The 46,996-nt window shown below is 73.1% G+C and carries 41 protein-coding genes, 1 tRNA gene and 1 pseudogene; 16 read left to right on the top strand and 27 right to left on the bottom strand.

Going from position 1 to position 46,996, the window contains the following annotated elements:
* Positions 1-240: 240 nt before the first annotated feature.
* On the top strand, positions 241-2,343 hold the full coding sequence (locus tag ACZ6EJ_RS20735) for an ATP-binding protein (RefSeq protein WP_469268980.1): 2,103 nt from the start codon (positions 241-243) through the stop codon (positions 2,341-2,343).
* 25 nt (positions 2,344-2,368) lie between these two features.
* Here ACZ6EJ_RS20735 and ACZ6EJ_RS20740 read toward each other — a convergent pair whose 3' ends face one another.
* From ACZ6EJ_RS20740 to hemA, 11 genes are all read right to left on the bottom strand, one after another.
* Positions 2,369-2,560, bottom strand: coding sequence for a hypothetical protein (locus ACZ6EJ_RS20740; RefSeq protein WP_469268981.1), 192 nt, complete (start codon positions 2,558-2,560; stop codon positions 2,369-2,371).
* Between the two features lie 99 nt (positions 2,561-2,659).
* Positions 2,660-3,301, bottom strand: coding sequence for a hypothetical protein (locus ACZ6EJ_RS20745; RefSeq protein ID WP_469268983.1), 642 nt, complete (start codon positions 3,299-3,301; stop codon positions 2,660-2,662).
* The gene (locus ACZ6EJ_RS20750) at positions 3,298-4,560 is read right to left on the bottom strand and encodes a M20 metallopeptidase family protein (RefSeq protein WP_469268984.1); all 1,263 of its coding nucleotides are present in this window, start codon (positions 4,558-4,560) and stop codon (positions 3,298-3,300) included. The genes ACZ6EJ_RS20745 and ACZ6EJ_RS20750 overlap by 4 nt, the downstream gene beginning before the upstream one ends.
* The gene (locus ACZ6EJ_RS20755; protein ID WP_469268985.1) at positions 4,557-5,831 is read right to left on the bottom strand and encodes an aminotransferase-like domain-containing protein; all 1,275 of its coding nucleotides are present in this window, start codon (positions 5,829-5,831) and stop codon (positions 4,557-4,559) included. Before ACZ6EJ_RS20755 ends, ACZ6EJ_RS20750 begins: the two co-directional genes overlap by 4 nt.
* 48 nt (positions 5,832-5,879) lie before the next feature.
* A complete protein-coding gene (locus ACZ6EJ_RS20760) occupies positions 5,880-7,139 on the bottom strand; it encodes an MFS transporter (RefSeq protein ID WP_469268987.1) in 1,260 nt (419 codons plus the stop codon).
* The gene (locus ACZ6EJ_RS20765; protein WP_469268989.1) at positions 7,136-8,134 is read right to left on the bottom strand and encodes an NADP-dependent oxidoreductase; all 999 of its coding nucleotides are present in this window, start codon (positions 8,132-8,134) and stop codon (positions 7,136-7,138) included. The genes ACZ6EJ_RS20760 and ACZ6EJ_RS20765 overlap by 4 nt, the downstream gene beginning before the upstream one ends.
* Before the next feature lie 95 nt (positions 8,135-8,229).
* Positions 8,230-10,152: a phenylacetate--CoA ligase family protein gene (locus ACZ6EJ_RS20770; protein ID WP_469268991.1), complete on the bottom strand. Its 1,923-nt coding sequence runs from the start codon at positions 10,150-10,152 to the stop codon at positions 8,230-8,232.
* On the bottom strand, positions 10,149-11,357 hold the full coding sequence (locus tag ACZ6EJ_RS20775; RefSeq protein WP_469268993.1) for an ATP-grasp domain-containing protein: 1,209 nt from the start codon (positions 11,355-11,357) through the stop codon (positions 10,149-10,151). Before ACZ6EJ_RS20775 ends, ACZ6EJ_RS20770 begins: the two co-directional genes overlap by 4 nt.
* The gene (locus tag ACZ6EJ_RS20780) at positions 11,354-12,313 is read right to left on the bottom strand and encodes a 3-oxoacyl-ACP synthase III family protein (RefSeq protein ID WP_469268995.1); all 960 of its coding nucleotides are present in this window, start codon (positions 12,311-12,313) and stop codon (positions 11,354-11,356) included. The genes ACZ6EJ_RS20775 and ACZ6EJ_RS20780 overlap by 4 nt, the downstream gene beginning before the upstream one ends.
* On the bottom strand, positions 12,301-13,179 hold the full coding sequence (locus ACZ6EJ_RS20785; protein WP_469268996.1) for a TauD/TfdA dioxygenase family protein: 879 nt from the start codon (positions 13,177-13,179) through the stop codon (positions 12,301-12,303). The genes ACZ6EJ_RS20780 and ACZ6EJ_RS20785 overlap by 13 nt, the downstream gene beginning before the upstream one ends.
* 37 nt (positions 13,180-13,216) lie before the next feature.
* Positions 13,217-14,434 carry a 5-aminolevulinate synthase gene (hemA, locus tag ACZ6EJ_RS20790; RefSeq protein WP_469269040.1) on the bottom strand — a complete coding sequence of 406 codons (1,218 nt, stop codon included), beginning with the start codon at positions 14,432-14,434 and terminating at the stop codon, positions 13,217-13,219.
* A gap of 123 nt (positions 14,435-14,557) precedes the next feature.
* Between hemA and ACZ6EJ_RS20795 the strand changes: the two genes are divergently transcribed.
* The gene (locus ACZ6EJ_RS20795) at positions 14,558-14,710 is read left to right on the top strand and encodes a DUF5719 family protein (protein WP_469269044.1); all 153 of its coding nucleotides are present in this window, start codon (positions 14,558-14,560) and stop codon (positions 14,708-14,710) included.
* A gap of 51 nt (positions 14,711-14,761) precedes the next feature.
* On the opposite strand, the pseudogene ACZ6EJ_RS20800 reads toward ACZ6EJ_RS20795, so the two are convergent.
* Both ACZ6EJ_RS20800 and ACZ6EJ_RS20805 read right to left on the bottom strand, forming a co-directional pair.
* Positions 14,762-14,884: pseudogene (locus tag ACZ6EJ_RS20800) on the bottom strand (S1 RNA-binding domain-containing protein); the annotation flags it as partial.
* Between the two features lie 476 nt (positions 14,885-15,360).
* Positions 15,361-16,197: a S1 RNA-binding domain-containing protein gene (locus tag ACZ6EJ_RS20805; protein WP_383801288.1), complete on the bottom strand. Its 837-nt coding sequence runs from the start codon at positions 16,195-16,197 to the stop codon at positions 15,361-15,363.
* A gap of 32 nt (positions 16,198-16,229) precedes the next feature.
* Between ACZ6EJ_RS20805 and ACZ6EJ_RS20810 the strand changes: the two genes are divergently transcribed.
* The gene (locus tag ACZ6EJ_RS20810; RefSeq protein ID WP_469268997.1) at positions 16,230-16,457 is read left to right on the top strand and encodes a hypothetical protein; all 228 of its coding nucleotides are present in this window, start codon (positions 16,230-16,232) and stop codon (positions 16,455-16,457) included.
* A 234-nt stretch (positions 16,458-16,691) separates the two neighbouring features.
* Here the strand turns inward: ACZ6EJ_RS20810 and ACZ6EJ_RS20815 are convergent.
* The 7 genes from ACZ6EJ_RS20815 to galU form a co-directional block, all read right to left on the bottom strand.
* Positions 16,692-16,765 (bottom strand) — tRNA-Ala (locus ACZ6EJ_RS20815).
* Positions 16,766-16,849: 84 nt separating this feature from the next.
* Positions 16,850-18,085: a hypothetical protein gene (locus tag ACZ6EJ_RS20820; RefSeq protein WP_469268999.1), complete on the bottom strand. Its 1,236-nt coding sequence runs from the start codon at positions 18,083-18,085 to the stop codon at positions 16,850-16,852.
* Positions 18,086-18,241: 156 nt separating this feature from the next.
* Positions 18,242-18,871, bottom strand: coding sequence for a GNAT family N-acetyltransferase (locus ACZ6EJ_RS20825; RefSeq protein ID WP_469269001.1), 630 nt, complete (start codon positions 18,869-18,871; stop codon positions 18,242-18,244).
* Positions 18,872-18,888: 17 nt separating this feature from the next.
* Positions 18,889-19,569: a MogA/MoaB family molybdenum cofactor biosynthesis protein gene (locus ACZ6EJ_RS20830; protein WP_469269003.1), complete on the bottom strand. Its 681-nt coding sequence runs from the start codon at positions 19,567-19,569 to the stop codon at positions 18,889-18,891.
* The gene (gene moaC, locus ACZ6EJ_RS20835) at positions 19,566-20,066 is read right to left on the bottom strand and encodes a cyclic pyranopterin monophosphate synthase MoaC (protein WP_469269005.1); all 501 of its coding nucleotides are present in this window, start codon (positions 20,064-20,066) and stop codon (positions 19,566-19,568) included. The genes ACZ6EJ_RS20830 and moaC overlap by 4 nt, the downstream gene beginning before the upstream one ends.
* A 91-nt stretch (positions 20,067-20,157) precedes the next feature.
* Positions 20,158-21,468 (bottom strand): molybdotransferase-like divisome protein Glp, encoded by a 1,311-nt coding sequence (glp, locus tag ACZ6EJ_RS20840; RefSeq protein WP_469269006.1) that lies wholly within the window; start codon positions 21,466-21,468, stop codon positions 20,158-20,160.
* A gap of 3 nt (positions 21,469-21,471) precedes the next feature.
* Positions 21,472-22,374 (bottom strand): UTP--glucose-1-phosphate uridylyltransferase GalU, encoded by a 903-nt coding sequence (gene galU, locus ACZ6EJ_RS20845; RefSeq protein ID WP_469269008.1) that lies wholly within the window; start codon positions 22,372-22,374, stop codon positions 21,472-21,474.
* 94 nt (positions 22,375-22,468) lie between these two features.
* Between galU and ACZ6EJ_RS20850 the strand changes: the two genes are divergently transcribed.
* The gene (locus ACZ6EJ_RS20850) at positions 22,469-23,074 is read left to right on the top strand and encodes a 5-formyltetrahydrofolate cyclo-ligase (RefSeq protein ID WP_469269010.1); all 606 of its coding nucleotides are present in this window, start codon (positions 22,469-22,471) and stop codon (positions 23,072-23,074) included.
* Positions 23,075-23,101: 27 nt separating this feature from the next.
* Here the strand turns inward: ACZ6EJ_RS20850 and ACZ6EJ_RS20855 are convergent, their stop codons facing one another.
* Positions 23,102-25,846, bottom strand: a complete 2,745-nt coding sequence (locus tag ACZ6EJ_RS20855; protein ID WP_469269011.1) for a penicillin acylase family protein — start codon at positions 25,844-25,846, stop codon at positions 23,102-23,104.
* Positions 25,847-26,123: 277 nt separating this feature from the next.
* On the opposite strand from ACZ6EJ_RS20855, the gene ACZ6EJ_RS20860 reads away from it, so the two are divergent.
* The 7 genes from ACZ6EJ_RS20860 (at position 26,124) to ACZ6EJ_RS20890 (ending at position 33,511) form a co-directional block, all read left to right on the top strand.
* On the top strand, positions 26,124-27,833 hold the full coding sequence (locus tag ACZ6EJ_RS20860; RefSeq protein WP_469269013.1) for a potassium/proton antiporter: 1,710 nt from the start codon (positions 26,124-26,126) through the stop codon (positions 27,831-27,833).
* Between the two features lie 402 nt (positions 27,834-28,235).
* Entirely contained in the window at positions 28,236-29,516 is a 1,281-nt protein-coding gene (locus ACZ6EJ_RS20865; RefSeq protein ID WP_469269015.1) for an MFS transporter, read from the top strand.
* Between the two features lie 66 nt (positions 29,517-29,582).
* Entirely contained in the window at positions 29,583-29,921 is a 339-nt protein-coding gene (locus tag ACZ6EJ_RS20870; RefSeq protein WP_469269017.1) for an FmdB family zinc ribbon protein, read from the top strand.
* Between the two features lie 102 nt (positions 29,922-30,023).
* On the top strand, positions 30,024-30,926 hold the full coding sequence (locus ACZ6EJ_RS20875) for an S-methyl-5'-thioadenosine phosphorylase (protein ID WP_469269019.1): 903 nt from the start codon (positions 30,024-30,026) through the stop codon (positions 30,924-30,926).
* A gap of 686 nt (positions 30,927-31,612) precedes the next feature.
* Complete coding sequence (locus ACZ6EJ_RS20880) at positions 31,613-32,083, top strand: RcpC/CpaB family pilus assembly protein (protein WP_469269042.1); 471 nt, start codon at positions 31,613-31,615, stop codon at positions 32,081-32,083.
* Between the two features lie 217 nt (positions 32,084-32,300).
* Positions 32,301-32,813, top strand: a complete 513-nt coding sequence (locus tag ACZ6EJ_RS20885) for a DUF1203 domain-containing protein (RefSeq protein ID WP_469269020.1) — start codon at positions 32,301-32,303, stop codon at positions 32,811-32,813.
* 146 nt (positions 32,814-32,959) lie between these two features.
* Entirely contained in the window at positions 32,960-33,511 is a 552-nt protein-coding gene (locus tag ACZ6EJ_RS20890; protein ID WP_469269022.1) for a large conductance mechanosensitive channel protein MscL, read from the top strand.
* 5 nt (positions 33,512-33,516) lie between these two features.
* On the opposite strand, the gene ACZ6EJ_RS20895 is transcribed toward ACZ6EJ_RS20890, so the two are convergent.
* Positions 33,517-33,738 (bottom strand): hypothetical protein, encoded by a 222-nt coding sequence (locus ACZ6EJ_RS20895; protein ID WP_469269023.1) that lies wholly within the window; start codon positions 33,736-33,738, stop codon positions 33,517-33,519.
* 556 nt (positions 33,739-34,294) lie between these two features.
* On the opposite strand from ACZ6EJ_RS20895, the gene ACZ6EJ_RS20900 reads away from it, so the two are divergent.
* Entirely contained in the window at positions 34,295-35,041 is a 747-nt protein-coding gene (locus tag ACZ6EJ_RS20900; RefSeq protein ID WP_469269025.1) for a DUF6227 family protein, read from the top strand.
* 357 nt (positions 35,042-35,398) lie between these two features.
* Here ACZ6EJ_RS20900 and ACZ6EJ_RS20905 read toward each other — a convergent pair whose 3' ends face one another.
* Positions 35,399-37,009, bottom strand: coding sequence for an MFS transporter (locus ACZ6EJ_RS20905; protein WP_469269027.1), 1,611 nt, complete (start codon positions 37,007-37,009; stop codon positions 35,399-35,401).
* Between the two features lie 62 nt (positions 37,010-37,071).
* On the opposite strand from ACZ6EJ_RS20905, the gene ACZ6EJ_RS20910 reads away from it, so the two are divergent.
* Entirely contained in the window at positions 37,072-38,130 is a 1,059-nt protein-coding gene (locus ACZ6EJ_RS20910; RefSeq protein ID WP_469269029.1) for a helix-turn-helix transcriptional regulator, read from the top strand.
* A 149-nt stretch (positions 38,131-38,279) separates the two neighbouring features.
* On the opposite strand, the gene ACZ6EJ_RS20915 is transcribed toward ACZ6EJ_RS20910, so the two are convergent.
* A complete protein-coding gene (locus ACZ6EJ_RS20915; protein WP_469269030.1) occupies positions 38,280-39,281 on the bottom strand; it encodes a sigma-70 family RNA polymerase sigma factor in 1,002 nt (333 codons plus the stop codon).
* A gap of 571 nt (positions 39,282-39,852) precedes the next feature.
* Between ACZ6EJ_RS20915 and ACZ6EJ_RS20920 the strand changes: the two genes are divergently transcribed.
* Entirely contained in the window at positions 39,853-40,365 is a 513-nt protein-coding gene (locus tag ACZ6EJ_RS20920; protein WP_469269032.1) for a MarR family winged helix-turn-helix transcriptional regulator, read from the top strand.
* Between the two features lie 34 nt (positions 40,366-40,399).
* Here the strand turns inward: ACZ6EJ_RS20920 and ACZ6EJ_RS20925 are convergent, their stop codons facing one another.
* Both ACZ6EJ_RS20925 and ACZ6EJ_RS20930 read right to left on the bottom strand, forming a co-directional pair.
* Positions 40,400-41,914: an MFS transporter gene (locus ACZ6EJ_RS20925; RefSeq protein ID WP_469269034.1), complete on the bottom strand. Its 1,515-nt coding sequence runs from the start codon at positions 41,912-41,914 to the stop codon at positions 40,400-40,402.
* Positions 41,915-42,101: 187 nt separating this feature from the next.
* The gene (locus ACZ6EJ_RS20930) at positions 42,102-42,761 is read right to left on the bottom strand and encodes a TetR/AcrR family transcriptional regulator (protein ID WP_469269035.1); all 660 of its coding nucleotides are present in this window, start codon (positions 42,759-42,761) and stop codon (positions 42,102-42,104) included.
* Positions 42,762-43,080: 319 nt separating this feature from the next.
* Between ACZ6EJ_RS20930 and ACZ6EJ_RS20935 the strand changes: the two genes are divergently transcribed.
* Complete coding sequence (locus ACZ6EJ_RS20935) at positions 43,081-44,358, top strand: M6 family metalloprotease domain-containing protein (RefSeq protein ID WP_469269037.1); 1,278 nt, start codon at positions 43,081-43,083, stop codon at positions 44,356-44,358.
* Here the strand turns inward: ACZ6EJ_RS20935 and ACZ6EJ_RS20940 are convergent.
* Positions 44,345-45,640: an AMP-binding protein gene (locus tag ACZ6EJ_RS20940; RefSeq protein WP_469269038.1), complete on the bottom strand. Its 1,296-nt coding sequence runs from the start codon at positions 45,638-45,640 to the stop codon at positions 44,345-44,347. The genes ACZ6EJ_RS20935 and ACZ6EJ_RS20940 overlap by 14 nt on opposite strands.
* 418 nt (positions 45,641-46,058) lie before the next feature.
* On the opposite strand from ACZ6EJ_RS20940, the gene ACZ6EJ_RS20945 reads away from it, so the two are divergent.
* Positions 46,059-46,895, top strand: a complete 837-nt coding sequence (locus ACZ6EJ_RS20945; RefSeq protein WP_469269039.1) for an alpha/beta fold hydrolase — start codon at positions 46,059-46,061, stop codon at positions 46,893-46,895.
* Positions 46,896-46,996: the final 101 nt, after the last annotated feature.

The raw sequence follows: 46,996 nt of genomic DNA on the forward strand, positions 1-46,996 counted from the left end.
GTTTGGGTTGGATCCGCACCCCAGCGGCCGGGCCTGAAAGAGCACGCCTGCGGCAACCCCCCTTTTTGTTCCCCCCCCCCCCCCCCCCCCCCGCGGGGGGCGCCCCCCCCCCCCCCCCCGCTCCGGGTCTGCACCCTGCCCCAGGCGCTGTCCGACTTCACCGGCCGCTCCAAGGAGCTGGCCGAGCTGCTGGCCTGCGTCGACGCGGCCGACGCGGCCGACGAGCGGTCCACTCGGGTCGTGGCCGTGGACGGCATGGGCGGTTCGGGGAAGACCTCGCTCGCGGTGTGGGCCGCCCACCATCTCGCCGACAGGTTCCCCGACGGCCAGCTCTACGTGGACCTGCACGGGTTCACTCCGGGGGAGCAGCCCCCGGTGTCGCCCGGCGCGGCCCTCGACCACCTGCTGCGCTCGTTCGGCGTCGGCGACGACCGCATCCCCGGCGACACGGAGGCCAGGGCCAACCTGTGGCGGGCCACCGTCGCCGGGCGCCGGCTGCTGCTGCTCCTGGACAACGCGGCCTACGCCGAGCAGGTGACCCCTGTGCTCGCCGCGTCTCCGGGCTGCCTGGTCCTGATCACGAGCCGGTCCCGGTTGCTGGACCTCGACGGCGTCAGATGGGTGCCCGTCGGGCTCATGACGCCCGGGGACAGCGCCGCCCTGGTCGCGGCGACCCTCGGGGCGGACCGGGTCGAGGCCGAGCCGGAGTCGGCGGCCGAACTGGCCGAGCTCTGCGGGCACCTCCCCCTCGCCCTGCGCATCGCCACCGCCCGGCTGCGCAACCGGTCCTCGTGGACTCTGCGCTACCTCGCCGAACGGCTCCGCGACGAGACCCGCAGACTCGACGAGCTGCGCTCCCCGCAGCGCAGCGTCGCCGCGACCCTGCACCTGTCCTACATGGCGCTGAACGTGCGGCAGCGTGCCGCGTTCCGCACCCTCGGGCTCCACCCGAGCGCCGGCATCGACGTCCACTCGGCGGCCGCCCTGCTCGGCACCGACGTGCAGGACGCCGAGTCGACTCTGGAGATCCTGCTGGACATGCGGCTGGTCCAGCAGCCGGGGTTCGGCATCTACACCCTCCACGACCTGGTGCGCAGCTTCGCCCGGAGCCTGTTCGGCCCCGCGACGGCGGACCACGACACGGCGGCCGTGGAGCGGCTGCTCGGCTACTACCTCACGGCGACGGACGAGGCCTGCCGGATCCTCTTCCCCGGCCGTGAGCAGCGCCGCACCGGCATACCGCCCCATGCGGGAAGCCTGCCCTCCTGGCCGGACGCCGAGGCGGCCCGGTCCTGGTTCGACCGGGAACACGGCGGGCTGCTGGCGGCCGTCTCGCTGGCGGAACGGCACGGTCTGCGCCGCCACACCGTCTGCCTCACCCGCAACCTCAGTTTCCACCTCAACGCGCGCGGACAGTTCGACGACCTGTGGAACGTCGGCCGGACGGCGCTGGCCGCCGTCCGCGGACTGGACGATCCCCCACTGCTCTGCGTCACCCTGTCGAACGTCGGGGTGGCCTGTTGGAAGGTGGGCCGGTTCGAGAGCGGCCTGGAGGCCGCGCAGGAGGCCAGGGAGGTCGCCGTGTCCCTGGGGGACCGGCACATCCAGGCCCACAGCGAATCGATCATCGGCCTCCTCGCCTCGATGCTCGGCCGGTACGAGGAGGCGCTGGCCCTGCTGGGCGAGGCCGTCGCCCGGTCCGCCAAGCTGGGCGCCGGCCGCGCCGAGGCGGAGGGGCTGTCCACGCTGAGCACGCTGTACGAGAAGTGGGGCCGGCACGCCGAGGCCGCCGAGACGGCCCGCCGGTCCGTGGAGATCAGCCGCTCCATCGGCTACCACGGGAACCTGGTCATGTCGCTGACGGACCTGGCCTTCGCCCAGGTGGGGCTCGGGGAGCTGGAGGAGGCCGACGCGAATCTGGCGGAGGCGCGAGGGCTGAGCGAGACGCGGACGGCTCCGGGAGACGTCGGCCTGGTGCTCGCGCTGTCCGCCCGCGTGGCGCACGCACGGGGGAGGAACGTCCAGGCCGAGGGCTTCGCGGTGCGTGCGCTGGAGTTGGCCCGTACCGGGGCGACCCCGGTGCGCCTCACGGAGGTGGAGAACATCGTCGGGCACCTGCGGTCCGCGCTGGGTGCGTACGAGTCGGCCGTGGAGCTGCACCGCCACGCCCACCGGGCCGCCGTGGACATGGGCTTCCGGTCGGAGGAGGCGTCCGCGCTGACCGGTCTCGCACGGGCCCTGGACGCTCTGGGCGACGGGGAGGCCGCGAAGGGGCACCGCGCCGAGGCGGCCCGTCTCTACACGTTCATGGGCGTCCACGGTCCGCGGACCGTCTGCGCCTGAGCCGACAGGCCCGCCGGCCGGCGGCTCAGGGGGTGACGGGCGGCGCGGCGGGACCGGCGTTGGTGGCCAGCACGACCGTGGCGTCCGCGGCGCCGCCCACCGGCGCGGCCTGCCCGGTGACCACCGTGAGCGCCAGTCCGGTCATCATGAGGGCCGCGACGACGCCGGCGACGCCGCGTGCGGTCCGGACCGGGGCGCCGCTCGGGTTCTCGCTCATGTTCCGCTCCTGTGGAGGTCGGTGGGACGTGGTGGGCGGTCCGGGGTCTCCGGCCCGCTCTCGATGGGTCCCAAGGTGCCCGGAGCCGTTCCCGAGGCGTTACCGCATCGTTCCCGCTCCGAGGGAAGCGACCAGGAACGGCGTTCCCGCCATCTCCACCGGGCACGGGCCCGCGGGAGTGAGCGCCACGCTCGTCCGCATCCCTCCCGACTCGTGCCCGATCGAGTCCAGGGCGCTGCGGACCGTCTCCCGCACACCGCCCCGCTCCGCCTCCCCGAACCGCGCGGGGGAGCCCGGCCACTCGATGCCCAGCAGGAGGTGCATCCCTCCGACGGACACCGTGTCGACGTGGCACACCGGCGCGGCGGGGTCGTGGGCCGGAGCGGGGTCCCCGCCGAGGAGTCGGCGCAGTTCGGCCCGGTCCGGCGGCCAGGCTCCCGTCCGCTCCGGCGAGGGGACGAGCTCCCGCAGGACGTCGACGAGGGCGGGTTCGGCGCCGCCGCCGCACAGGACGAAGTCCATGCCGTGGCCGGCGCGGACGTCCGCGGCCAGGTCCCGCAGCGTCCGCGCGGGGTCCTCGTCGGTCAGGGTCCGCTCCGGCGGCACACCGCCCCGGCCGTCGCGGGCGGTGTCCGTCCCCGCGCGGTGGAGCGTCCACGCCTCCAGCCCGGAGTCCGAGACGGCACGGACCAGTCCGGCGTCGGGGGCCAGCAGCAGGACCCTGCACGGTCTGCGCGTCATGGCCGCCTCCTTCGTCGCCCGGCCTCGCCGGACGGATCGGGGTCGTCGGTGCGGGGGGCGTGCAGACGGCCGGCGGCGAGCGCCGCGTAGACGGCGGCCCCCGTGCCGAGCACGGACTCGTCGAAGTCGGCGAGCGGGGAGTGGTTGTCGGGCGCCGTGCCGGGGTCGGCTCCGGGAGGCGTGGCGCCGAGGAAGACCATCGCTCCGGGGACCTCGTCGACGACCCGCGAGAAGTCCTCGGAGCCGGTCATCGGCCGGGGCAGGGTCTCGTAGCCGTCCTCGCCGAGCAGCTCGGCGACGGTACGGGCGACGGTGTCCACCTCGTCCGGGTCGTTGACGGTCACCGGGTACAGGGGGCGCCACCGCACCTCCGCCTCGACCCCGTGCGCGGCGGCCACCCCGCGGCACACCTCGGCCAGGGTCCGCTCGGCGCGGGCTCGGGCCTCGGGGGAGAACGTGCGGACCGTGGTCTCGAAGACCGCGGTGTCCGGGATGATGTTGTTCCGGGTGCCGGCGTGGAAGGAACCGGTCGTCACCACGACGGGGTCGAAGACGTCGAATGCGCGGGTGACCCTCGTCTGCATCGCGACCACCATCTCGCAGGCCACCGGCACCGGGTCCTTCGCCGTGTGGGGCATCGCCCCGTGCCCGCCGGCCCCGCGGACGGTGACGGACAGGTTGTCGACCGCGGCCATGGTCGGGCCGCCCCTGGCGCTGAAGCGGCCCGACGGCCGCCCGGACGCGGTGACGTGCAGGGCGTAGGCGGCCACCGGCCGGGACCCCGACGCGTCCAGGACCCCTTCCTCCAGCATGTGGCGCGCCCCGTCGTACCCCTCCTCGCCGGGCTGGAACATCAGGACGACGTCGCCGGCCAACCGGTCCCGGCGGTGGGCGAGCAGCCGGGCGGCGCCGGCCAGCATCGCGGTGTGCAGGTCGTGCCCGCAGGCGTGCATGGCCCCGTTGTCCGAGGCGAAGCCCAGTCCGGTGCGCTCGACCACCGGCAGGGCGTCCATGTCGCCCCGCAGCAGCACGGTCGGGCCGGGCCGGGCGCCGCGCAGCACCGCGGTCACGGAGCTGAGCCCCCGGCCCGTGGTGATCTCCAGCCCCAGCCCGTCCAGGTCCCGGAGCACGGCTTCCTGGGTGTGCGGCAGGTCCAGTCCCACCTCGGGCCTGGCGTGCAGGGTCCGCCTGAGCCGGACCAGGTCGTCGTGGAGGGCCCGTGCGTCGTCCAGCAGGCCGTCGGTGGGGCGGCCGGTCATCGCGCCACCGCTTCCCGCGGGCGGACCGCGCCGACGCCGGCCGCCTCGGCCCGGATGACGTCCGACAGCCGGCGGACGCCTTCCCCGACCTGGCGCACGGAGGGGTAGGAGTAGGAGAGCCGCAGGTTGCGCTCGCCACCGCGGGTGTGGAAGCCGGCGCCCGGCACGTAGGCCACCCCGCCCTCGATCGCGCGGGGCGTCATCGCCCGCGCGTCCAGTCCGTCCGGCAGGGTCAGCCAGACGAAGAACCCCCCGGCGGGCACCGTCCACGACACGCCGTCCGGCATGGTGGCGGCCAGCTCGGTGAGCATGGCGTCGCGGCGGTCGCGGTACAGGCTCCTGGCGGCGTCGAGGTGCCCCTGCCAGGACGTGGTGCTCAGGAACCGGCTCACCGCCCGCTGGGTGAGCCGCGAGTGGGAGAGCATCGCGCTCTCCGCGGCCAGGACCAGCTTGGCGGCGACGGGACGCGGAGCACGGGCCCAGCCCACGCGCAGGCCGGGTGCGAGGGTCTTGGAGAACGATCCCAGGTAGACCACCCCGTCGGGGGCGTCGGCGCACAGGGCCCGGTGCGGCTGCTCGCCGAAGTGCAGCAGCCCGTACGGGTTGTCCTCGACGACCAGGACGCCGGCGCGCCGGCAGACGGCCAGCACCTCCGTCCGCCGGTCCGCGCCGAGGACCCGGCCGGTGGGATTCTGGAAGGTCGGCACCGTGTAGAAGAGCTTGGCCGGCCGCCCCTCGGCGGCGAGCAGGGCGAAGGTGTCGGCCAGCGCCTGGGGGACCACTCCGTTCCCGTCCATGGCGACCTCGACGATCCGGGCCTGGTGGGCGGCGAAGGTGCTGAGCGCGGTGACGTAGGTGGGCCCCTCGGTCACCACGCTGTCCCCCGGATCCACGAAGACGCGGGCCACCAGGTCGAGCGCCTGCTGCGATCCCACGGTGACCAGGACCTCGTCCGGCGATGCCGCGACGCCCTCGGCCGCCATGACCTCGCACATCTGCTCGCGCAGCACCGGGTCGCCCTGCGCGGAGCCGTACTGCAGGACGCTCGGGCCCTCGGTGGCGAGCACCTCGTGGAGGACCGCGCGCAGGGCCGCCGCGGGCAGGGCGTCGGGGCTGGGCATCCCCCCGGCGAGGGAGACGACGTCCTCCCGCGCGGCCATCGAGAAGAGCGCCCTGGTCTCGGAGGGCACCATCCGGTGCGTCCGGTCGGCGAAGAGCGGCGGCAGGGAGGGAACCGTCCGCGGGGGCGGGGTCGGCTGGAACGAGAGCATGGCGTCTCCTGGGGAGTCGGCGGAGGGGGTGGCGGGACGGGCGGGCGGTCAGGCGGGGACCAGCTCCGGCCGCGGTTCGGCCCCGTCCTTCGCCCCGTCCGCGGCTCGGGGCCGGAAGCGGAGCGCGGCCCAGAGACCGCACGCCGCGAACGGCACCAGCAGGGCGGCGATGGCGAGGAAGGCGGCGTTGAGCGAGTGCCGGGCGGCCATCCCCAGCACCGGCATCAGGGCGGCGGTGCCCAGGCCGATCGCCAGCAGGCGCAGCGATGCCATCTTCGCCTTGTCCAGCGGACCGGCCTGCCGCTGCAGGAGGGTCAGGAGGAGGGTGATGGCGTTCAGGTTGGCGAAACCGGCCAGGAAGAACCCGACGTAGTGCAGGGCCGGGGTGGTGGTGAAGGCGAGCCCCGCGGCGATCACCGCCTGCAGCGACACCCAGACCGGCAGCAGCGCCAGGCGGACCGTCCAGCGGGTGAAGAAGGTCGCCGCGATCATCCCGGCGCCCAGGGTCCCCTCCAGGACCGACACCGCCCACGGCTGCCCGCCGTGCCAGGCGTCGACGAGGGGGACCACCAGGGTGGAGAGGCTGTAGGAGTACACGAAGTCACCCGCGCACATCAGCACCATCCCGAACACCACCGCCTCATGGCGGTGCCGGCGGAAGAGGCCCGCCCAGTCCCGCAGCATGTCCGGCAGGGCCGACCGCAGGGTGGCGTCCCGCAGCCGCCCCGTCGACTCCTGGCGCGGCGCCCGCAGCCGCGAGACCACCAGGGCGGCCACGAGGGAGACCGCCACGTCGACCAGCAGCGCCTGGTTGGCCGTGCCGACCATCAGGACCAGGCCGAGCGCCGCCATGCCGATCAGGCTGCCGGCCTGGATCGCGATGCCGATCAGGCTGTTGAAGGCCACGGCGCGGTCCCCGGCGATGTGGTGCGCGGTGAACTTGAAGAAGGCGGTGCGCTGCACGTTGTCGAAGGCCGCCAGGAACACCGCGGCCGTGCCCACGACGGCCACCACCTCGCCGTCGCCCACGGAGAGGGCCACCACGATGACGCCCACGGTCAGGGCCCGCAGGAGACTGCAGAGCACGTAGACGGTCCTGGAATCGAAGGCGTCGACCAGCGGCCCGGAGAAGGGGAGCACCACCACCGCCCCCAGGCCCTGGAGGGCGAAGATCATGGCGAACGCCTGGGCGTCCCCGGTCTGCTGGAACAGCGTCTGCCCCAGTGCCAGTGTGTACAGGCCCATGCCGATGCTCGACACGAGCATCGAGCCGAGCATGGTGCGCGCCGTGGTGTCCCGCAGAATCATCCCGCCACCACCCGGACCGTCGCCTTGCCGGTGTTCCGGCCGTCGAGCATCCCCAGGAACGCGTCGACGATCCGGTCGAACCCCTCGGTGACCGTGTGCCGGTCAGTGACCGCGCCGGAGGCGAGGGCGGGCAGCAGCAGCCGCTCCAACTGGTCCTGCGCGTCACGGTGGTTGCGGACGAGGAAGCCTTCGAGCCGGATGCTCTTCTCGACCAGGTCGAACAGGTTGCGCGGCGCGGCCGGCGGCTCGCCCGCGTCGTACTGGGCGATCGCGCCGCACCAGGCGATCCGCCCGAAGTCGCGCATCGCCCCGATCGCGGCCTCCAGGTGCTCGCCGCCCACGTTGTCGACGTACACGTCGACACCGTCGGGCGCCGCCTTCGCCAGTTGCTCGGCGAGCCGGCCGTCGCGGTGGTCGAACGCGGCGTCGAAGCCCAACTCCTCGGTGAGGAAGCGGACCTTGGCCGGGGAGCCGGCGCTGCCGACCACGCGGCCCGCCCCCATCAGCCGCGCCAGTTGCCCGGCCGCGCTGCCTACGCCCCCCGCGGCCGCGGAGATGTACACCGTCTCGCCGGGGACGAGTCGGGCGATGCGGGTGAGGGCGACGTAGGCGGTGAGGCCGGTGCCGCCGAGAACGCCCAGGTACGCCTCGGGCGGTACGCCGGGGGTCCGCGGCAGGACGCGTACGTCCTCCGGCCCGACGACGGCGTGGGTGCGCCACCCCTGGCGGTGGAAGACCAGGTCGCCCTCGGCCAGGCCGTCGGTCCTGGAGTCGGTCACCCGGCCGATGGACCGGCCCTCCAGCGGGGTGGACAGGTCCCAGCCGCCGTCCATGTTCTCCCGCATGTACGGGTCGACGGAGAGCAGGATGTTCTCCACCAGTGCGGTGCCCGGCGCCGGGACCGGCACCGGTTCCTCGGTGAAGACGAACTCGGCGCCGGTGGGCCGGCCGCTGGGGCGGCTCACCTGCTGGACGAAACGTGCCGTCTGCGGCATCACAGGGCTCCAGGAGTGTGGGGAGGAGAGGAGGAGGGAGGAGAGGAGAGAAGGGGAGGGCTGCGGGAGGGCGCGGACCGCCGGGGTGGGTGCCGTCAGTTCAGCCGGCGGTCGATCACGGTCCGGATCTTGCCGCTGACCGGATTCCGCTCCAGCGCCCCTTCGGAGCGGCACTCGACCACGAGCTCGAACATCCGCAGTCCGCCGTCGTACAGGTGGGCGTCGCTCAGCTCCGGGAAGGCGTCGGCGAGGGCGGCCCGCAGGACGGCCGGGTCCAGCTCCGCGCGCGACTCGGTGCGCAGCACCAGCGTCTCGGTGCCCTCCCGCGTCGACAGCTCCGCCTGGAGCTGGGACACCTGGAACGTCTCCAGCGCGGCGAGGATGTCGCCGTAGTGGACCGTCACCGACTTGAACTTCAGGAGCCCGTCGCTGCGTCCGAGGTACTCCAGGACCCGGCCTAAGACCCCGCAGGGGCAGTCGCGCACGGTCACCCTGCCCATGTCGCCGATGCGGTAGCGGATCAGGGGGCCCTCGAACTTCTGCATCGCCGTGATCAGCAGGTGTCCGCTCGCGCCGTCCGGCAGGGGGGCGCCGTCGTCGTCGACCACCTCGACGAGGTTGTAGTCGTCGTTGACGTGGTGCAGCGTGCCGCCGAGCCGATCGCACTGGTACCCGATCTGCGCTCCGTCGTTGGCCGCCAGGATGCTCGTGATGGACCGCGTGCCGAGTTCCTCGCGCAGCCACCGCTTGTCGGACTCGGTCATCGGGGTGCCGCCGTAGACGACCTTCTCCAGCCGCAGGCCGGGGTCCCGCCGCCGGGCCTCCCTGAGCAGGGGCAGGACCACGGCGGGCTGGCCCAGCAGGACGTTCACCGAGAAGTCGCGGACCAGCATCACCATCAGGTCCGCGGTGACCTGCTGGCCCGCGGAGAACGCCTCCACCGGCATCCGGGTCAGCTCGCTGGACGTCGTCATGAGGCCGCCGTACAGGCCCCCTCCGACCAGCGCGTTGAGGACCCGGTCCCCGTTGTGGACGCCCAGCGCCCGCAGGAGCGGGATCGCCTCCCGGACCATGTTCTCCCAGTCGGTCCGCGCGTACACGATGTACCGCGGCTCCCCGCCGGAGGCCCCGCTGCGCAGCACCTCCCCGCTGGGCGGGGCGCCGCTGGACATGGCCCGGCCGCGGGGCAGCGACTCGGCCTCCAGCGTCGCCTTCTCCAGGACGGGCAGCCGGCCCAGGTCGGCGATCCCGCCGACCTGCGGCAGGTCGCGGTAGTGGGCCGTCCTGCGGGCCATCCCCACGAGGTAGCGGATGCGGGCGTCCATGCGTGACGCCCCGTCGGGGTCGGCGCGGCGCGCGGCTTCCAGCGAGGTGCCGGCCAGGTAGACGGAGGTGAACAGCTCCCGGAACCAGGGCGCACGGCAGTCGATGTCCGCGACGGGCGCGTGCGGGCCGTCCTGCCCGGCCGCGAGCCGGATGCGGACCGAGGGCACTCCTGGGCGCTCGGACCCCGCGAACAGCTCCCCCGACGGGACCGCCGGGTCGCCGGGGAGCACCACCAGGTCGGGGACCGTGACCACGACGCCCTCCACGTCGGCGCCCGGCGCCGCCACCTCGGCCGGCGGCAGCGGGAACCCCGGCTCGCGCAGCACCTCGAACACGGCGCGCCACAGAGCGGGGCCGGAGGTGCGGACGGTGACCGCGTTGCCCAACGCCCAGGCCAGCAGCAGCCCCCGCAGCGTGTTGCCGGCCCTGTCGTCGTCGAGGACGACGCGGCCCACCGGCGCCTGCTCCCAGACGTCGCCGGTGTCGACGAGCGGGCGCCACGGGAACTGGCTCAGCCCGCCGAGCGCCTCGTCGAGGGCCTGGGCCATCGCGTCGCCGTCCAGCAGGCAGCCGAGTTCGAGAAGGCCGGCCTCCTTCAGGAGTCGCGCCACCGGGGACGCCGCGTCGGCCGCCAGGTCCCGCTGGACGCGGCCCACGGCCAGCAGGAGGTCGGTCGGATAGTGGCGGGTCATACCGCGCTCCCCAGCTCGGCGGGGACACGGGCCCCGGAGGAGACGGTGATGCCGTCCGCGCAGGCGCGCAGGAACCGGCCCAGCTCCTCGGCGTCGGTGTGCGAGGCCTCGATGAACACCGGGCACTCCCATTCCTGGTAGGTGATGTGGTCGGGCAGGGGACGGTCGGCGGGCAGGACGTGGAGCCGGTCGACGCAGGGGTGGTCGGCCAGGCCGTCGGGGAGGACGACCTCGGCGGTCCCGGCGGGGAGGTGGTGGCCGGGGAAGGCCAGCCAACCGTGGTAGCGGCCGCTGGGCCGGGCCGTCGGCGGACGCTCCAGGCCCAGGCGTACGGCGATCTCGTGGGACGGCAGGTGGACGCCGTAACGCCGCTCGTGGGCGGTGACCACACCGGCCCCGCCGACCCGGTTGGCGACCTCCAGGAAGACCAGCTCGTCGTCGGCCGTGTGGAACGCCTCCAGGTGGACGCAGCCGTCCTCGAGGCCGAGGGCGAGCGACACCTCCCGCGCGAGGTCGCGGTGGGCCTCGGTCAGGGGCGTCTGGTGCGAGCCCAGGGGCAGGCCGCCGGCGAACTCCACCGGCTTGTTGACGTACCGGCTGGCGGCCAGCTCCAGGAACCCGCCGTCCTGCATCAGCCCGTCGATGTGCAGGATGTCGCCCTCGATGTGCTCTTCGAGCTGGTAGCCGGCCGGGTCGGGCAGGCTCCGGTACGCGCCGAGGGCCTCGCGGGCGGTCTCCAGTACGAGGACGCCCTCGCTGGAGGCCCCCGAGCGGGGCTTGAGCACGGTCCTCCCGCTCCACGGCAGCGGCCCGCGGGCGGGAGGCGCGCTCAGGAAGCGGGGGTGCCTGATCCCCGACCCCGCCAGGGCCTCCTTCATCCGGACCTTGTCCCGGACGAGTTCGACCCGCGCGGCCGACGGGCCGGGCAGCCCCAGGCGGCGGCGGACGCACACCGCCTCCAGGATCCCGAACTCCGACAGCGACAGGACCTTGTCGTACCCGTCGGACGGGTGGACCCGCGCCGTCACACCGGCCACCAGGCCGTCGTCCCCGTCCAGCGGGATGCGCGAGCAGCGCAGGCCGCCGGGGATCTGCCGCAACGACGCGGGCCGGCCGATGTACGTCACGTCGTGCAGGTCGTGGTCGACGCCGAGGTGGTAGGAGATCTTGCGGTAGGGCACCTGGTGGATCACGAGGACCTTCATCCGGAGTACTCCAAGGCTGTGACGCCCCAACTGAATCCCATGGCGCTGGTGGCCAGCAGGATCAGATCCCCCTCGCGGAGCCTCTTCTCCCCCATGAGGTCGTCCAGGGCGATCAGGGTGTCGGCTCCGCCCATGTGGCCGAGCCTTCCGTAGTTGAAGACGCTGCGTTCGGCGGGGACGCCGAGGACCTTCAGCAGGCGCTCGTGCATCCCCTTGTCACCCTGGTTGATCAGGAACCAGGCGACGTCGCCGATGTCCCGTCCGGTCGCCGTCAGCGTCTCGCGGACCAGGCGGGTGAAGTTCTCCACGTAGGCGGCGGCGAGGCCCCGCCGGTGCGCGCCCCGCCGGATGACGACCCGGCCGTCGCGCCATTCGCCCCGGTAGTAGTCGGACCAGCGGGGATCGGTGCGCATCGCCGAGTGGAGGACGCGGAAGGCGCAGCCGTCACTCGCCAGCAGTACCGCCGCACCCGCGTCACCGAAGTTGAAGAGGGCCTTGGAATCCGGGTCGCCGTAGTCCACCATCCTGCTCAGACGGTCGCCGAGGAGAACGAGGGTGTACGCGCCCGGCCCGGTCGCGGCGGAATCGGCCGCCAGGCGGATCGCGGTCAGGCCGGCGTTGCAGAAGTTCGTGATCTCGTAGCAGTGCGCGTTCCTGATGCCCAGTTCGTCGGCCACCTTGGCGGCCGGCGACCAGAACGGGGTGTCCCACTCGCCGGAGCCCGCGTAGATCACCTCGCGGACGGCCGAGCGGTCGGTCCCCAGCCGCTCCAGCAGCCGGGAGGCCGCCCTCGTAGCCAGCCCCGACGCCGTCTCGCCCTCCCCGAGGACCGGGAACGACCGGGTGTGGGTGATGGCCGCGAGGTCCGCGACGGGCACACCCGAGACCTGGTGCATGTCCCGGATGTCCGCCGTCGCGGACGGCAGGCACACGTCGAAGTCGACTATGCCGCCCACGGTTCCCTCGCCCCGATGCTCACGCGGTGCACCGTGCGATCGACGCCCGGCTGCACCGGGGTGGCCGCGTGGTAGGTGAGCTCGCACTTCCAGACCACCAGGTCACGCGGGGTCCACCGGTGCTCGTAGACCCGTGCGGGGTCCTGGATCAGCCGGTCCAGCAACGCGAGGAACTCCTCGTTCTCGTTCGCGTCGAAGCCGATCACGCGCTCCAGGTACTCCGGCGCGCCGTAGACGTAGCGGCGGCCGGTGGTGGGGTCCGTCTTGATCAGCGGGTGCCGGACGGGCGGGTGCTGCTCCTCCACCAGCGCCCTGAACTCCGCGATGGACAACCCGGCGTGCTCGGCGGAGATCCGCTGGCGCTTGGAGACGGTGTGCACCGCGGTACGGCCCTCGACCTTCTCCTTCCACTCCGCGGGCAGGCGGTCGTAGACGTCGGCCGCGTTGGCGTAGAGGGTGTGGCCGCTGGCGCCCGGCACGTCGATGCCGTGCAGCATCGTGTAGGGCGGCGCCGTCTGCTGGTAGGAGGAGTCCTGGTGCCAGAAGTTGCCGACCCGCGCGACGCCGATCGCCATGTCGTTCTTCTTGGCGTTGGAGGAGATCATGATCTCCTCGTGGTCCGGGTGGCGGTACTTCGCCATCAGGAAGGGGATGGGCCGGCCGATACGGCTCGCCAGCTCGATCTGCTGCTCCGGGGTGATGTCCAGGGAGCGGACGACGACCAGCTCCCGCTCGTGCAGCAGTGTCGTCACCTTGTCCCAGAGCGCGGGGTCCTGGAGGTCCTGGTACGTCGCACCGGTCATCTCGGCGCCGATGAAGGGCGTGAGGTCGTTGATGCGGATGCCGGTGTCCGTCATGGTCGTCATGCTGGTTGCCTCTCCTCGTACGGGATCGGGAAGTCGGTCAGCTCGGGTCGTCCGCCAGGCACCGCGCGAGCGCCTCGACGAACCCGTCGATCTGTTCCTCCGTGCGGAAGGGGGCGACGGTCACCCGGAAGCGCTCGCCCCCCTTCGGCACCGAAGGGAAGTTGATGGGCTGCACGTAGACGGAGAACGCGTCGAGCAGCCTGCGGGAGACGCGCTTGACGCGGTCCCCGCCCGGCACCAGGACCGGGATGAGGTGGGTGGGCGCGGGGACGTGGGCGATGCCCGCCCCGGTGAGCCGGTCGCGCATCAGGTCGGCGTTGGCGCGCAGGTCCTCCCGCATCCGGGCGCCCTCGGCGCTCCGGATCACGGCGAGGCTCGCCAGGGCGGCGTCCAGTGAGGCCCGCGGGATGGTCGTGGTGAAGATGAACCCCGGCGCGGAGGACCGCACGTAGTCCAGCGGGACGTCGGGGCCGGCCACGTACCCGCCGGTGGTCCCCACGGCCTTGCCGAACACGCCCTGGACGAAGGTGGCCCGGCTCTCGCCGATCGCCTCGCAGACGCCTGCCCCGGTGGGTCCGAGGACCCCGATCGCGTGGGTCTCGTCCAGATAGGTCTGCGCGTTGTAGCGCTCGGCCAGGTCGCATATCTCGCGGACGGGCGCGATGTCGCCGTCCATGGAGTACACCGACTCGAAGACGATCAGCTTCGGGCGCTCCAGGGGCTGGGCGGCGAGGGCCAGTTCCAGGTCCACCAGATCGTTGTGGGCGAAGATGTGCTTGTCGTTGCCGGAGGTCCGCACGCCCTCGATCAGCGAGCGGTGGTTGAGCGCGTCCGAGAAGACCATGGTCTCCGGCGCGGCGCGCAGCAGTGTGGCCAGCGTCTCCACGTTGGCCACGTAGCCACTCGTGAAGATCAGTGCGCGCTCCTTGGCGTGCCAGACGGCGAGCAGCGCCTCCAGCTCCACATGCGCCTCGCTGGTCCCCGCGATGTTGCGGGAACCGCCGTTGCCCGTGCCGTGCCGCAGGGTGGAGGCGATCTGGGCGCGCATCACGTCGGGGTGCTGGCTCATGCCCAGGTAGTCGTTGGTGCACCACACCTGGATGCGGCGGCCCTGGTGCAGCGCGTGCCCCCGGTCCTCCGCGAGGTAGGAGCAGGCGACGAAGTCGCGGTACAGGCCCTCCGCCTTGAGCTGGTCGAGACCGGTCCGGAGACCGGCGTACGCATCCGCGGGGGGCGGAGCAAGGGTGGAGATCACGGTGCTGCCCTCTCGGGTCGGGTGACTCGGTCGGGACCACCATGGGCCTCGCCGTTCCCGATCCGGTCCCCGCTCCGTCCCGGACCCGGCCGCGGCTTCCCGCCGGCGCCCGGGTTCCTCGCCGTGACGGAACCGGGCAAGCCGGTCGTCGCCGAGGCGGACGGCTCCGACGCCCCGGCCCTCGTCGGCACGGCCACCGGCCGACTGGCCCCCGGCTGGAGCGCCCAGCAGACCACCGAGATCACCGCGGCGGTTCGCGCGGCCTCCTCGGGGTAGGTCGACCTCGACGATCCGTACGGTGATCCCGTCGCCCTCGCTCACGACCTGGCCGGGGTGCTCGACGGGCTCGTCGCGGAACGCGGTGATGTGCACGAAGCCCTCGACGCCGTCGGCGATGCGGACGAGAGCCCCGAGCGGGACCAGCTTGGTGACCTGCCCGGTCGTGACCATGCCCGCTCGGTCGGCGAAGGGGACGAGCGGGTCCTCCCGGAGAGCCTTCGGCGACAGTCGCACCTGTCCGCGCCGGGTGTCGACGTCGATGATCTCGCCGACGACCCGCTGACCCCGCCGTGACGGCGTCCGCGGGATGGTCGATCCACGTCCAGCCCAGTTCGGGGCCCCTGACGAACCCGGTGCACTGACCGGCCGGTTCGCCGTCGAGGTGCACGAACACACCGAAGTCGTGGACGCTCCGCACCCGGCCCCCGTGTGTCCCGCCGCGCCGAAGGCCGAGAAGGAACGCCCGCGGCGCCGGGTCCTCACAGCCGCGACCACACCCCGCAAACGCCGAGATCCCGCCCAGCCTTTCGGCTGAACGGGATCTCGGGACGATCCTTGAGAGCTACTCAAGAACAGTCGTCTGTGGGCTGTTCACGAGTAGCGACGACCTGGTGCGGTACAAGGCACCTGGAGATCGCTTCCCGTTTTCAGGTAGATCGTTTCCCGTTTTTCGGCAGAGGCCTGGCTGACAGGGTGAGGCGGCGGCGTACGAGGTCGACCTCGACGATCCGTACGGTGATCTCGTCGCCTTCGCTCACGATCTGGCCGGGGTCCTCGACGGGCTCGTCACGGAACTCGGTGTTGTGCACGAGGCCCTCGACGCCGTCGGCGATACGGACGAAGGCCCCGAACGGGATCAGCTTGGTCACCTGGCCCGTGGTGACAAGGCCTGCTTGGTCCGTGAAAGGAACGAGCGGGTCCTCTTGGAGAGCTTTCAGCGACAGCTGAACCTGTCCGCGCCGGGTGTCCACGTCGATGATCTCGCCGACGACCCGCTGGCCGGCTGCGACGGCGTCGGCGGGATGGTCGATCCGCCGCCAGCTCAGTTCGGGGCCCCTGATGAACCCGGTGCATTGGTTGTCCGGTTCGCCGTCGAGGTTCACGAACACACCAAAGTTGTGGACGCTCTGCACCTGACCCTCGTGTGTTGCACCGCGCCGAAGGCCGAGAAGGAATGCTCGCAGAGCCTGGTCCTCACACGCTGAAGCAGAGGCCAAGACGCACTGCTGCTGCCAGTCGACGGCTATCACTTCGAAGGTGAGCCGCTGCCCGACGCTCACGGCTTCGGACGGATGCCCGATCGCCTTGCGGGTCAGATCGCCACGAGGGATACGTCCCAGCGCTTTCCCCGGACCGGAGAACCCGTCGAGTTCGACGAGCGCCTCCCGGTCCTCGACGCTGATGACGCGGCCGGTGCGGACTTCGCCGGCTCGTATGGTGCCCAGGAAATCCTTCAGGGTCTCGCTCGACAGGGGTTCGGTCACGGCCACGACTCTAGTCAGGGGGACTTCGGGTCTTGCCCCTGAACCAGCCCCACGGACGCGTCGCCCAGACCATCCTCCTCGCCCTGATGGTCTGCAGCGCCAACCTGCAGATGCTCTTCAGCTGGGACCAGACCACCGGCACCGCAGCCAACGGGGATCTTGTCGATGTGATCACGGAGCTCACGGAAACAGTTCCAGCCGCCATCATCGCGAACGGGCTCTCTCCGCCGCAGCCGGCGACGGTCCACCCGAGCAGCTGACTCCCCGGCACCACACGATGAGCTCAAGCACGCCCAGCAGCGGCTCCGACGCCCCTCACGCACCCGAACCACCCCGAACCCCAGGCCGATCCCCCGCCAGGCGACCGCCCAAGGCCCTGCCCGCGTTCGGACATCACCTCGAACACACCCCACAAACGCCGAGATCCCGCCCAGCCTTTCGGCTGAACGGGATCTCGAGACGATCCTTGAGAGCTACTCAAGAACTGTCGTCTGTGGACCTGTGGGGATTTGAACCCCAGACCCCCTCGATGCGAACGAGGTGCGCTACCAGACTGCGCCACAGGCCCTTGCGACGTGTGAAACTCTAGCACCCTCACCGGGGTGCTCGGAAATCCGTCCCTCCGCTGGTCAGCGGGGCGGGGCTCCGCGGGCTACTCGTTGGCCGCGCGCGGCCGGTCCTCGTCGTCGTACTGGTCGAAGAGCGGGGTCCGGCCCCGGTCGCGGGTGCGGCGGGGCTGGTTGGGGCGGCGGCGCGGTGCGGGGTCGGCCTCGGGGGCGGTCGGGTGCGAGGTGCCGGTCTGGGTGGGCTCGGCCGTGCTGGAGCGGGCGGCGCTCCAGGTCTCCGGGTCGCCCACCTCCACGCCGCCCGTGGCGCGGGGGGCGACGGGCGCGGTGACGTAGGTGGGCAGCGGTACGGGGACGGGCTCCCAACTGTCGCCCTGGACCCGGTCGCGCTCGCGCTGCTGGTCCACCCACTCCGCGTGGTCCGTCTGCTCGACGAGGGCGCGGCGGCCGGCCTCCTGCGGGGAGACCGCGGGAGCGGGCTCCGGGTCCGGGCGGTGGGTCTCGGCGTCGTCGTCCGACGGGGCGGAGGACGGCCCCGCGGGCTGGTGCCCGCGGGGCCGGTTCTCGCGCAGTCGCCGCGCCGCGTCCTCGGCCCGGCGGCGGTCCATGGTGAAGGCGAAGCGCCTGCGCTCCTGGGACCGCAGGTGCACGATGTACGTGCTGAGCAGGACGGCGGGCACCGCGGGCGCCCACAGGAAGCCGAGCCCGCCCACCGCCGCGACGATCGTGCCGAGGGTGAAGGCGAGGAAGAGGACGACGGTGGTGCGCCTGCGCCGCGCCAGGACCTGGGTGCGCTGGGCGCGGCGGGCCCGTTCGGCCTCGGCCGCTCCCGAGCGGCGGCGCTGGGCCTCCGGGACGGGGCGGTGCTCGTGCGCCGGGCGGTCCGGCACCGGCTGGGCCGACGCCCGGTGGTCGTGCGCCGGGCGGTCCGGCACCGGCTGGGCCGACGCCCGGTGGTCGTGCGCCGGGCGGTCGGACGGCTGGTGGCCCACAAGGCGCTCGGGAGCGTACGCCGGGTCGTGCAACCTGGCTTCCGTATGCGCCGGGGGCGCGGCGAAGGCCCGGACGTCCACGGACTCCAACCGGTCCGTTTCCCTGTCCGGGTCGACGTCGGGCGCCGCCTCCTCGGCGGTGCGCTCCCGCAGCTCCTTGGCGTACCGGCGCTCCATCGCCGCCCGTCCGGACAGCAACCGGATGGCCGTGCTGAAGCGTTCCGTAGGACGGGCCTCGTTGAGCTCGTCCTGCCTGCGGAGCCACATCGGCACCAAGTAGGCGGCCCAGGCCCCGACGATGACTGCGTAGATGAGGCCGCTGCTGCTCACGCTCACACCGTAGAGGGGTTCGCGCGCGAGCATCCGCCAATTGGCTCGGCGTGTCGCCCGAACCGGCTGATATCACGGACTTTTTTTGCGATGGTCGAATCAACGACCGCCGTCAATGCGTCCTCTTACGGTCAACCGGCGATCACATTCGAACGCTCAGGCGATTTCCTCGGCCTCTCCGGGGCCGCGCGGCGTCACCGGCCGCGTCCGCCGCCAGCGCCTGAGCAGCCCCTCGGGGACCTCCTCGGCGGTGAGGGCGAAGATCAGGTGGTCACGCCAGTCGCCGTCGATGTGGAGGTAGCGCGGGCGCAGGCCCTCCGAGCGGAAGCCCAGTTTCTCCACGACCCGGCGGCTGGGCGCGTTCTCCGGGCGGATGCAGACCTCGACGCGGTGCAGGCCCACGGTGCGGAAGCAGTGGTCGACGACGAGCGCGACGGCCGTCGGCATGACCCCGCGCCCCGCGACGCTCCGGTCCACCCAGTAGCCGATGTGCCCGGAGCACATCGACCCCCAGGTGATCCCGGCGACGGTGAGCTGGCCGACCAGCCGGCCCTCGTACTCGATGGCGAACGGCAGCATCCGCCCCGCGTTCGCCTCCGCCCGCAGGTGGCGGATCATCTGCCGGTACGTGGGGCGCCGCGCCGCCGGGCCGCCGGGGGCGGGCGGCGGGACGGTGGCCTCCCAGGGGCGCAGCCAGTCGCGGTTGCGCCGGTTGACCTCGCGCCAGGCGCGCTGGTCGCGCATCTTCATCGGGCGCAGCACGATCTCGCCGTCGGTCAGCGTCACCGGCCAGGTCGGGACGTTCAGCTCGGGCTCCCGGACCGGGGGTGGTCGCCGCCGCGGAGCTGGTCGACGGCGTGCACCAGAAGGCGGCCGAGCACCGCGAGCCCGTCGCGCACCCCGCCGGTGGAACCGGGGAGGTTGACGATCAGGGTGGCCCCCGCGACGCCCGCGAGGCCGCGGGAGAGCGCGGCGGTCGGGACCTTCGCGCGGCCCTCCGCCCGGATCGCCTCCGGGATGCCGGGGATCTCGTGGTCCAGGACGCGGCGGGTCGCCTCGGGCGTGGCGTCGGTGGGCGAGATGCCGGTACCGCCGGTGGTGACGATCACGTCGTACCCGGCGGCCACCCCGGTGCGCAGGGCGGCCTCGACCGGGTCGCCGTCCGGGACGACCCGCGGTCCGTCGACCGCGAAGCCGAGACCGGTGAGCGCTTCGGCGATCAGCGGGCCGCCCCGGTCGGCGTACACCCCGGCCGCGGCCCGGTTGGAGGCGGTGACGACGAGCGCGGTGTACGCGGAGGCCGGAGCGGCGCCGGCGCGGGCGGGCGCCCGGACCGGCCGCCCGTCGCCGCCCGGCGCGTCGGCGGCCGGACCGTCGCCGCCCGAGCGCTCGGAGGCGGACGGTGCGGCGGCCGGTGCGCCGAGGGGGTCCGACGCGTCCTCGGACGGTCCGCGGCCGGGGGCGGGGGGCGCGGGCGGCGTCACGGGGCCGTTCCCTCCGGGGCGGTGCGCCGGTAGTCGCCGGACGCGCCGCCCGACTTCGCCTCCACCCGTACGTCGGTGATGACCGCGCCCTTGTCGACCGCCTTGACCATGTCCACCACGGTCAGGGCCGCCACCGACACGGCGGTGAGGGCTTCCATCTCGACCCCCGTGCGGTCCGCCGTCCGCACGGTGGCCGTGATCTCCACCGCGTCGTCGGCCACGCTCAGCTCGACCTGGACGCCGGAGACGGCGAGCGGGTGGCAGAGCGGGATGAGGTCCGGGGTGCGCTTGGCCCCCATGATCCCGGCGATCCGCGCGGTCGCCAGCGCGTCGCCCTTGGGGACGCCCTCGCCGCGCAGCAGCTCGATCACGCGGGGCGAGACGAGCACCCGGCCGGCGGCGCGGGCGACGCGGACGGTGACGTCCTTCTCCGACACGTCCACCATGCGGGCCGCGCCCGCCTCGTCGATGTGCGTCAGCCTGTTCTGCGTACTCAACTCACTCCGCCTCGCGGTAGGGGCGCCCAGGGGCCGGAAGGGGACCTCCGGAAGGCACGGCGGCAGATACCGTACCTCCGCCGGGCGGAGGTCACCGGAGCAGGATCACGTCCGTCTCCGTGCCGGACTCGAGAGACGTGACGTCCTCGTCCACCACGATCAGCGCGTCCGCCTGCGCGAGCGCGCCCATCAGGTGCGATCCGGCGCCGCCCACCGGGGTGACGGCGCCCGCGTCGGCGTCGTACCTGGCGCGCAGGAACTGGCGGCGGCCCTCGGGCGAGGTGAGCGCCTTCTCGGTGCTCAGCCGGGCGCGGACGGTGGGGCGGTGCACGTCCGTCAGGCCCATCAGGGCGCGGATGGCGGGGCGGACGAACAGCTCGAAGGAGACGTAGCTGGAGACCGGGTTGCCCGGCAGGGCCAGCAGCGGGGTGTGGTCCGGGCCGATCGAGCCGAAGCCCTGGGGCTTGCCCGGCTGCATGGCGATCTCGCGGAACGCGATCCCGCCGCCCGGCTCGTCCTCGTCCCCGACGGACGAGAGCGCCTCCTTGACCACGTCGTACGCGCCGACGCTGACGCCGCCCGTGGTGACGACGATGTCCGCGCGGATCAACTGGTCCTCGATCGTGGCGCGCAGCGTCTCGGCGTCGTCGGTGACCGCGCCGACCCGGTAGGCGATGGCTCCGGCGTCCCGCGCGGCGGCGGTCAGCGCGTAGCTGTTGGAGTCGTAGATCTGCCCGGCGGCGAGCGTCTCGCCGGGCTGGACCAGCTCGCTGCCGGTGGACAGGACGACCACGCGGGGGCGGGGGCGCACGAGCACCGTCGAGCAGCCGATCGCCGCGAGCAGCCCGATCTGCGCCGGGCCGACGACCGTCCCGGCGCGCAGGGCCTGGTCGCCCACGCGGACGTCGCTGCCGCGCCGGCGCACATGGGCTCCGGCCTCGACCGGGCGGTGGACGCGGACCTCGCCGGCGGCCCCCTCCGGCGCGTCGCTGTGGGCGCGCATGGCGGCGGCCGGGCCCTCGCCCGTACCGCCGTCCGTCCACTCGACCGGGACCACGGCCTCCGCGCCGGCGGGCAGCGGGGCGCCCGTCATGACGCGGGCGGCCTGCCCCGGCCCCACGACCTGGTCGCCGTCGAGCCCGGCGCTGCCCGCGGCGACGTCGCCGATGACGGTGAGCACGGCGGGGAACTCCTCGCCGGCGCCCTCGACGTCGGCGACGCGGACCGCGTAACCGTCCATGGAGCTGTTGTCGAAGGGGGGCAGAGCCACCTCGACGACGACGTCCTCCACCAGGACGCAGCCCTGGGCGTCGGGAAGCTGGAGCTCGATGGGTTCGAGCGGCCTCACCGTGGCGAGGATGTCGTCCAGGTGCTCGTCCACCGACCAGATCGTGCTGCTCACGGGTTACATCTCCTCGGTGACGTACTTGTGCAGCCAGGTCCGGAAGTCCGGTCCCAGGTCCTCACGTTCGCACGCCAGTCGGACAATGGCCCGCAGGTAGTCGCCGCGGTCTCCGGTGTCATAGCGGCGGCCCTTGAAGACGACGCCGTGCACGGGGCCGCCGATCTTCTCGTCCGCGGCCAGCAGTTGGAGGGCGTCGGTGAGCTGGATCTCGCCGCCCCGGCCGGGCCCGGTGTGCCGCAGTATGTCGAAGACGGCCGGGTCCAGGACGTACCGGCCGATGATGGCCAGGTTGCTGGGCGCGTCGGCCGGGTCCGGCTTCTCGACCAGGTCGGTGACGCGGACGACGTCCCCGTCGACCGTGGCGTCGGCGGCGGCGCAGCCGTACAGGTGGATCTGCGAGGGCTCGACCTCCATGAGCGCGACGACGCTGCCGCCCTCGCGCTCCTGGACCTCGACCATCCGGGCCAGGAGGGCGTCGCGCGGGTCGATCAGGTCGTCGCCGAGCAGGACCGCGAAGGGCTGGTCGCCCACGTGCGGCGCCGCGCACAGCACGGCGTGGCCGAGGCCGCGCGGGTCGCCCTGGCGCACGTAGTGCATGGTGGCCAGGTCGCTGGACTCCTGCACCTTGGCGAGGCGTTCGGCGTCCCCCTTGCGGGTGAGCGCGGACTCCAGCTCGTAGTTGCGGTCGAAATGGTCCTCCAGGGGGCGCTTGTTGCGGCCGGTGATCATCAGGACGTCGGAGAGGCCGGCTGCGACAGCCTCCTCGACCACATACTGGATGGCCGGCTTGTCGACGACAGGCAGCATCTCCTTGGGAGTGGCCTTCGTGGCGGGCAGGAACCGTGTTCCGAGACCTGCTGCCGGGATGACGGCCTTGCTGATCCTGGAGGGCGACTGAGTCATGCGCAGAACCTTAACGGGTGCACACAGCCGGAAGCCGATCGTCCGGTTGACTGTGACCGTAAATATGCCCATACGAGAATCGTGCGAGTCGCCAGTGAACACCGACCGGTCCCCGGAGCCGTCCGCGAAGGCGGCCCTGCGCCGCGAACTGCTCGCCGCGCGGGCCCGCACGAGCGCGGAGGACGTCGCCCGCGCCGCCGCCGCGCTCGCCGCGTCCGCGCTGCGCCTGCCCCGGTTGGCCGACGCCCGTACGGTCGCCGCGTACGTCTCCGTGGGGCGCGAACCGGGCACCCGCGCCCTGCTGGACGCGTTGCGCGAGCGCGGCACGCGGGTGCTGCTGCCGGTGCTCCTGGACGACAACGACCTGGACTGGGCGGCGTACGCGGGCGCGGACCACCTGCTGCCCGCCGGGCGGGGGCTCCTGGAGCCGGCCGGGGAGCGGCTGGGCCCGGCCGCCGTCCTGGACGCCGACGCGGTGCTGCTGCCCGGTCTCGCGGTGGACGGGGCGGGGATGCGGCTGGGGCGGGGCGGCGGCAGTTACGACCGGGTGCTGGCCCGGTTGGCGGCGGCCGGGGCGCACCCGGCGCTGGTCGTGCTGCTGTACGACGACGAGGTGGTCGCGCGGGTCCCCTCGGAACCGCACGACCACCCCGTGGACGCCGTGGTCACGCCGACCGGAACGCGGCGCTTCGTCGTGTGACCCCCGCGGGCCGCCGTGCGCCGGCCCTCAGGGGGTGAGCGTCAGCGTGTCGACGGTGGACCCGTCCACGGCGTCCCGGTCGAAGGACCAGTCGAGCAGTTCGCCGTCGGCCCACTTGTCGGTCTGGTCGGTGTAGTGCGCGCTGAACGCGTGCCCGGAGGCGCCGGTGAGGTTGATCCAGCGGGACTTGTCCCAGTCCCCCACGTTGACGACCATCCGCATCGACGGCACCCAGACGACCTCGTAGCCGCTCGCCGCGTTCCAGCCGGTGGCGTTGACCGCCGCCTCGCCGCCGCCGAGGTTCCAGGGGCCCCGGTTGAGCGCCCGCTGGAGCAGGCTGGGCCCTTCGAGGCCGAGGGTCTGGTTCTTCAGCATCAGCCGGTGCAGGCGGCCCCAGCTCCAGGTGGAGATGTTCTTGCCGAGCTTGGCGGTCAGCTCCCAGCGGGCGTCCTCCATCGCTCGGGCGAAGAGGTCGTCCCGGCTCTCCAGGGCGTCCTCGCGGCCCCGTGCGGGCGCCTTCCACCACGCGTTGTCCTGGTCCTCCACGATGTCGCGGACCACCTGGAACCACCGGTCCCCGCCGTCGGGCTGCGCGGAGTCGCCGTCGCGCTGGCCGCACTCGCGGACGAGCTTGCGCTGCTCGTCGACCGGGCCGCTGTTCCTGGCCGGCGGGACGTTGATGCAGTCGCCCTTGACCCGCAGCTCCTTGGGCAGCTTGTTGCCGAAGGCGAGCTTGAGGATGTTGCGCCAGACGCCGTTGAAGTACGCGGCGGCGGCCGAGTCGGGCTCCTGGGTGTAGTCCCAGCCCTCCAGCAGCTTCTGGGCCTCGCGCACGCTCGGGTCGGAGATGTTGATCTTCAGTAGCTCGGGGACCAGCAGCGCGGCGATCTCGCTGGTGTTGTCCATCTGCATCTTCTGCATGTCGTCGGTCGAGACCTTCTCGCCGCCCTTGATCTTCTGGGCGATGAGGTCGTTGATCCGCTGGCTGCGGGTGCCGTAGCCCCAGTCCTTGGTGAGCAGGTGGGGGTAGGCGCTCTCGTCGATGACGGCCTGGTTGGCGGTGACGATGTAGCCGCGCTTCGGGTTGTACTCGTAGGGCAGCTCGTCGAAGGGGATGTAACCCTTCCACGCGTAGCGCGGCTCCCAGCCCTGCGCCGGGGTCGTTCCGTCGTGGCCCTCGGAGCGCATCGGGATCTTGCCGGGCGCCTGGTAGCCGATGTTGCCCTTGGTGTCGGCGTACACGAGGTTCTGCGAGGGGACCTCGAACTTCTCGGCGGCCGCCCGGAACTCGGCGAAGTCCTTGGCCCGGTTGAGCGCGAAGACCGCCTCCATGGACTTGCCGGCCTCCAGCGCGGTCCACTTCAGCGCGACGCCGTAGCCGTCGGCGCGGTCGGGTGCGGCGTTGCCCACGGGGGCCTTCTGGCCGACCTTCTCCATCTCCTTGCTGCGGTCCGAGACGAGCGGGCCGTTGTCCGTCGCGCGGACGGTGATCTTCCGGTCCCTGCCGCCCGCGACCTTGATGGTCTCCTCGCGGGTGGTGAACGGCTTGACCTTGCCGTCGTACAGATAGCCGTCCGCGGAGACCTTCTCCAGGAAGAGGTCGGTGACGTCCGCGCCCAGGTTGGTCAGACCCCAGGCGATGTCCTGGTTGTGACCGATGATCACACCGGGCATCCCGGAGAAGGTGTAGCCCGCGGTGTCGTACTGGCAGCTCTTGGACAGCTCCCGGCAGTGCAGCCCCATCTGGTACCAGAGGGAGGGCAGCATCGGCGCCAGGTGCGGGTCGTTGGCGAGCAGCGCCTTGCCGCTCGTCGTGTGCTCGCCGTCGACCACCCAGGAGTTGGACCCGATGCCGTTGCCGTTCGGGCCGAGCAGCGCCGGGATCTCGTCGAGCGTGTCGGAGAGCGCCGCGAGCTGCGTGCTCAGCCCCTCGGTCGCATCCTGCGGGGTGGCGGACCCGGCACCGGCGGACGGGGCGGCCTCGGGGTCGAACTCCTCGGTGACCGGGGAGACGGCCCCGCGGTCGACGATCGGCTTGTGCCGCTTGTACGGGTAGTCCGGGTACAGGTCCTGGATCTGGCCCTGGTCGAGACGGCTGGTCAGCAGCGAGCGGTCGATCTCGTCCTGCATGTTGCCGCGCAGGTCCCAGGCCATCGCCTTGAGCCAGGCGACCGAGTCGACCGGGGTCCACTCGCCGGGCTTGTAGTCGTTGGTCAGCCCCAGCGCCGCGTACTCGACCGAGATGTCGCGGCCTTCCTTGCCCTTCAGGTACGCGTTGACGCCCGCCGCGTACGACTGGAGGTTCTTCTTCGTGCCCTCGTCCAGGACCGTGTCGTACTCGTCCTGCGCCACCTTCCGCCAACCGAGCGTGCGCAGGAAGGAGTCGGTCTCCACCTGGCCGGAGCCGAACATCTCGGAGAGCCGACCTGCCGTCATGTGCCGCCGGACGTCCATCTCCCAGAAGCGGTCCTGGGCGTGGACGAAGCCCTGGGCGCGGAAGAGGTCGGCGTCGGAGTCCGCGTAGACCTGCGGGATCCCGTACGCGTCGCGCTTGACCTCGACCTCGCCCGACAGGCCGTCGAGGGTGATCGAACCGGTGGTCTGCGGGTAGGACGCCCGTACGGTGGAGACGGACCAGTACGCGCCGAATCCGACACCCGCGACGAGCGCCAGCACCAGGACGAGCACGAGCAGGCGGGCGCGTCGCCCCTTCTTCCTGCCGGGCTTCTTCGCGTCGGAAGGGCCGGAAGAGGCAGTTGTGTTGGCGGGCATCGCTGTCCTTCGAGGGGCAGGGTGGTCCTGGGGGTGCAGGAGCAACCATAGGCGCAGCCGAGAAGCCACTCGGACGCGGTATGGAGATGCATCCATTTGCGTCTTCCTCGTACGAACACTCGAAGCCGTCAAGGAATCGTTAAAGATTAGGTAAGGTAACGAAGTAACTGGCTGCCGGAGGACGATCCGGCAGGCGCACGCAGGGAAGGAACGGACCCTGACTGTCCACGCGCTCAACGAACTCCTGCTCGTCTGCTCGCTCGTCCTGCTCGTGGCGGTGGCGGCGGTACGCATCTCCTCGCGCAGCGGGCTCCCCAGCCTGCTGCTGTATCTCGGCATCGGGATCGCCCTCGGGCAGGACGGCATCTTCGACGTCAAGTTCGACAACGCCGAGCTGACGCAGGTGATCGGTTACGCCGCCCTGGTCGTGATCCTGGCCGAGGGCGGACTCGGGGCGCAGTGGAAAGAGGTCCGCCCCGTCCTGCCGGCAGCCGCGGTGGTCTCGACCGTCGGCGTCGGCATCAGCGTGGGCGTCACCGCCTCGGCCGCGCACTACCTGGTGGGGCTGGACTGGCGCCAAGCCCTCATCATCGGCGCGGTCGTCTCCTCGACCGACGCCGCGGCCGTCTTCTCCGTCCTGCGCAGAGTCCCGCTGCCGCCCAGGATCACGGGCCTCCTGGAGGCCGAGTCCGGCTTCAACGACGCCCCTGTCGTCATCCTGGTCGTCGCCTTCTCCGCGGTCGGCCCGGTCGAGCACTGGTACGTCTTGGTCGGCGAGATCGTCCTGGAGCTGGCCATCGGCGCCGCCATCGGCATCGCGGTGGGCTGGCTGGGATCGCTGGGGCTGCGGCACGTGGCGCTGCCCGCCTCCGGCCTCTACCCGATCGCCGTGATGGCCATCGCCGTCTCCGCGTACGCGGCGGGCGCACTGGCCCACGGCAGCGGGTTCCTCGCGGTCTACCTGGCCGCGATGATCCTCGGCAACTCCAAGCTGCCGCACTGGCCGGCCACGCGCGGCTTCGCCGACGGGCTGGGGTGGCTGGCCCAGATCGGCATGTTCGTGCTGCTCGGCCTGCTGGTCACCCCGCACGACCTGGTCGACGACTTCTGGCCCGCCATCGTCGTGGGCCTGGTGCTGACCATGGTGGCGCGGCCGTTGTCCGTCTTCCTGAGCCTCGCGCCGTTCCGGCTGCCGGCGCGCGAGAAGGTCCTCATGTCGTGGGCCGGGCTGCGCGGGGCGGTGCCCATCATCCTGGCGACCATCCCGATGGTGTCCGGGGTGGAGGGCAGCACCAGGATCTTCAACATCGTCTTCGTCCTGGTCATCGTCTACACCCTGATCCAGGGCCCCACCCTGCCCTGGGTCGGGCGGAAGCTGAACATCGCCGACGATCCGGCTGAGGCCGCCGACCTGGGCATCGAGTCCGCGCCCCTGGAGCGGTTGCGCGGACACCTGCTGTCGGTCGTCATCCCGCCGACGTCGAGGATGCACGGCGTCGAGGTCGGTGAGCTGCGGATGCCGGCGGGCGCGGCGGTCACGCTGGTGGTCCGCGAGGGCAAGAGCTTCGTGCCGTCGCCCACCACCGTGCTGCGGCGCGCCGACGAACTCCTCGTGGTGGCCACCGACCCGGTGCGCGACACGGCGGAGGCCCGCCTGCGGGCGGTCGGCGAGGGCGGCAAGCTGGCCGGCTGGCTGGGGACGGGCGGACCCGAGGGCTCCGGCACGCCGGTCCCGCCGGTCGCGGCCGGCGCCCCGACCCGATCCGGCATCCCGCAGGCCATGAAGCTGGCCAAGAAGCTCGGCGGCCGCAGCGACGGCCCCGGCGGCGCGGGACGCGGGACGGGAAGCGGCACGAGCCGGACCGGAACCGGAGGCGGTACGGGCCGGACGGGGCGTACCGAGCGTACGGACCGCACCGGGCGCCCGGAGCGCACCGAGCGCAAGCCCAGGACGCTCGGCGGCAGCGGCACGAAGACCCGCACCTGAGCCCGTCCCCGCCGGGAGCGCACTCCCGGCGGGGACGGGACGGCAGGGGCCGTCGGGCGCCCACAAGGCGACGCCTGGGTGTACCGCGGCGGAAATGTCTCTGATAGCAGGGCCCACTGGACACCCCTGGACGCATTCAGAGGCGCGGCGCCCCGCCTGCCTGTAACCTAAAGGCACACCAGATCGACCAACATCGACCAACTCTGTCTGATGCAGAGCTGGCGCGACCGTATGGCGGTCGTGGCGCCTCCTCGCCCGGCGTTCCCCCGCCGTCGGCAGCGAGTCGCCCGGCATCTACCGCAGTTCCGCGCGAAGAGGACAGCTCTCGGCCGCTTCCGTCCGGCCCGCTCCCCCTGGGGGCGCCGGGAAGCAGGGCTACCAGGCGGCAGAAAGGCAAGGACCGTGGCGACCACGGTCTCCGACCGCCCCGGTTACGGGCGACTGCTGCGCACCCCTGGTGCGTGGACCTTCCTCCTTCCGGGTTTCGCCGCACGGCAGCCCTTCGCGATGCTCACCATCGGCATCGTGCTCCTCGTCCAGCACACGACCGGCTCGTACGGCAGTGCGGGCGCCGTGGCGGCGGTCTCGGGCGTCTCCATGGCGCTGTTCGCCCCCCAGAGCGGCAAGCTCGCGGACCGGTTCGGCCAGCGTTCCGTGCTGCTGCCCGGAGTGCTCCTCCACGCCGCCTCCGTGGGAGCGCTGACCGCACTGGCGCTGGCGGACGCCCCCCTGTGGGCCCTGTTCGCCGCGGCGGTGCCGACCGGCGCGTCGATCCCGCAGGTCGGCCCGATGGTGCGGGCCCGCTGGGCGGCGATGCTGGGAGCCGCCCCCGGCCGGCCCGCCTCGCCGCTGATGTCCACGGCGGCCGCCTTCGAGTCCGTGACGGACGAGTTCACGTTCGTCCTGGGTCCGGTGATGGCGACCGCGCTGTGCACCGGCGTGCACCCGGCGGCCGGGCTGATCGCGGAGGCCGCCCTCACGCTGGTCGGCGGGCTGCTCTTCGCCGCGCAGCGCGCCACCCAGCCCGCTCCCCGCAGCGCCGCGACCGCCGCCGAACCGCACGCCTCGGCGCTCTCCGTGCCGGGCGTGCGCGTCCTGGCGATCGCCTTCCTGGGGATCGGTTCGGTCTTCGGCGGTATGCAGGTCTCCCTGACCGCGTTCTCCGAGGAGATCGGCCACCCCGGAGTGAACGGCCTGCTCTACGGGATCTTCGCCGCGGGCAACATGCTGGCCGGCCTCGCCTGCGGCGCGATCGCCTGGAAGAGCGGCCCGCGCCGCCGCCTGATCGTCGGGTACGTGGGGCTGACCCTGACCGCCTCCGGCCTGTGGGCCGTCCACTCCGTGCCGCTGCTGGCCGGGCTCGGCCTGCTGGTCGGCCTGTGCATCGCACCGGCGCTGATCAGCGGCTACACCCTGGTGGACGCACTGGTCCCGGCCACCGCCCGCACCGAGGCCTTCACCTGGCTCACGGGCGCCGTGGCGCTCGGCCAGGCGGCGGCCGTGACCGTGTCGGGGCGGCTGGCCGACGCCCACGGCGCGAACACCGGCTTCCTCGTGCCGCTGGCCGGGACCGCGCTCGCCCTGGTGACGCTGCTGGCCCTGCGCTCGCGGCTGACGCCGGGCCCCCGGACGGGCGCGGCGGCACGTGGGATCGGTCACCGTGAGACGGTCGCAGTGGACTGACGCCGCGGAATACGTCAGTATGGAGCGTCGTTAGCACTCATTGAGTGAGAGTGCCAGGAGGAGCAAGTGCCGACCTATCAGTACCAGTGCACCGAGTGCGGCGAGGGCCTTGAGGCGGTGCAGAAGTTCACCGATGACGCCCTGACCGTCTGCCCGAACTGCGAGGGACGCCTGAAGAAGGTGTTCTCCGCGGTCGGCATCGTCTTCAAGGGTTCCGGTTTCTACCGGAACGACAGCCGCGGCTCGTCGTCGAGCAGCACCCCCGTGTCGTCGACCGCGAAGTCGTCCGACTCCGCTTCGTCCTCGTCGTCCGGTTCGGACGCGAAGGCCGGCGCTTCGTCGTCCGCTTCCTCCACGTCGTCGGCCTCCACGTCGACCTCGTCGAGTGGTACGTCGGCCGCCTGAGAGCCCGCGTACGCTCCACCCGCTTCACCCGGACCCCGCCGAGCCGCTCGGCGGGGTCCGCGCGCTCTCCCCGGCCGGTGCTGCCCCGGATACGGTGAGCACATGGCGAACGCACTTACGGATACGGGTTCCGGTTCGGGCACGTCGGATGCCTCGGGCACGGCAGGCGGCGAGGCTCGCGCGGAGATCGGCGTCATCGGCGGCTCGGGGTTCTACTCCTTCCTGGAGGACGTCACCGAGGTCCCGGTGGACACCCCGTACGGAGAGCCCAGCGACTCGGTCTTCCTCGGCGAGATCGGCGGCCGCCGGGTGGCCTTCCTGCCCCGGCACGGACGCGGCCACCACCTGCCGCCGCACCGCATCAACTACCGGGCCAACCTGTGGGCCCTGCGCTCCCTCGGCGTCCGCCAGGTGCTCGGGCCGTGCGCGGTCGGCGGGCTGCGACCGGAGTACGGGCCCGGCACCCTGCTCGTCCCGGACCAACTGGTGGACCGCACCAAGACCCGCGTGCAGAGCTACTACGACGGTGAGACGCGACCGGACGGGGCTGTGCCCAACGTCGTCCACCTGGGCTTCGCCGACCCGTACTGCCCCGAGGGCCGCAGGACCGCCCTCGCCGCGGCGCGCGGGCAGGGCTGGGAGCCGGTGGACGGGGGCACCCTCGTCGTGGTCGAGGGACCCCGCTTCTCGACCCGCGCGGAGTCGCGCTGGCACGCCGCGATGGGCTGGTCGGTCGTCGGCATGACCGGGCACCCCGAAGCGGTGCTCGCGCGGGAGCTGGGCCTCTGCTACACCACGTTGACCCTGGTCACCGACCTGGACGCGGGTGCGGAGGCCGGTGAGGGCGTCTCCCACGAGGAGGTGCTCCGGGTCTTCGCGGCCAATGTGGACCGGCTGCGCACGGTGCTCTTCGACGCGGTGACCGGGCTGCCGAAGACGGAGGACCGGGCGTGCGCCTGCGCCCGTGCGCTGGACGGCATGGACACGGGGATCGCGCTTCCTTAGCGGGGGCCGTGGCGGGCGTGTCGTGATGCGGCATTCGGAGCGAGGGGCCGTGGCGGGCGTGTCGTGATGCGGCATTCGGAGCGAGGGCTTCGTCGCGGGGGTGTCGGCGGGGCGTTCGGAGCGGGGGCTTCCTGGCGGGGCTGGGGAGGAGCGGTTCCTCGGCGGCTTGCGCAGGGGGTCGCGGTGGCGGCTTGCGTGGAGGGCGCTGCGGCGGTGGCCGCGGCAGGGTCCCGCGGCGGTGGGTCCCGCAAGGGGTGCCGCAGCAGTGGTGGCTCGCGTGGGCGCGCGTCCTTCACCTGCACGAGCGGTGGAGTTGTCCACACCGCGGCGGCTGTCCACAGGGCCCAGCGGGATGTGCGCGGACGGGGGAAAGTGGGGGGAGTTCGGCCGGGACATCCGGGCCGGGCTCCCTCTCCCCCGCGTCCGTTCGCCCGAACCCAGGTGGTGCCATGTCCCTGCCCCCGTCCACCTCCTCGCCCCCGCCCCCGCCCCCGCGTTCCGCACTCCACTTCCTCACGCCCGAACCCGGTGGTTCCGGAGCTTCAGGGGCCTCTGAGCGCTCCGGGATCTCCGGGACTGCCGCCTGCCGCCCGTATCCCGCGCACGCGCACCGGGTGAAACCGTCTCCCCCGCCTCCCGTGTCGGTGCCCGCTCCGTGCGGGGTGGGCCCGTTCGCACCGTTGCGGGTGCGGGGCGGCGGGGCGGGCCCACTGCGGCGGATGGTCTGTCGGCAGCGGCGTGCGGCGGCTGCGGGGCTCGCGCTGGCGGGTGCCGCACTGGCCGCCTCGGGGCTGGGCGGCGGGACCGAGCGGGAGGCCGCCGCCCCGGACGCTCCACGGGGGATCGCCCGCCCGGCGGCGCGGTGGGTGTCCGCTCCGGTCCGGATCGCCGACGCGGAGACGGTCCGGTTGCTGCGGCCGGGAGACCGGGTCGACGTGATCGCGCTCGGCTCTCCGGGCGATGACGCCCGCGTGGTGGCCCAGGGGGTCCGGGTGGCGAAGGTGCCGCGGACCTCCGGTGGTCCCGCGCACGACGGCACGGGCGGGGCGGGGCCGGGGGCCCTGGTGGTGCTGTCGGTGGAACGGCCGACCGCCACGGCGCTGCTCGGCGCGGGTGCGGCGGGGCGGCTGGCCGTGGCGGTGTCCGATGCCGACTGACGCAGGCGTGCGGTGCTCGGCGTGCGGCGTCCGAAGCGTCGTGGCAGTGGGCGCCATGGTCCGTGCCCGGCGTCGGCGTGTGCGACGCGGACCGGCGGGGGAAGGAGGGGCAGCGGCTTCCCGAGCGGCTGCTGTCAGGTCACGGCGACGAACAGCGGTCAGCGCGGCGTCTGATTTCCGCCAGCACCGGAGAGGTGCGCCCGCGAATGCTGGAGCCATGACCATGATCAAGGCCACGAAGAGCGGGGTGCGGGCCATCGACCCGGCCGTGCTGAAGAGTCTGCGGGAACGGGACGACGCCGGTCTCTCCCGGACGCCCGTCACCGATCCCGAGGGTGGCGCCCCGCTGCGTTGCTGTCTGCGGCGCAGCGGGGCCGGCGAGCGGATCGTCCTGGTCTCGTACGCGCCGTTGCGCCGCTGGGCGGCGGAGACAGGCGCCGAGCCCGGCCCGTACGACGAGTGCGGTCCGGTGTTCATCCACGCCGACGCATGCGGCGGGCCCGCCTCCCTCACCGGCTATCCGGCCGCGCTGCACGGGGCGCGCCGCGTGCTGCGCGCCTACAGCGCTCGCGGGCACATCCTCGGCGGGCGGCTGATCGAGATCCCCCAGGAGCGGGTCGGCGAGGTGGACCGCGTACTGGACGAGGTCTTCGCCGATCCGGCCGTGGCGCTGGTCCACGTTCGCGCGGTGGAGTTCGGTTGCTTCCTGGTCGAGGTCCGCCGCCGGTAGGCGGGGCGGAGAGCTGGGACGCGGCGCCCTTCGCCCCTGGGCTCCGGAACGCGGGGCGTCATCGCGCCCCGGACCGCCGGCACCGTCGTTAGTACGGGGACGGAGCTGTGCCGTCAGCTCCCCGCACCCCGGAAAGAGGCCCGCCTGTGAGCGAGAAGAAGGTCAGCACGATGGAGGGCTTCAAAGCCTTCCTGACGCGCGGCAACGTGATCGACCTCGCGGTCGCCGTCGTCATCGGCGCCGCGTTCACCAACATCGTGAACGCGATCGTCAAGGGCGTCATCAACCCGCTGGTCGGCGCGTTCGGCACCCAGGACCTGGAGGCGTACCGCTCCTGTCTCCGCGGCCCGTGCACCAGGGACCCGAGGACCGGGGAGACGGACGGGATCGAGATCCTGTGGGGCTCGGTGCTCAGCGCCGCCCTCAGCTTCCTGATCACCGCCGCGGTGGTGTACTTCCTGATGGTCCTGCCGATGGCCAGGTACCTGGCCCGGCGGGCCGCCAAGGACGGTGTGGAGGAGACGCTGGAGGTGAGCGAGCTGGAGGTGCTGAAGGAGATCCGCGACGCCCTCGTCCCGCAGCGCGCCGGGGGCGCGGGCGGGACCGGGGATCCGGGTGGGTCCTGGGGTCCGGGTGGTTCCGGCGACTCGTCGGGAGGGGCCGGGGACGCCGGGCCCGACGGGGGCGCGGGCCGGTAGGCCGCTCAGAGGTGGTGGGGCGGCTTCTCGTCCAGGAAGCGCGCGAGGTCGGCGGCGCTGCCGCCGGTGAGAGGCCGCTCACCCCACCCCTGGTCCGTGTCGTCCGCGGACTGCCGGTCCAGCGGATCGTCGAAGATCAGAACCGGCTTGGGCTTCGGTTCCTCCGGCAGCCGTTCCGATGGCTGCTGCTTCGCATCTCGCGGGCGGGGGGCAGGGGCGGCGCTCATACCTCCAGAGTACGGCGGTTCACGCGACGGCGGGGTCAGCCGTGCCCGTGGGAGCCTGGGCCCGGCCGCCGGCGGGAAGCCCTGCCTGCGGGCTCCCGCACGCCGAAGGGCGCGCGAGGCGGGCTGCCGGGCGGGCGCGCGGTGCGGGCCTGCGGAAGGGGCGCGTGCGGGCCGTCGAGGAGGCGGGGCACGGGCGGCCGAAGGCGCGCGATGCGGGCCGCCGAAGAGACGCGGCACAGACCGTCGCCAGGCGCGTGGCCGGGGTGTCCGAAGAGGCGCGGCACAGACCCGTCGAGGGGGCGCGGAACGGGTGGCCGAGGGGGCGCGGAACGGACTGCCGAGGGGGCGTGCGGGTGTCGGGAGGGGGCGTGCGTGGAGCCGCGATTCACCTCCTGTGCAAGGGAGTTCACCCCAACCGCCCGAAATGCGCCGGGAACACGCGGGGAACTTTCCGCCTGAGCCTTACGTTTTTACGAACCCCGGTCACGATGTCAGACCCAGGGACTACGTTAAGCACGCATCAAGTAACACGCGGCGACGGCCTGGAGACAGCACCTTGAGCGATCCGTACGAGACAACCGAGCAACACCTCGACCGACTCCTGCGACGCGCCCTGAACTCTTTCGACCTCCCCGACAGCACGGTCGACCGCCTCGGTTCGGCACTGGCGCACAGCAGCTCGCTGCACTCGTCGCACCACAGCTCCGTGCTGCACCGCGAGACCTACCGCCACACCTACCTCCTCACGGACGGCTCCGCGCTGACGCTCTGGGAGCTGGTGCACAGCGGCGGTCGGGACGCCCGCGAGCCCTGCCGGCACGAGCTGTACGACGACGAGGGCGACGCCCGCGTCGCCGCGTCGCGCCTCGCCGGAAGCCGCTCCGACACACCGGTCTTCGGGGACGAGGGGGCGCAGGGAGACCTGGAGATGCTGACGTTCCTGCTGTCCGCCCCTCCGGCCCCGCTCCCCCGGACGTACGCCCCGGACAACTCCGCGGACCACGCCCGCCGGGTGCTGCGCCGCGCGGAGAACGCCGACCGGCCGGGCGAGCAGAAGGCGTCGCTGCTCCGGGCGGCGTTCGCCCACCACATCACGCAGGTCTTCGGACGGCAGTGCCGCGTCGGTGATCAGGACGCCGGGTTCACGCTGTACGAGCACGCGTTCCTGCTGCTGGACGGCAGCGAGACGAGCCTGTGGGAGGTCGAGCACACGGCGACGCCCGACGGCCGCCACATGTGCGAGGTGTACGAGGACGAGCACAGCGCCCGTTCCGCGATGGAGAGCCGCGCCCGGATCTGCTGACCACGGACCTGTCGACCAGCCTCCCCGCCGTCCCGGATCTGCTGATCACACCTGTTGATCAGTTTCCCCGTCCCGGATCGGCGGGTCCCGGAGCGGCAGGCCGCGCGCCCGAGCGCCCGAGCCGTGGACAGCCCGCCGCGGACGTCCGAGCCATGGGCGCCCCCGCACGGACGCCGAGCCATGGATTGCCGAGCCACGGTCGCTGGACCATGGACGGTCGAACCGCCGGACGGGGAGAGGCCGGCGCCGAGGCTCTGTGCCGCCGCCCCCGGACGCCCGCGCGCCCCGGACGCCCGCGCGCGCCCCGGCCGGGGGGTGCTTCGGCCGGGGCGCGCGGGGGCCCGCAGGGGGCGTCGGTCAGACGTTCAGTGCGTGTTCCTTGACCGGTGCGGGACCCGCGTCTCCCGCCGCTCCGGCCGCCGCGCCCCCGGCGTCCCCTCCGCTCGCCTCGTCCTGCGCGGCCTCCCCCTGCACGCGCGGGCGGGCGGGCAGCGCGAACATCACCAGGAAGATCACCGACAGCACTCCGACCACCCACCACAGCGCCTGCTGGAAGGCGTCGACGTAGGCCGGGCCGACCGTCTCCGGGGTCAGCCGGTCGCCGATCGCCCCGAAGAAGACGACCGACACGAGGCCGAGGCCGAGCGCCGTCCCCATCTGCTGCACCGTGTTGATCAGCCCGGAGGCCGATCCGGCGTGCTCCTTGGGCACGTCGGAGAGCACCGCGTCGGTCAGCGGGGCCACGATCAGCCCCATGCCCACGCCCATGACCGTGAGGGGAAGGACCATCTGCCAGGAGGTGATGGCCTGCCCGTAGTGCTCGGCCTCCCAGAGGTAGACCAGCAGCCCGGCGACCATGAGGAGGGCTCCCGCCTGGAGGACCTTGCGGCCGAAGCGGGGCACCAGCTTCTGCACGGATATCCCGGCGGCCACCGAGACGGCGACGGAGAACGGGATGCCCGTCGTACCGGCGCGCAGCGCGGTCCAGCCGAGGCCCATCTGCATGTAGAGGGTCCAGACCAGGAAGAAGATGCCCAGCGCGACGCCGAAGGTCAGTTGCACGGCGATGCCGGCGGCGAAGCTCTTGACCCGGAACAGGGACAGCTCGATCAGCGGCGAACCGCCGGCCAGGGCCTTCTGCCGCTGGTAGAGCACGAGCGCCCCGAAGACGAGCACACTGCCCGCCATCGACGCGTGGCCCCACAGCGGCCAGTCCAGCTCGTGGCCTCGGGTGAGCGGGTAGATGAGCATCAGCATGGCGAGGGTGACCAGGGCGACGCCCACCAGGTCCAGGCGGACCGCCTTGGGGGCCTTGGACTCGGTGATGAACTTCGCGCCCAGGACCAGCCCGGCGATGCCGACCGGCAGGTTGATCAGGAAGATCGGCCGCCAGCCGAGGCCGAAGAGGTCCCACTCGGTGAGCAGCGCGCCCAGCAGCGGGCCGGAGACCGCGCCGAGCCCGACGATCGCGCCGAAGAGCCCGAAGACCTTGCCGCGCTCGTGCGCCGGGAAGGTGGCGTGCACGATCGAGAGCACCTGCGGCACCATCAGCGCGGCCGTGCCGCCCTGCAGGACGCGGGCGGCGACCAGTATCTCGGGGCTGCCCGCGAAGCCGCACAGCGCCGAGGCCGCGGTGAAGCCGCCGATGCCGATGAGGAACAGCCGCTTCCGCCCGTAGATGTCCCCGAGCCGGCCGCCCGTGATCAGTCCGGCCGCGAACGCCAGGGCGTACCCGGCGGTGATCCACTGGATCGCGGAGACGGAGGCGTCCATGTCACGGGTGATGCTGGGGATCGCGATGTTGACGATCGTGACGTCGACCAGGTCCATGAAGGCCGCGGTCATCACGATGGCGAGCGCGAACCAGCGGCGCCGGTCGGCCGGGGCCGGCCCGGACACGGGGGGAGCGGAAGGCGCCGGTGAGGCGGGTGGCTGCGCCGCGGACGGCGGGGGTGCGGAAGAAGGCATGAGGAGAAGGTAAGCATCGAATAGGTCAAAATGTGTCCTGTTGGTCCCGCATCCTGGTCCCCATGACCGACACCCCGGTACGCCTGCTCAAGCTGCTGTCACTCCTCCAGACCCCCCGCGAGTGGCCGGGCGGGGAGCTGGCCGCGCGTCTCGACGTCAGTCCGCGCACGATCCGCCGCGACGTCGACCGCCTGCGCGACCTGGGCTATCCGGTGGAGGCCTCGCGCGGTTCGTTCGGCGGATACCGGCTGGTCGCGGGGGCGGCGATGCCGCCCCTCGTGCTGGACGACGAGGAGGCGGTGGCCATCGCGGTGGGGCTGCGGGCGGGGGCGGGACACGCGATCGAGGGCGTCGACGAGGCCTCCGTACGGGCGCTGGCGAAGTTGGAGCAGGTGCTGCCGGCGCGGCTGCGGCACCGGGTCTCCGCGCTCCAGAACGCCACCGTGCCGCTCACGCGGGGCGACGGTTCCACCATCGACCCGCGGACCCTGACGGCACTGGCGTCGTCGGCCACCGGGCAGGAGCGGGTGAGGTTCGCGTACCGCAGCGGGGACGGCGCCCGGACGAAGCGGCTGGTCGAGCCGTACCGGCTGGTGAGCACCGGGCAGCGGTGGTACCTGGTGGCGTACGACCTCGACCGGGAGGACTGGCGCACGTTCCGGGTGGACCGGGTCGGTGAGCCGTTCGCCACGGGCGCCCGCTTCGCCCCGCGCCCGCTGCCGGTCGCCGACGGTGCGGGCAGCGGCGGCGGCGAGCGGGACGCGGTGCGGTTCGTGACCCGGTCGATCCGGCGGACGCAGCCCGAGCTGCGGTTGGACGTGCGCTTCGAGGCCCCGGCGGAGTTCGTGGCGGCGCGGCTGCCCACCGTGCTCGGCGCGCCGGAGCCGGACGGGGCGGACGGATGCCGGCTGCGGGCGTCGTGCACGGACTCGTTGGAGTGGGTGGCGGTGCGGCTGGCGCTGGTGGACTGCGCCTTCTCCGTGCTGGGTCCGCCGCAGCTCGTGGCGCACCTGGCGGAACTGGGCGCTCGGCTCACCCGCGCCGCCACGCCTCCGCCGTCGGACGCGTCACCGCCCCCGGACCCGCCGGCGCCGTCCCCCGCCTCGCCGTCCGTGCCGTAGCCGCCCCGGACAGGGGTGAGCCCCGGCGCCGGGGGGGGGTGGGCGCCGGGGCTCAGCTCGGGGACCGGGGAAACCGGTCGGGTGACCGGGAGAGCCCGGTCGGCGGGCCGGTGCGAACCGGCTTGATGGGGAGATTACGGGTTATTCGCTCACGCCGCAGCGTCAAAGCCCGTGTCGTGAGCCATTCGCTTCAATTCCAGCAGTGCGTGCTTCTCTATCTGGCGGATGCGCTCACGGGTGAGGCCGTGCTGCTTGCCCACTTCGGTGAGGGTCCGCTCGCGGCCGTCCTCGATGCCGTACCGCATCTTGATGATCGAGGCCGTCCTGTTGTCGAGCTTGCCGATCAGGTCCTCCAGCTCCTCGCTGCGGAGCAGGGTCATCACCGACTGCTCGGGCGAGACGGCCGAGGTGTCCTCCAGCAGGTCGCCGAACTGGGTGTCCCCGTCGTCGTCCACCGGCATGTTGAGGCTGACCGGGTCGCGGGCCCAGTCCAGGACGTTGCCGACGCGCTCGGCGTTGGAGTCCAGCTCGGAGGCGATCTCCGCGTGCTCCGGGTCGCGCCCGTGCTCGCGGTTGAACTCGCGCTGGACCCGGCGGATACGCCCCAGCTCCTCCACCAGGTGGACGGGGAGCCGGATCGTGCGGGACTGGTCCGCTATGGACCGGGTGATGGCCTGGCGGATCCACCAGGTGGCGTACGTGGAGAACTTGAAGCCCTTGGCGTAGTCGAACTTCTCCACCGCGCGCACCAGGCCCGCGTTGCCCTCCTGGATCAGGTCGAGCAGAGGGAGCCCCGCACGCGGGTAGCGGCGGGCCACGGCGACGACGAGACGGAGGTTGGAGCGGATGAACACGTCCTTGGCGCGCTCGCCCTCCGCGACCAGCGCTTCCAGCTCCTCGCGGCGGGCCCCGCCGGCGTCGCTCTCCACCTCGCCGTCGAGGATCTGCTGGGCGTAGACGCCCGCCTCGATGGTCTGGGAGAGGTCGACCTCCTTGGCGGCGTCGAGCAGCGGTGTACGGGCGATCTCGTCCAGGTACATGCCGACCAGGTCGCGATCGGCGATCTCCCCGCCCACGGCGCGAACACTGCGTGCCCGGTCGGTCTCACCGGAAGAGGTGGACGAACGACGGGCGACGGCACGGGTTGCCATGCGTGCTCCCTTGCTGAGTAGGTCGCGACACCCTTCCGGGTGCCCTGCATCCGATGGAAACAACGACTGGAATCCGGACAGAATTCCCAAGCCACCCATTCACTTTCGCGGTCATGCAGTACCCTGTCCGGCCCCGGCGGCGGACCGTAGACCGGTGGCGCCCGTGGACGCGCAGGTCAGGGCCGGTACCGAGGCAGAACGGGTACCCGCGTCGCGGCCCGCCATCCCTCCGCCGGTGAGACCGCGCTCACACTCCTGCCGTACGCACCTCCTCTCCTCCGACCGCCGTCCTCCGGGGCGGCGCCGCTCGCCCCGGAAGACGGCGCGGACCCCGTGCGGGTTGCCCGGACAGGGGGCCGCGGCACGGCGGGGCCCGGTGCGCGGCGGCCCCGGCACGCGCGCGTCCGCACGGGAAGTGCCGAGGTCATCCGGGGGTCCGTTGTTCAGGAGCCTTGCGGAACCCCTGCGGGACTCCGCGAGAATCGTCCGGAGCGGACCGTTCGCCTCACCCTGTCCCCGCGCCCGGAGCCCCCGATTCCATCTAGTTAAACTTTCAAGAAAAGGTCGTACAGTGGAGTCCATGACCACGGCATCCACCAGCGCCCCGCGCTGGCTCACCGACGAGGAGCAGAGCGTCTGGCGCGCCTATCTGCACGCCACCACGCTGATGGAGGACCACCTCGATCGCCAACTGCAGCGCGATGCCGGTATGCCGCACATCTACTACGGGCTGCTCGTCCAGCTCTCGCAGGCGCCTCGGCGCCAAATGCGGATGACGGAGCTGGCCCGGAACGCGAAGATCACCCGCTCCCGGCTCTCGCACGCCGTCGCCCGGCTGGAGAGGAACGGCTGGGTCCGGCGCGAGGACTGCCCCTCCGACCGGCGCGGCCAGAACGCGGTGCTCACGGAGGACGGCTACGCGATGCTGCGGCGTTCGGCTCCGGGGCACGTCGACGCCGTGCGGCAGGCGATGTTCGACCGGCTCACCCCCGAGCAGGTGAGCAGCCTCGGGGAGATCATGCGGGTGCTCGCCACCGGGCTGGAGCCGGAGGGCGCGGACGCGGACCTGCCCTGGCTCCGCTGAGCGGAGCCAGGGCAGGTCGGGCGGGGACGCCGCGTCAGTGCGCGACGACCGGGATGCGGAACTCCTCCTCGGCGTCCGCGCCCGCCGCACCCGCCGCGCCCGTTCCGGGGCGGCCGGTGTTGATCAGGACGAACGCGATGGCGGAGGCCGCCACGAGGATGCCGACCGCCCACCAGATCGCGCTGGAGAACCCGGTGACCATGGCCTGGAGCTCCAGGAGCCTCGGGTCGGCAGCGCGGGCCGCGTGCTCGGTGACGTAGGCGGTGGCGGCGCCGGCGGCGATGGTGTTCAGCAGCGCGGTGCCGATGGCGCCGCCGACCTGCTGCGAGGTGTTGACCATCGCGGAGGCCACCCCGGCGTCACGCGGCTCGATGCCGTGCGTGGCCAGGGACATCGCCGGCATGAACGCCGTGCCCATGCCGAGGCCGAGCAGCAACTGGCCGGGCAGGATGACCCACGCGTAGCTGGTGTCCAGGTCCAACTGGGTCAGCAGCGACATGCCGAGCGCCGCGACCAGGAAGCCGGGGCCCATCAGCAGGCGCGGCGGGACCCGCGTCATCAGCCGGGTGCCGATCTGGGTGGAGCCGGTGATCATGCCCGCGATCATCGGGAGGAACGCGAAGCCGGTCTTGACCGGGGAGTAGCCCTTCACGACCTGGAGGTAGTAGGTCAGGAAGAGGAAGAGCCCGAACATCCCGATGACCGCGAGCCCCAGCGAGAGGTAGACCCCGCCCCGGTTGCGCTCCATCAGCACGCGCAGCGGCAGCAGCGGGGACGCCACCCGCGCCTCGACCGCCACGAAGGACAGCAGCAGCACGGCGGCGGCGATGAACATGGCGATGGTCAGCCCGTCGGACCAGCCGGCCGACTCGGCGCGGGTGAAGCCGTACACCAGGGCGACCAGGCCGAGCGTGGAGAGCGCGACGCCGGGGATGTCCAGCGGCGCGCGGTTGCGGGTGCCGGACGGCTCGCGGATGACGAGGTACGCGCCCGCGGCGGCGACGACCGCGAACGGGATGTTGACGAAGAAGGTCCAGCGCCAGTTCAGGTACTCGGTGAGGAAGCCGCCGAGGATCAGACCGACCGCGCCGCCGCCGCCCGCGATGGCCCCGTAGATGCCGAAGGCCTTGGCGCGCTCCTTGGCGTCGGTGAACATCACGGCGAGCAGGGAGAGGGCGGCCGGGGCGAGCAGTGCGCCGAAGACGCCCTGGAGGGCGCGGGAGCCGTACATCATCGCCTCGTTCTGGGCGGCGCCGCCCAGCGCGGAGGCCAGCGCGAAGCCGACGAGGCCGACGACGAAGGCCCGCTTGCGGCCCCAGAGGTCGGCTATCCGGCCGCCGAAGAGGAGGAGGCCGCCGAAGGCGAGGGCGTAGGCGGTGATGACCCACTGCTTGTTGCCGTCGGAGATGTCGAGGTCCGTCTGGGCCGACGGGAGGGCGATGTTCACGATGGTCGCGTCCAGGACGACCATCAGTTGGGCGAGGGCGATGAAGGCCAGGGCTTTCCAGCGACTGGGGTCGGGAAGGGTGGTGTCGGCCGTTGTGGACATGGGTGGGGCCACCTAAGAACAGGAGGAGGCGTCGCGGGATGAGCGCGCCGCCGGTGCGGGCGTGCGGATACGTCATACGGATGAGCGCGTACGGATACGTCGTACGGGTGAGCGCGTGCGATGGGTCGCACATCATGCGGGTGGACGGTTGCGTGCGTACGGCGGGTCGGGGTCGGGCGGCGCGCCGTCAGGGGCGCCGCAGGTCCTCCAAGGTCGCCGCCGATCCGGGCAGCGTGGAGCGGGCGGGCGCTTCCAGCCCGTCCAGGAACACCTGCAGATGGCGGTGGGTGAACCGGTCGATGCCCTGGCAGGCGATGCCGGGGAGCGGCCGGGTGAGCTGGGAGAGGGCGACGAGCACGTCACCGACGGCGATGTCGGTGCGCAGCCGCCCCGCGGACATGGCGCGCGCCACGAGGCTTTCGACGGCCTCTTCGAGGCGCCGGCGCTCGGCGAGCAGTTCGGGGTGGTCCCGGTCGAACACGCCGGAGAGCATCGGGCACAGGGCGCCGATCCGCTCGTCGGCGGCCGCGTGCACGAAGCGGCTCAGGGCGGCGAACGGGTCGGACTCCGCGGCGGCGGCTTCTTCGGCGCAGCGGGTGGTGCGTGAGGTGACCGCGAGGACGACCTCGTGGATCAGGGCGGAGCGGTCGGGGAAGTTCCGGTAGAGCGTGGCGTTGCCGACGCCCGCCCGGCGCGCGACGTCGTCCAGCGGCACGTCGGGGCCGAACTCGACGAACAGCTCGCGGGCGGCGGTCACGATCCGCTCGCGGTTGCGCAGTGCGTCGGCCCGCGGACGGGACGTACGGCACCGCTCTGCCGGTGCGGCGTTCTCGGCGGTGCGCTCCACGGTGTCGGCCCTTCCCCTGGTCCTGTGCGGTCGGTGTCGCGGTGCGGTGTGCGCACCGGTGCGACCGGCCGCTTCCGAGCGGCCGGCCGGCCCCCCGAACGGAACCGGGGAGCACTTCCCCGTTTCACCGGGGCATCCAGCCAAACGGGGAAAGGGTCCCCGGTTATTTCCTCCCGTGCATGTGCCGTGCGTCACACGCGCCGGCGCGGGGAATCCTCCGATCGGCGCACCCAGCGAGCGGCCCGCGACCACCCGGCACAGGCTGATCGCCAGAGCGCAGCCGGGGTCGGCCGGTTGCCGCGGACCCGAAGGCGCCTCTATGCAGCAGCCCCGCCCCCGGATACGCAGACACCGCCGCCCGGTCGCCCTGGTCGGCGCGACCGCCCTCGTCGTGGCGGCCGTCGCCTCCGCGAGCACCACCCTCCCGACCACCGGCCACGCCTCGGCCGGCCCCGCCGCCACCGCCCTCGGCTCCGCGCTCGCCCCGTGCCGGATCTCCTCGACCATGGGCGTCCAGATGTCCGAGGGCGTGCCCACCCCGTCCGGCTACGCCCGGTCGACCGGGCGGGTCAAGGCGCTCAACCTGATGATCGACTTCCCGGACGCGGAGGGCTCCGGGCCGGCGGCCGACCGGTTCGCGGAGTTCTTCCCGCAGACCTCCGCGTGGTTCCGCACCAGCTCCTACGGGCGGCTCGACTACCGGCCCGAGGCCCCCGTCAAGGACTGGCTGCGGATGCCGCTGCCGTTCTCGGAGTACGGGATAGAGCGCGGCTCACCGTTCGAACCGGGCTACCGGCAGCTCGTCGGGGACATCGTGGCGGCCGCCGACCCGAAGGTGGACTTCTCCGCGTACGACCTGGTCAACATCCTGGTCACCCCGAACGCCGGGCCGTCCGCGCTGGACACCGTGCTCTCGGTGACGTTCTCCGGCAACGACGAGGCCCCCTCCGCCGACGGGGTGCCGCTCTCCAACACCTCGTTCGTCTACAGCCGCCAGGACGACGGGTCGGGGTCGTACCCGGAAACCGGCTACCGCGTCCTGCCGCACGAGAACGGCCACGTCTTCGGGCTGCCCGACCTCTACACCATGGAGGGCGGCGGCTCGGTGGGGCACTGGGACATCATGTCCGAGGACTGGGGCGCCAACAACGACTTCCTGTCCTGGCACAAGTGGAAGCTCGGCTGGCTCGACGACGACCAGGTCGCCTGCGCCTCCCGGCCCGGCGTCAGCGAGCACACGCTCGGCCCGCTCGCCGTCGAGGGCGGCGCCAAACTGGCCTTCGTCCCGCTGAGCGCCCGGTCCGGGTACGCCGTGGAGGTCCGCACGGCGGCCGGCAACGACGAGGCGGTCTGCCGGCCCGGCGTGCTGATCTACAAGGTCAGCTCCGACGTGGACACCGGCCAGGGCCCGGTCTCCGTCGCCGACGCCACCGAGGACAGCGGGGGCTGCACCCGGCGGCCCAACGTGCACGCCGAGCTGTCGGACGCGCCGTTCCGGCCCGGCCAGACGTTCACCGACCGGGCCAACGGCATACGCATATCCGTGCTCGACGAGGACGACGACGGCAACTACCGGGTGCGGGTCACCCGCCCCTGACCTCCTGGTTCCGCGGTGTCCGGCCGCGCGGCGCCGGGTCGTGCGCGCCGCCCCGGACCACCGCGTCTGCGGCCCGGCCGACGACGCCGACCAGCCCCTCGCGGCGGACGGCGAGATCCCCCGTGCGGAACCAGCCGCCCGCGAACGCCTCCCCGGTCGCGGCCGGGTCCCGCCAGTAGCCCCGGCAGAGCGACTGGCCGCGCAGCCACAGCTCCCCCGGCTCCCCGTCGGCCGGCTCCTCGCCCGACGGGCCGGTGATCCGCGCCTCGGTGACCGGGGTGGGGCGGTACGCGCCACCGGGCTCCGACGCGTGCAGGACCTCGCCGCCGGTCTCGGCGAGGCCGTAGCCGCCAGGGGGCCCGGCGCGCCCGCCGCACCGGTCCGGGCCGTCCAGGACGAGCGTGCCGCCCGCGGCCATCGCCCCGTAGACGGCGGTGAACGCGGCCGCGTCGGAGAAGGGGGACGTCAGCGGCAGGACCGGGGCCGGCCCCTGCCCCGGCAGGGACCCGCGCGCCAGCGCCGAGGCCGCCGCCGCGTACCGGGCGTTGAGCGCGGCCCCGGCCTGGGCGAGGTGGGTGGCCACCGCGCCCCTGGGGCGGCCGGAGGCCCCGGAGGCGTACAGGATCGTGGCGTCGTCCTCGGGCCGGGGCTCCACGTCGGGCGGCGCGGCCAGCGGATCGGGCGCGGGGAAGTCCTCGTACCGCTCGACGCGCACCCCGTGGTCCGCCGCCCCCTCGCCGTGGAAGAGGACCACCCGCGTCCCGGTCGCCCGCGCCCACCCGGCGACCCGCCCCAGCCGCTCCCCGTCCACCAGGAGCACCCCCGGCCCGCAGTCGTCGAGGACTCGCGCGTACGCCTCCGCCGTCCAGCCGGCGTCCAGCGGCACGGCGACGGCGCCCGCCAACTGGACGGCCCAGAAGGCGGTCTGCCACTCCGGGTGGTCCCCCATCGCGATGACGGCCCGGTCGCCCGCGCGCAGCCCGTACCCCTCGCGGAGCCGGATCGCCAGGGCGGAGGCGGCGGCGAAGAACTCGGCGTACGCGTACCGGCGTTCCCCGGCGACCAGGAACGGCGTGTCGCCGTAGGCCCAGGTGGCCTCCACGAACTCCCGCAGCGTGCGCGGCCCGTCGGCGTACTCCAACCCCCCGCCCTCCCCCCGCACCACGGCGAAGGGCGCGCCGGGGCGGGTGAGGGCGGCGTGCACGCGTGCGCCGCCCGGCGCCCGGTCGTCGCGGCCGGCACGGGGGTCGTCGGGGCCCGGAGACGGGCGGGTGTGCGGCACGGTCGGCCTTTCTCGCGCTGACGGGTACGCGAGACGCTATGCGGCCGGGGCGCGAGCGCCAAGGCCCCGGTGCGGGGCGGGGGTTCGGGCGAGCGCGGCGGGAGGCCGCAGGCACGGGCGGCGGGGCAGGCGGGCGAGCGCGGGCCTGAACGGCGGGAGGCCGCAGGCACGGGCGGCGGGGCAGGCGGGCGAGCGCGGGCCTGAACGGCGGGAGGCCGCAGGCACGGGCTGCGGGGCAGGCGGGCGAGCGCGGCGGGGCGGGCGAGCGCAGGCGCGGGCGGCGGGGCACGCGGGGCCGCGATCGCTGCGCCCGCGGGCAAGAGGCGGTGCGCTGCGCGGCAACCGGCGGCGCCGCCTCCGCCCTAGCGTGACCGGGTCCCCCTCCACACGCCTTCCACCCGGAAAGAGGAAGCCAGCCATGCCGTACATCACCGTGGGCCAGGAGAACTCCGCCGACATCGACCTCTACTACGAGGACCACGGGTCCGGCCAGCCCGTCGTCCTCATCCACGGCTTCCCGCTCGACGGCCAGTCCTGGGAGCGGCAGACGGCGGCGCTGCTCGACGCCGGCCACCGCGTGATCACCTACGACCGCCGCGGTTTCGGACGGTCGAGCCGACCGGTGACGGGCTACGACTACGACACCTTCGCGGCCGACCTGGACACCGTGATGGAGACCCTCGACCTGAAGGACGCCGTCCTGGTCGGGTTCTCGATGGGCACCGGGGAGGTCGCCCGGTACGTCTCCGCCCACGGCTCCGGCCGGGTCGCCAAGGTCGCCTTCCTGGCCTCGCTGGAGCCCTGCCTGCTCAAGAGCGACGACAACCCGGACGGGGTCGCCCCGAAGGAGTTCTTCGACGGGGTCGTGGCGGCCGTGAAGGCGGACCGCTACGCGTACTACACGGCCTTCTTCGAGGACTTCTACAACCTCGACGAGAACCTCGGCACGCGGATCAGCGCGGAGGCCGTCCGCGCGAGCTGGAACGTCGCCGCCGGCGGCGGCTTCTTCGCGGCCTCGGCCGCGCCCTCGACCTGGTACACCGACTTCCGGGCCGACCTCCCCGCCATCGACGTGCCGGCGCTGATCCTGCACGGCACGGGCGACCGGATCCTGCCCGTCGAGGGGACCGCGCGCCCGTTCCACCGGGCCCTCCCGTCCGCCGACTACGTGGAGATCGAGGGCGCTCCGCACGGCCTGCTGTGGACGCACGCGGAGGAGGTCAACACGGCGCTGCTCGCCTTCCTGGGGAAGTGACCCGCAGGGCCGGGGGGGGGGGGGGGGGGGGGGGGGGGGGGGGGGGGGGGGGGGGGGGGGGGGGGGGGGGGGGGGGGGGGGGGGGGGGGGGGGGGGGGGGG

Source organism: Streptomyces sp. NPDC041970, assembly GCF_055588985.1.

What these genes read in the sequence shown, in the direction of transcription:
- ACZ6EJ_RS20895 (WP_469269023.1), bottom strand. Translation starts at nt 33,738, where the DNA reads ATGAGCGCCGCCCCTGCCCCCCGCCCGCGAGATGCGAAGCAGCAGCCA.
- ACZ6EJ_RS20785 (WP_469268996.1), bottom strand. Translation starts at nt 13,179, where the DNA reads ATGACGACCATGACGGACACCGGCATCCGCATCAACGACCTCACGCCC.
- ACZ6EJ_RS20770 (WP_469268991.1), bottom strand. Translation starts at nt 10,152, where the DNA reads ATGACCCGCCACTATCCGACCGACCTCCTGCTGGCCGTGGGCCGCGTC.
- ACZ6EJ_RS20765 (WP_469268989.1), bottom strand. Translation starts at nt 8,134, where the DNA reads ATGCCGCAGACGGCACGTTTCGTCCAGCAGGTGAGCCGCCCCAGCGGC.
- ACZ6EJ_RS20925 (WP_469269034.1), bottom strand. Translation starts at nt 41,914, where the DNA reads ATGTCCACAACGGCCGACACCACCCTTCCCGACCCCAGTCGCTGGAAA.
- ACZ6EJ_RS20745 (WP_469268983.1), bottom strand. Translation starts at nt 3,301, where the DNA reads ATGACGCGCAGACCGTGCAGGGTCCTGCTGCTGGCCCCCGACGCCGGA.
- ACZ6EJ_RS20755 (WP_469268985.1), bottom strand. Translation starts at nt 5,831, where the DNA reads ATGCTCTCGTTCCAGCCGACCCCGCCCCCGCGGACGGTTCCCTCCCTG.
- ACZ6EJ_RS20935 (WP_469269037.1), top strand. Translation starts at nt 43,081, where the DNA reads ATGCAGCAGCCCCGCCCCCGGATACGCAGACACCGCCGCCCGGTCGCC.
- ACZ6EJ_RS20915 (WP_469269030.1), bottom strand. Translation starts at nt 39,281, where the DNA reads ATGGCAACCCGTGCCGTCGCCCGTCGTTCGTCCACCTCTTCCGGTGAG.
- ACZ6EJ_RS20740 (WP_469268981.1), bottom strand. Translation starts at nt 2,560, where the DNA reads ATGAGCGAGAACCCGAGCGGCGCCCCGGTCCGGACCGCACGCGGCGTC.
- galU (WP_469269008.1), bottom strand. Translation starts at nt 22,374, where the DNA reads ATGACTCAGTCGCCCTCCAGGATCAGCAAGGCCGTCATCCCGGCAGCA.
- ACZ6EJ_RS20775 (WP_469268993.1), bottom strand. Translation starts at nt 11,357, where the DNA reads ATGAAGGTCCTCGTGATCCACCAGGTGCCCTACCGCAAGATCTCCTAC.
- ACZ6EJ_RS20945 (WP_469269039.1), top strand. Translation starts at nt 46,059, where the DNA reads ATGCCGTACATCACCGTGGGCCAGGAGAACTCCGCCGACATCGACCTC.
- ACZ6EJ_RS20760 (WP_469268987.1), bottom strand. Translation starts at nt 7,139, where the DNA reads ATGATTCTGCGGGACACCACGGCGCGCACCATGCTCGGCTCGATGCTC.
- ACZ6EJ_RS20750 (WP_469268984.1), bottom strand. Translation starts at nt 4,560, where the DNA reads ATGACCGGCCGCCCCACCGACGGCCTGCTGGACGACGCACGGGCCCTC.
- ACZ6EJ_RS20885 (WP_469269020.1), top strand. Translation starts at nt 32,301, where the DNA reads ATGACCATGATCAAGGCCACGAAGAGCGGGGTGCGGGCCATCGACCCG.
- ACZ6EJ_RS20855 (WP_469269011.1), bottom strand. Translation starts at nt 25,846, where the DNA reads ATGCCCGCCAACACAACTGCCTCTTCCGGCCCTTCCGACGCGAAGAAG.
- ACZ6EJ_RS20910 (WP_469269029.1), top strand. Translation starts at nt 37,072, where the DNA reads ATGACCGACACCCCGGTACGCCTGCTCAAGCTGCTGTCACTCCTCCAG.
- ACZ6EJ_RS20875 (WP_469269019.1), top strand. Translation starts at nt 30,024, where the DNA reads ATGGCGAACGCACTTACGGATACGGGTTCCGGTTCGGGCACGTCGGAT.
- ACZ6EJ_RS20905 (WP_469269027.1), bottom strand. Translation starts at nt 37,009, where the DNA reads ATGCCTTCTTCCGCACCCCCGCCGTCCGCGGCGCAGCCACCCGCCTCA.